The organism is Aminobacter sp. Piv2-1 (assembly GCF_037625995.1).
In the GTDB taxonomy this organism is placed as follows: domain Bacteria; phylum Pseudomonadota; class Alphaproteobacteria; order Rhizobiales; family Rhizobiaceae; genus Aminobacter.
Genome location: NZ_JARKMU010000006.1, coordinates 109,724 through 163,471 on the forward strand (window position 1 = coordinate 109,724; position 53,748 = coordinate 163,471).

Genomic DNA, 53,748 nt, shown 5'->3' on the forward strand with positions numbered 1-53,748 from the left:
TGTCAAGGGGGATCGTGAACGCCGACCCTGCGACCCGCACCATGTCTGGAAGAAAGCCCTATGGTGCGTTGGGCAGTACCCACTGTAGCTTTGCAATCGCGCGATCACCGTCTTGAGCGATCCGAAGAACAGACGCCGGAAATTTGGGTAGACATCGAGCAAAGGCTCCAAATTCCTCAACGCGTTGGGTATGGCACGCACCCATTCGATCATTGGCTGTTGGGTAGCGGTGACGTTGGTAGAGATTGAACATCACGCTAATATGGCTCACCACGCACGCGAATTTCAGCACATCATTTTCCGGCAGCGCGCGCACATGGGGGACAAATGCAAGCACCGTTCGAGTTAAGCGAAGGAGAAGAGCGGCTACGGTCGATTATATCGACTTTCCCGCCTGACAGCTCCCATTGGAATGAAGCCGAAAACCGATTCCAATTTGTTGATCGCCTCTTCACCGAATGTCTGGGTTGGGAAAAGCCAAATATCCGAGTTGAGGTACAAGACGGTATTGGCGGGAAGGCAGATTACGTGCTCGGGCATCCGCCAAAGGCAGTGTTGGAAGCGAAACGCGAGGCGAAGGCATTCGGCGACCTCCCTGTAGGCAAGCCAACCTTGGTCCGCAAACTCGAACCTCTTATGAAAGCGTCTCCAGAGTTCAGGGAGGCTGTACACCAAGTCATCCCATACTGCTCCCTTCTTGGCGCGCAGGTAGCCATCGTATGCAACGGCCCCCAGTTGGCAATCTTCCAAGCAATGATTCCCGGTCAATCACCACTCGACGGCGAATGCTTCCTATTCAACGGGTTTGAGACCTATCTGTCCAACTTCTCACTCATGTGGACGCTGTTGTCGCCGGAAGGAATCTCTGAAAATCGAGCGTACAGAGACATAGCAATTCATCGCAACCCTAGGATACCAGAGAAGGCTTCGATAGTTATTCCCGAGCCGATGAGGCATCGCTACAGAAGTCTTTTCCAAGAAAATCTACGCGACCTGTCAGGACTTCTGCTAGAAGAGATTGAAGACAATCCCGACCTCAAGTCCGCCTTCTACCGCGATTGCTACGTACCAATTGAAGCTAACAATCGCCATCTTCTGCTTAGCAAGCAAATCATTTCCGCGCGATACAAACGCGCAAGCGGTAACGGAGTCACCCCAAGCGCCATTGATGAAACTTCGGTGTTGGGGAGTGCGAGTTCACGTCCGGTGGTGGTGTTGGGTGACGTGGGTGTTGGAAAAACTTCGTTCTTCGAGAATCTTTTCGAAAGAATGGACGTCGGCGAAAAAGCAAACACCTATTTCATCCACATCAATCTCGGCATCAAAGCCAATCTTTCCAAGGACGTGAAAACGTTTGTGCTTGCGGAGATTCCGGCGGTTCTCAGGAAAAAGTACGGCATTGATATCAACTCTTCAGCGTTCGTCGACTCGATCTACTATGAAGAGCTTCACGCATTCGATGACAGCGTCAAGGGTAGACTTAAGGCCGTTGATCTAATAGCTTATGAGAAAGAAAAGATCGAGTTTTTGTCAACGAAAATTGCGCAACAGGACAATCACCTGATGGCGGCGCTTGGTCACATCGTGCGCGGTCGTGGCAAACAAATCATCATTGTTATGGATAATGCCGACCAGCGAGGAATAGCCGTCCAGCAGGAAGCGTTTCTTATCTCCCAGGAGCTGGCGTCTTGGCGGAACTTGCTAATTTTCATCGCACTACGGCCAAGCACTTTCTATGACTCCAAAACCACTGGCGCACTCTCAGGCTACCAAAACAAGATTCTGACGATTTCTCCGCCACCGGCCGACGAGGTTGTGCAACGCCGCCTGACATTCGCGGTCCGCGTAGCGGAGGGGAAGGAGAACCCCGGCAAACTGGAGGGCATTAGGCTTCAACTCGGCAGTGTCGTAGCTTTCCTCAATGCGACGCTGCGCTCGGTTCGGTCGAATCAAGCAATACAGCAATTCTTGAGCAACATTAGTTCTGGCAACACGCGCTCTGTCATAGAACTGATCACGTCGTTCTGTGGAAGTCCAAATGTTGATTCTCAAAAAATCGTAAGAATTGAACAGGAGACGGGCGGCTATAAGGTTCCTCTCCACGAATTCACCAAACATGCTCTGCTCGGTGAGTACGCCTATTTCAATGCGCAATCCTCTCTCGTCGCCCAGAACGTTTTTGACGTCTCAACGGCGGATGCTCGTGAACATTTCCTCGCTTCTCTCATCGTCTCTTACTTGAGCTCCAACATCGGCGAGAAGGACAGCGACGGCTTCGTATTGGGCGAGTTCATAGTTGCGGAAATGCTACGTCTCGGCTTCATCGAAGACCAGACGCGGAATGCCTTGAGGCGACTGGCAGCGAAACGCCTCATCGAGACGCCTTACGCCCACTTCCGAGAGCTGAAAGTCCCCGAAAATCAGTTGCCGGATCAGTTTCATTTCAGAGCAACTTCGGTTGGGATTTATCATGTGAAGCATTGGATGGGGGCATTTTCGTTCTTGGACGCAACATCAACCGATACGCCGATATTCGATGAAGACTGTCGATCTTTGATATCGAACTTGGCTCCCTCGTTTGAGATCGCAGATAGATACAAGCGCGCGACGGAGTTCAGAGACTACCTTGAAAGCCAATGGCACTTGGCAAACATCAACGCAAAATACTTCGATTTCCCCGCAGTGCTGCGACTGCAAGAAGATGGCTTCAATGTCGTCAAAGGCGTGATTGATAAGAAGCCGTTCAAGCCCAAGCCTGTTTGGAAGAAACGTTAGTGGAGAATCGAAGGGACACGGGGAGGCATTATTCTCAAAACCCACGTTTGCGATATAAATTCTGCCCGCACACTGTTTCGTTGCAGCAGGTACTTGCAATGCACCAGGCACGATAACCGGCAGGCGCTCAGCGGTCGTTCGGCGATTTCGGCAGCAATGTCCGCTTTTGTGCGAAGGTGAAGCTTGCCTGAACGGCTGTAACTCGGGCGCAAGCCCGTCATTCCATGAGCTAGGTCTGAGCATCTGCTGCCAGCAGTCTGCCCCTCGCACTGGCCGGGGCTGCGAATGGCAGCGCTATCGCCACCGTCGACTTCTCAGCGCCAAGGCGCACCCGTCAGGACGTGGATAGCTTTTTCCTGAAGCAGCCCCGAGGCAACTCTCGCCGGCCAAGCCACCCCATTGAAATGGCTGCATTTCTCAAGCCACGCACGACAACCGTCCCGTTAATCGAAAAATTTTCTTTTCCACGCCCCTTTCACCCTCATGGATAATCCTCCGCATCGCCCTCGCGGGAACCCGGGTCATGAACCGGATGCCAGGGGAGGGCGGCGGCGTCCGGGTCGGCGGGGGGAGACGGTGCCTCCGCTGGGTGATGAGCCCCCAGGCCCGGGCCTTGCGGCGGCCGCCGGTGCGAACGCATCGGGGCGACTGAGCGGGGCAAGAGCGCCGGCGGACGCATGGCCAAGCGTCACGCACTAGCATCAAGACGACGCAAAGCCATGCGTCCGCTTTCCCGGCACGACCCGGCCTTTTTTCTTGGCGCGGGGCCGTTTTCGCGCGCCCGCATTTTCGCCCCCCAAGCAAAACCCATCAACCCGGCCGGCCCGCGGCCCATCAGCCACCCGGGCGGCCCGATCAGGAGCAGCAAGCCATGACCAGGAAACGCCCCCAGAAAGAGCCCATCCCCGACATCGAGATCGGCGGCCGCCCCGCCCCGCTCAGCCTGCACAACGCGATCGCGCTGGCCTTGTCGATCGCCGCCACCCAGGACGGCGCGCACCAGAACTGCCCGCGGCGCGAATGCCGCAGCTTTGGCCGCTGCCGCGCCTCGCCGACCATGGGCCGCTCGCGCCTCTGCGGCATGCCGTTCAGCCGCGAGGCCGAGCGCCGCGTCGTCGGCATGCTGATGTTCGCGCTCCAGCTCGCCAATGGCTGGCGCTGACGGGTGGGCGCAAGACCGCCGCGGCGGCCGGCGCCTAGCCGACGTCGAGCACGATCTTGCCGATGTGCTCGCCCTCCTCCATGCGTTCATGCGCCCGCCAGGCTTCCCGGAGCGGGAAGATCATGTCCATCACCGGGGCGACGCGGCGCACGGCGAGCAGCGGCCACACCTGCGCCTCGAGTGCCGCCGCGATGCCGGCCTTGAACTCGGTGGTGCGTGGCCTCAGCGTCGAGCCGGTATGGGTGAGCCGCTTGACCATCAGCCTGGAGAAGTCGGCGCTTGCCACCGCCCCGCCCTGGGTGGCGATCTGGACGATGCGCCCGTCGACCGCCGCGGCATTGTAGTTGCGTCCGACATAGTCGCCGCCGACCATGTCGAGGATGACGTTGGCGCCCTTGCCGTCGGTGGCGTCCTTCACCGCCTGGACGAAGTCCTCGGTCTTGTAGTTGATCGCCCGGTCCGCCCCGAGCTTCAGGCAGGCAGCACATTTTTCGTCCGAGCCGGCGGTGGCGATCACATAGGCGCCGAAGGCCGAGGCCAGCTGGATCGCCGTCGTGCCGATGCCCGACGTGCCACCATGCACCAAGAGCGTTTCGCCGGCCTTGAGGGCGCCGCGCTCGAACACGTTGTGCCAGACCGTGAAGAAGGTCTCCGGCAGCGCCGCGGCTTCCGTGAAGGTGAAGCCCGCCGGTATCGGCAGCGCGTTGGTTTCGTGCACCCTGGCATATTCGGCATAGCCGCCGCCCGGCGTCAGCGCGCAGACCTGGTCGCCCAGGCGCCAGCGCGAAACGCCCGCGCCGAGTGCGGCCACCTCGCCCGACACTTCGAGGCCCGGCAGGTCCGAGGCGCCGGGCGGCGCGGGATAGGCGCCCTTGCGCTGCAGCACGTCCGGCCGGTTGACCCCCGCCGCGTGCACCCTAATCAGGATCTCGCCGGCGCCCGGCTCCGGCAGGTCGCGCTTTTCCGCCTTGAGCACCCTCGGCCCGCCTGGCTGGGTGATCGCCACCGCGAGCATCTTCTCCGGAAGTCTGGCAGCGTTGGCCATGTCGTTTCTGGTCTCCGTTCCGTCCGGCTCGCGCCGGCATTTGCATGTCCTTGCCCGCACTATGTATTCTGATTGGCAAATCAGGCAAACGCCTGTCCGCGGATGGAGGCATCAGATGGCGCTCTTCGACGACGAACCCAAGAAGAAGCCCCTCGCCCACGAGATCGGCCAGGAGCTGTCGCTCCTGTCGGTCGGCGAGCTCAACGACCGCATCGGCCTGCTCAAGGCCGAGATCGTCCGGCTCGAGGCCGAGCTTGCCGCCAAGGGCACGACCAAGTCGGCCGCCGAGGCGCTGTTCAAGCGCTGACACATCGCCGCCGCCGAAATGCCCTAATGGGGCTGTCTTCACGATCCGGCACAAACTGATTCTTGGTGGGACAGACCGATGCTCGCAGCCTACAGGCCGATTCTCTCGCTGCTCCGCGGCACGGCCTTTCTCCTCGCCGCTTCGGGCCTGCACGGCCTTCTGCTCCCGCTTCGCGGCCAGGAGGAGGGCTTTTCCACCGCGGCACTCGGCCTGATGGGCACGGCCTGGGCGGGCGGCTTCGTCGCCGGCTGCTTTTTCGCCCCGCGCGTCGTGCGCCGCGCCGGCCACGTGCGTGCCTTCGGCACCTTTGCGGCCTCCGCGGCGATCGTCGCCCTTCTCACCGGCCTGATCGTCAACGAATATGTCTGGATCCTGCTGCGCGCCTTCACCGGCTTCGTCATGGCCGGCGCCTTCATGGTAATCGAGAGCTGGCTCAACGAGCGCGCCACCAACGAGAACCGCGGCACCGTCTTCGGTCTCTACATGATGGTGACCTATGCCTCGATCATGGCAGGCCAGATGATGGTCGCCGGCGGCGACGTCAAAAGCGCGTCGCTGTTCATGGTCACGGGCATCCTGTTCTGCCTGTCGCTGATCCCGACGGCGGTGTCGAGCGCGGCGCACCCCAAGCCGCTGCAGGACGTGTCGCTCGACCTCAAGGGACTCTACGCCAACTCGCCGGTCGCCTCGGTCGCCTGCTTCCTGATCGGCGTCGCCAATGGCGACTGGGGCACGCTGGGCGCGGTCTATGGCGCCCGCATCGGCATCTCGACGCCCCAGATCGCGCTGATGATGAGCCTGGTGGTGGTTGCCGGTGCGGCACTGCAGATCCCTGTCGGCAAGATCTCCGACCGTACCGACCGCCGCTACGTGCTGATCGGCGCCTCGCTCGCCTCGGCCGTCGCCGCCACGCTCATCTTCCTCGTCGCCCCGCGCTCCGGCGCCTTCGTCATCTTCATGACCGCCTGCTACGGCGCCTTCGCCTACACGCTCTATTCGCTGGCGGTGGCGCATGCCAACGACCACGCCAAGCCGGAGGATTTCGTCAAGGTTTCCGGCGGCCTGCTGCTGCTCTACGGCTTCGGCACCATGGTCGGGCCGATGCTCGGCGCAGGCCTGATGGACATGATGCGGCCGGAGGCCCTGTTCCTGGCCACCGCGGCCGCGCATTTCGCGCTCGCAGGCTATACCGCGCTGCGCATCCGCCGCCGCGCGCCCGTGCCGATCGAGGAGCGCGAAGCCTTCAAGACGCTGCCCGCCGACCGTTCGGCGACGCCCGAATCGCTGCGTCTCGATCCGCGTCAGAAACCCGAGCTGCAGGACTGACCGACTGCCGCCATGAGGTCGGGCCGCGGCCCGGCGAACATACATCCGATTGCGACTCTCGGTTGAGGTTTCCGGCGTGTTGCGGCACAAAGGATGGATGACTGCCCACGATACGTTTCTGGCAATCGCCGACGCCAACCGACGCCGCCTGCTCGAGGAATTGCGCCGCGGTCCGAAGACGGTGACGCAGCTTGCCGAGGGATTGCCGGTTTCCCGACCCGCCGTATCGCAGCATCTCAAGGTGCTGCTCGATGCGGGGCTGGTCAGCGCCCGTGCCGAAGGCACCAAGCGGTTCTATGCGGTCAGCAACAGCGGCTTCCGCAAGCTCAACCTCTGGCTGGATCAGTTCTGGGAAGGTTAGAATACTTCCGCATTTCTTCGAAGCGCGAAGACGCTCCATCTCGTTGTTGCGGCGCAATTCCGGACAGAAAGCCGCTGCGCATTTTTCCTGGAATTGCTCCAGCAAGCGGTTCGCTTGGCTCCGGCCCTCACCGGCCTAGTTTGGAATTGACGGAATCATGCCCAGACAAATTCGGCGGCAATGCGTGACTGCCGCCGTTATCCGGGGCCGCATCAGCCGATGCAGCCCCTGAAAAGACCGACGTCCTGACCTCAGTGCTGGGTCGGCGACCCTTTCAGTTTCTCAATCTCGTCCTTGAGCGCCAGCTTGCGACGCTTCAGCGCGACGAGTTGCAGGTCGTCGACGGAAGGATGGTTCATCGCTTCGTCCAGCTGACGTTCGATGTCGCCATGTTTCCGCTGAAGCTCTTCAAGATGGGATGCAAGAGACATGATTGGATCTCCCTTTCATGGATTCATGATTGCACCGCACACGAGCGTGCCCACCGCAGACAGCGCTCTGTGACGGAACCGTGACAGTCTGCCACCCCCTTTCGGAGATGTCGAATATGATGTGGTAGCATTTCCTGACAGCCCGAAATGTGATAAGGGCTTCGCGCCGGTGACAAGAGTTTCCGGCCCCCGCCTTTGGAGCGCCCGGGTGCGCCAGTGAGTTTGCAGACGGTAGACATGTCGGAACAGGAACAGGCCGAGATTCGTCTCGAGTTTGCACGCTTGAAGCAAGAACATGCCGATTTCGATGTCGCGATCAACGCGATGATCGCGACCGGCTGCGATCCGCTCCAGATCCAGCGCATGAAGAAGAAGAAGCTGGTTCTCAAGGACAAGATCGCCCAGATCGAGGACCGGATCATTCCCGACATCATAGCCTGAGAATCGGCGCCGCGCCGGCGCGGCTTTGTTGCGATCCGGCTGCAATTCCGCTAAGCGCAGCCTGTCAAACAGAGGTGCCGCGCGTGAGCAAGGACAGGGTCGACGTCGCCATCATCATGGGCAGCCAGTCCGACTGGGCGACCATGCGCCATGCCGCCGAACTGCTCGACGTGCTGGGCATCTCGCACGAGGCACGGATCGTCTCCGCCCATCGCACCCCCGACCGCCTCTACGAGTTCGCCAAGGGCGCCAAGGCCGCCGGCTTCCGCGTCATCATCGCCGGCGCCGGCGGCGCGGCCCATTTGCCCGGCATGGCCGCCGCCATGACTTCGCTGCCGGTGTTCGGCGTGCCGGTCGAATCGAAGGCGCTGTCGGGACAGGATTCGCTGCTTTCAATCGTCCAGATGCCGGCCGGCATTCCCGTCGGCACCCTTGCCATCGGCAAGGCGGGCGCGGCCAATGCGGCCCTGCTGGCCGCGGCCGTGCTAGCGCTGTCGGACGACGCACTCGCCCAACGGCTCGAAGACTGGCGCGCCGCCCAGACCGCCCGGGTCGCCGAACGGCCGACGGACGAAGCGTGACGGCCCCCCTCCCCCTCGGCGCGACCATCGGCATCGTCGGCGGCGGCCAGCTCGGCCGGATGCTCGCCATGGCCGCCGCCCGCCTGGGCTACAGGACCATCGTGCTCGAGCCCCAGGCCGACTGCCCTGCCGCGCAAGTCGCCAATCGCCAGATCGTCGCCGCCTATGACGACCCCGCCGCCCTCGACGAACTCGCCAGCGCAAGCGCCGTCGTGACCTATGAGTTCGAGAACGTGCCGGTCGTGGCCGCCGAGCATCTTTCGCGCAGCGCACCGGTCTATCCGCCGGCGCGCGCGCTGGAGGTCTCGCAGGACAGGCTGTCGGAGAAGACCTTCCTCAACAGCATCGGGATATCCACAGCCGACTTCCGCCCTGTGGAAAACGACCAGGACCTCGCCGACGCCCTCCATGCCTTCGGCGGCAGCGGCATCCTCAAGACCCGCCGCATGGGCTATGACGGCAAGGGCCAGATGGTCTTCCGCAACATGACCATGGGCGGCTTCGACGGCACCTGCGCCTCGCTCGGCAACGTGCCGCTGATCCTCGAATCTTTCGTCGCCTTCGAGCGCGAGATGTCGGTGATCGCGGCGCGCGGCACCGACGGCAGCGTGGCGGTCTTCGACCCCGCCGAGAACGTCCACAAAAACGGCATCCTGCACACCTCGACCGTGCCTGCCGCGATCGGTCCGGAGACCGCCGAAGCGGCGCGCGACGCCGCCCGGCGCATCCTCTCGGCGCTCGACTATGTCGGCGTCATCGGCATCGAGTTCTTCGTCCTTTCCGACGGCTCGCTGCTGGCCAACGAAATGGCGCCGCGCGTGCACAATTCCGGCCACTGGACGGAAGCGGCCTGCACGGTCTCGCAGTTCGAACAGCACATCCGCGCAGTCGCAGGCCTGCCGCTGGGCAATGCCAACCGCCATTCCGACTGCGTGATGGAAAACCTCGTCGGCGACGACATCGCCCGGGTGCCGTCGCTGCTCGCCGAGCCCGACGTCGCAGTCCATCTCTATGGCAAGGCCGAGGCCCGCCCGGGCCGCAAGATGGGCCATTTCACCCGCATTTCGACCATCCGGCGATAACAAGCCGGCCAGCCAACTGCAACGTCGCAAAAGGGCTGCAGGAAAGGGCTACGGAATGCCACGCCTGCGGTTGACTGGCCGCGACTCCTCGTCTATGAGCCAAACACACAATTTGGGCGCGCTGTTTGGCGCGCTTTTGTTTCGGCCCGACTGATGGGCCCCATCGACGGGTCAGTGACATGAAGATCAAGAATTCGCTCAAAGCGCTCAAGGGCCGCCACCGTGACTGCCAGCTGGTTCGTCGCAAGGGCCGCATCTACATCATCAACAAGACCGCCCCGCGCTACAAGGCTCGCCAGGGCTGATGTAGGCCCGGCCGCCCGCGGCCGGCGCATCACGGCAATTTCAGTTTGACGTTCCCATGCGGGGGTCTAGAATTTCCGCATGCGGAGCGTTTTTGCCATTTTTGCCATGGTGCTAACAGCCAGCCTGTCGCCCGAGGCGCTATTGGCCGAAACGCCAAGCAGCGCAGCGGTGGCCAAGGCGGAAAGCCCGCTGCAGGTCCTGTTTTCCGACCTGAAGCGGGAGCGCAACGAAAAGGCCGCCGAGCGCATCGCCAGCCGCATCTGGGATGAGTGGAACAAGTCCGGCAGCTCTTCCGTCGACCTGATGATGCTGTGGTCGCAACAGGCCATAGAAGCCAAGAAATACGACGTCGCGCTCGATTTCCTCGACCAGATCGTCACGCTCGACCCCAGCTATGCCGAAGGCTGGAACCGCCGCGCCACCGTGCACTTCCTGATGCAGAACTATCGCAAGTCGATGTCCGACATCGAGCACACGCTCGAACTCGAGCCCCGGCATTTCGGCGCGCTGTCGGGCATGGCCCAGATCATGACGGCGACCGGACGCGACGAACTGGCGCTTAAGGCATGGCAGCGCGTGCTCGACATCTACCCGATGTTGCGCAACGCCCAGAACGAGGTGTCGCGGCTGTCGGAAGAGTTGGCAGGCGAAGGCATCTGAGGAAGCAAACAGGGAATAGGGAACAGCGAGTATTTATCAGGAATCAGGGCTGGCGCTTTTCGCATCAGCGGGCACACTCACCTGCTCACTATTCACTGCTCGCTACTCGCCATTCCCCATTCGCTCGCGTACCCCTTCCCGCATGAACATTCTCACCGCAATCCCGGCCCTGCTTGTTGCGCTGGTTCTGGCGCTTGCGGGCGCAACCCGCGTGGCATCGCGGCTGATCGAGCGACGCAACCCGCCAGCGGGCAGCTTCGTCGACATCGACGGCACAAGGATACACTACGTGCACGCACCCGCGCCGCCCGGCGGCGACCTGCCGGCACTTGTGTTCATCCACGGCGCCAGTGCCAATCTGAAGGACCAGTTGCTGCCGCTGAGGCCGCGGTTCGAAGGCCGCGCCGAGATGCTGTTCTTCGACCGGCCGGGCCACGGCTGGTCGGGCCGCGGGCGGGGCGACAACGAGGACCCGACGGAGCAGTCGGCCACCATCGCGGCCCTGATGGACAAGCTCGGCATCAAGGACGCGATCATCGTCGGCCATTCGTTCGGCGGCGCGGTGACCGCGACCTTTGCACTCGAACATCCCGAGAAGACGCGTGGCCTGCTGTTCCTGTCGGCGGCGACGCATCCCTGGCCGGGCGGCGGCACCTCCTGGTACTACAGCTTGAGCGTCATGCCGGTGATCGGCCGCATCTTCGCGGAAACCATTGCCAACCCGGCCGGGCTGATGCGCATCGGTGCCGCGACCACCCGCGTCTTCTCGCCCAACCAGGTGCCGCAAGCCTATATCGACGACGCCTCGATCAAACTCGTGCTGCGACCGCAGGCGTTCCGGGCGAATGCGATCGATGTCGAAGGGCTGTACCGCCATGTGCTGGCGACGGCCCGGCGCTATCGCGACATCGGCGTGCCAACGGTGGTGATTTCGGGCGACGAGGACACGGTCGTCTACGAGGAGATCCATTCCGTCGGGCTCGCACGCGACATAGCGGACGCCGAGCTGGTCTGGGTCAAGAACCTCGGCCACAAGCCGGACTGGGTGGCGCCGGATCTGGTCGTGGCGGCTGTCGAAAAGCTCGCCGGCCAGCCGCGTGACCTGCAGGCGACGGCCCGCGCCGTCGAGGCACGGATTGCCGACGACGTGCACGCCCCGGGGTGCGTGAACGAGAAGGCGGCGGGAGTGAGTAGAGAGTAGTCGGGCGTGCCTGCCTGGAACGGCAGGCGTGTCTATTCACTACTCACTACTTCGCCATTCCCTTTTCGCTCAGCGGCTGCCCTTGCCGCCCGGCCCGACATAGGCGATGCGCAGCATGTTGGTGGAGCCGGGCGTCCTCAGCGGCACGCCGGCCGTGATGATGATGCGGTCGCCGGCGCCGGCAAACCCTTCGTTGAACGCGACGTTGCAGGCGCGATCGACCATGTCGTCGAGATCCGCGGCGTCGGGCGAGACCACGCAGTGCGTGCCCCACAGGAGCGACAGGCGGCGCGCCGTGTCGACGATCGGCGACAGCGCGATGATCGGCACCTGCGGCCGCTCGCGCGCCGCGCGCAGGCCGGTGGTGCCCGAAGCGGTGTAGGTGACGATCGACGACAGCTTCAGCGTCTCGGCGATTTCACGTGCGGCCAGCGATATGGCGTCGGCGCCGGTCGGCTCCGGCTGCGAGCGCTGGGCGTTGATGATGCCCGGATAGGTAGGGTCCTTCTCGACCTGCTGGGCGATGCGGTCCATCGTCGCCACCGACTCGACCGGGTATTGCCCGGCGGCGGATTCGGCCGACAGCATGATGGCGTCCGCACCTTCGAATACGGCGGTAGCCACGTCGGAGACCTCGGCGCGGGTCGGCACCGGTGCCGTGATCATCGATTCCAGCATCTGGGTGGCGACGACCACCGGCTTGCCGGCGCGGCGGGCGGCGCGGGTGATCTGCTTCTGGATGCCGGGAACCGCCTCGATCGGCATCTCGACGCCGAGGTCGCCGCGGGCGACCATCAGGGCATCGGACAGGTCGATGATCTCGGCGAGCCGGGCGACCGCCTGCGGCTTCTCGATCTTGGAGAGCAGCAGGGCGCGCCCTTGAGCGATCTTGCGGGCCTCGGCGAGATCCTCCGGACGCTGGATGAACGACAGCGCCACCCAGTCGACGCCGGTTTCGAGCACGGCATCGAGGTCCTTGCGGTCCTTTTCGGTGAGCGCGCCGACCGGCAGGTCGGTGTCGGGCAGGCTGACGCCCTTCTTGTCGGAAATCCTGGTGCCGGCGACGACAGTGCAGACGATCGACTTGCCGTCGGCCTTGGTCGCCTTGAGTTCGAGCTTGCCGTCGTCGATCAGCAGGCGATGACCGGCCTGCACCGACTTGAGGATCTCGGGATGCGGCAGGTGCACGCGGCTCGACGTGCCGAGCTCGGGATTGTCGTCGAGGGTAAACGTCTGGCCGACGCTCAGCTCTTCCTTGCCGTTGGCGAACTTGCCGACGCGGAGCTTGGGTCCCTGCAGGTCGGCAAGGATGCCGATCGGCCGGCCCACGTCGCCCTCGACCTTGCGGATGCGGCCGACGAGCGTGCGCATCGAATCATGGTCGGTATGGCTCATGTTGATGCGGAAGACGTCGGCTCCCGCCTCGAAGAGCTTGCGGATCATCGCCTCGTCGGAGGAGGCGGGACCGAGTGTTGCGAGTATCTTGACCTTGCGGCTGCGTCTCATTGACCGTTCGTTCCCGAGGCGGCTGTGGCGCCGCCCGTTGCGGGTTCGTCGGTGAGCTGGACCATCCAGTTCGCCTGCTCGCCCGTATCGTATTCCTGGAAGCCGGCGCGCTGGAAACCGCGCGCCACGCAGTCGGTCACGCCGGCAATCTTGAACTCTTTCTCGGCCACGCACATGGTGATCGGACCGTCCCAGCGGCCGCCGCGCTCGGCATCTTCTGCATAGAGATAGTAAAACCTCGATGACAGCGGCCCTTCGATCAGCGTCTTGCAGGTCGAGCCTTCGATGTGCCACCAGCCCTCGGTGATCCAGCCGGTCTTGGCGCGGTAGCCGATGCCGACGCCGACGAGGTTCTGCGTCGCGTTGCAGACGCGGAAATCGGCGCGGGCCGGCGTCGCGGCGACGGCGGCAATGAGCGGGACGGCGAGAAACAGGGAGAGCACTGCGACGGTTGAGCGCAGGCGCGGCCCCCCGACGTATCCCATCCCGATGCCCCTCTTCGACGTGTTCTGCATATTAGGTGCCCCTTTTCGGCAATGTCCGGGCGCATGTCAACGCGCGGCAATGAGCTTATCCAATCGATTTAGATGAGCGCGTCCCGCGTGATTTGCCGCCCCATCTGGCATATTCGAAAAAAGGTTGGCAAAACAACGGCGTTAGCACATATCCCCACCTCAGCGCCGGTCGCGCCGGCGCCCGCAGGACCGCCCAAGGACAAACTGCCGCCGATGACGCGAACAGCCCTTTTTGCCCCTTTCGACATCGTCGAAGGCGACCGCCGCCTGGGCCTCGTGCTGACTTGCGACCATGCCCGCCGCGACCTTCCGCAGGAATATGGCGATCTCGGTCTGCCGCCGGAGGAATTCGACCGCCACATCGCCTATGACATCGGCGCCGAAAAGGTGACGCGCAGGCTGGCGGCGCTGCTCGGCGTGCCGGCGGTGCTGGCCAATTTCTCGCGGCTCCTGATCGACCCCAATCGCGGCGAGGACGATCCCACCCTGATCCGCCAGCTCTATGACGGCTCGGTCATTCCGGGCAACTACCCGATGTCGGACGAGGAGCGCGAACGGCGCCTCGACAACTTCTACCGTCCCTACCACGATGCCGTCGGCGCCATGGTCGCCTCGGTGCACCAGAGCACCGGCACCGCGCCGTTCCTCTTGTCGATCCACTCCTTCACGCCGGTGATGCAGGGCCGCGCACGGCCGTGGCATGCGGGCGTGCTGTGGGACATGGACCACCGCGCCGCCTGGCCGCTGATCGAGATGCTGGCGGAAGACCCCGCGCTGGTGGTCGGCGACAACGAGCCCTATGACGGGGCGCTGCGCGGCGACACCATGTTCCGCCATGCCATCGTCAACGGCTTCGCCCATGCCCTGATCGAAATCCGCCAGGACCTGATCGGCGACGAGGCCGGCGCCGATGCCTGGGCCAGGCGGCTGGAACCCATCGTTGACGCCATCAACCGGCGAGCCGATATACATGAGGTCAGGCAATTCGGCTCGCGCACCGGGCCGCTGTAAAGGAGGACAGGATGGCCGATCTTACCGAGGCGCAGAAGCGCGAGTTCGAGGCAGCCGCCTTCCGCCGCCTGCTCGAGCATCTGAGCGAGCGTTCGGACGTCCAGAACATCGACCTGATGAACCTCGCCGGCTTCTGCCGCAACTGCCTGTCCAACTGGTATCGTGACGCCGCCGGCGCGGCCGGCGTGGAGCTTTCCAAGGAAGCGTCGCGCGAGATCATCTACGGCATGCCCTATGCCGAGTGGCAGGCGAAGCACCAGCGCGAGGCGACCGACGCCCAAAAGGCCGCCTTCGAGATCAACCGCCCGAAGGACCACTGAACGACCGATTCCGCGGCGATGTGCCGGTTGCGCCACGGCTTGCCCTTGACCCTCCCCGCATCATGAGGCATCGAACCCGCCGAAATTCCGTGGCGCACGACTCAGCGCCTTTTCCCAGTCACAAGTTTGCGGAGTGCCCCATGGCCGACGAAATCACCGAGACCAGCCAGACTGTTGCCGCCGGCCAGCTGCGCGCCTTCATCGAGCGCATCGAGCGCCTCGAGGAAGAGAAGAAGACCATCGCCGACGACATCAAGGACGTCTATGCCGAGGCCAAGGGCACCGGCTTCGACACCAAGGCGATCCGTACGCTGATCCGCCTGCGCAAGCAGGACCAGAACGAGCGGGCGGAAGAAGAGTCGATCCTCGACCTCTACAAGGCCGCCCTCGGCATGGTCTGAGGCCGCCGGTTCCTTTCGGAATGCAAAAACGCCGGCAGCGATGCCGGCGTTTTTCGTTTGTGGGTGATCCTGTCAGTTGCCGCTAAACCGCCATGGCCATTTCGACGCTGCGCGGGGAGAAGATGGCCCGGCCCGGATCGAGGTCGTAGTGGCCTTCGTAGCGCGCGGCGTCGCCGGCGAGCTGCGCGACCGAATCCAGGATGAAGGCGATCTTGTCCTCGCTGAGCAGGACGCTGAAGTTGAGCCGGGTGAAGCCGGGCTTCTTCATCTCGTCGCCGGCGAGAATTGCCGCGCGCATCCGCTGCGATTCCTCGTCGCCGATGGCGAGCAGCCGATGCACATAGGGGCCGGCGCAGGCGCAGCCGCCGCGCGCCTGGATGCCGAACCGGTCGCTCAGCATGCGGGTGACGAGCTGCTGGTGGACATAGCCGCCCTGGCCGTTGCGCACCCGGAACGAGAAGATCGGCAACCGGCCGGGTTCGAGCGAGCCCAGCAGCTCCAGCCGATCCACGCCTTGCCAGGCCGCGACCGCGCGCCGGGTAAGCTCGGCGTTACGCGCCTGCATGGCGTCGATGCCGATCGCCTCCTTGACCAGGAAGGCCAGCGCGGCGCGGATGTCGCCGACGACGTTGGGCGTGCCCGCTTCCTCGCGCGTTTCGAGGCTGTCGCTGTAATCGTGCGCCGTCGATGAGACAAACTTGACGGTGCCGCCGCCCGGCCAGGACGGCTTGGTCGTCGTCACCGCATCGCGGCGAACGATCAGCACGCCCGACGCGCCCGGCCCGCCGATGAACTTGTGCGGCGAGACGACGAGCGCGTCGATCTCGGCGCCTTCGGCAGGCGACATGGCGATGGGCAGATAGGGCCCGCCGCCCGCATAGTCCCACACCGCCTTGGCGCCCGCGGCCTTGATCCTGCGGGTGACGCCGGCGACGTCGGTGATGATGCCGGTGACGTTGGAGGCTGCTGAAAAGGCGCAGACCTTGAGGTCGGCTTCGACCGCGAGCGCCGCATCGAGCATTTGCAGATCGGGGCCGCCCGACGCGGCCTCGGCGATCTCGATCACCTCGGCGCCGCTTTCGCGCCAGGGCAGAATGTTCGAATGGTGCTCGTAGGGCCCGATGATGACGCGCACGCGCTTGCCCTGCGCCATCGCATCGGCGACGCCGAGCAGCTTGACCAGCCGGTTGAGGCCCGCCGTGGCACCTGAGCCGGCGAAGACGACGGCGTGTTCCCTGGTGGCGCCGCAGCAACCGGCGATGACCGCGCGCGCCTCGCGGCGCAGGCGGGTCATGAAGCCGCCGCAGTAGGAGGCCTCGGTATGGCTGTTGGCGTAGTAGGGCAGCACTTCCTCGAGGATGAAGCGTTCGATCTGCATCAGTGCCCGGCCCGAGGCGACGTAGTCGGCATAGACGAGCGTCTTGGCGCCGAACGGCCCTTCGATCCTGGCGTTCTGGCCGACCAGCCCGGCCTGCAGCGCCGATACCGTATCGCCGGCTGCAAGGCTCTCCCTGAACCCATGCAGCAAACCGGTGGTGCCAGACATTTCGCGTGCTCCTCTTCCAGAAACCGTTCCCGACGGTATGGACGAAGAGTCTAATCGCGTTTCAGTGGAGAAACATTATCGTTTTCTCGCGACATCGCAGGCAAATTGTGTCATTCAATCGCCAAGATGGAAAAGATTGACGAAATTGATCGCAAGATCCTGTCGTGCCTCCAGAAGGACGGCTCGATCTCGCAGCGTGATTTGGCCGAGCGCGTCGGCCTGTCGCAAAACGCCTGCTGGCGCCGCCTGCAACGGCTTAACACCACCGGCCTGATCCGCGGCACCCATGCCGACATCGACGTGGCGGCGCTGGGCTACGACCTCACCGTCTTCGTGATGATCCGCACCCGCCACCACTCGAAGGAATGGGCCGACGATTTCCGCAAGCATGTCGAGCGCCTGCCCGAGGTGATCGACTTCTACCGTATCGGCGGCGACTGGGACTACCTGATCAAGGTCGTGACCAGGGGCATGGGCGGATACGATGCCTTCTACCAGAAGCTGATCACCAGTTTCGACCTGGCGACGGTGACCGGCTTCTTTTCCATGGAAGCGATCATCGACAACCGCGCCGCCGACCTCAACCGGCTGAAATGAAACGCAAGCGCGAGCGAGGGAGCGTGCGGGGAAGCACTGGCGCAAGGCGATGAACGACGGCGGGAACCGGAAAGCTTCGCAATCGTTCACCTTGTTGCAGAACAAGACTTTTGGCGCACTTGTAAAGACGACGCACATGATGCCCTAATCGGGTGGTAGACTGTTGCAAGTGCGGCAACAGCATGGGGTCAGGCCATGACGGATACCGGGCGGCTTCATCCTTCGGACAATGCGGGGCCCGTCGGCGGCGGCCTTGCGGCGTTCTTCTTGCGCCGCTGGCACGGCGAGGTGTCGCTCGCCCAGTTGTTCTGGCGCGACATGGTCGGTGTCGGCAGCCTGATCAACGTCGCCACGACGGTCGTGGCCCTGCTCATCCTCGCCGCGAAGCTGCCGATATGGTGGGCGTTTGCGGTGCATCTCGCGCCGCTGCCCTACAACCTGTTCCTCTATGGCAGCGTGCTCAGGACCGCCGACATGACCGCGGCGCCCAACGCCAACACGTTGAAGCTGGGCGCAACGCTGTGGATCGTCCTCGCCAGCCTGCTCTAGCTCATCCTTTCCGTTTCAGGTGTTTCCACCCGAAAGCGGGATGTCTGGAGTTCAGCCGGCCGACGGCTCGAAGTTCAGCGCGACTCCATTGATGCAGTAGCGCAGCCCGGTGGGCGGCGGACCGTCGGGGAAGACATGGCCGAGATGGCTGCCGCAATTGGCGCAATGAACCTCGGTGCGCATCATGCCGTAGCTGCGGTCGACGGTGGTTTCGACCGACCCGTCGACCGGGTCGTTGAAGCTCGGCCAGCCGGTGCCGCTCTCGAACTTGAGCTTGGATTCGAACAGGGGCTGGTCGCAGCCGGCGCATTTGAAGGTGCCGGCGCGCTTCTCGTAAAGCAGCGCGCAGCTTCCCGGACGCTCGGTGCCGTGGTGGCGCATCACCTGGTACTGCTCGGGCGTGAGCAGCGCGCGCCATTCGGCGTCGGTGCGGGTGACGGGATAGGTCTTGCTGTCCATGCTCATGGTCTCCCACGCTCAAATGTCTTCATCGCACAGATAGGTACGAGCGCTTTTGCGCGACAGTGCATCACTTCACGGTGAACTGGGCGGCCCGTCAATGCTTGCGCGACAATTGCTTGGTCGCCGCCTCCAGGCCCGCCAGGGTCAGCGGGTACATGCGGTTGGCGAAGATGTCCGAGATCATCTTGATCGAGCTCGTATAGCTCCAGTGCTTCTCCCGGATCGGGTTGAGCCAGACGGCGTTCGGCCACTGGTCGAGCACGCGGCGCAGCCACACCGCCCCCGGCTCGGGGTTCCAGTGCTCGACCGAGCCGCCGGCATAGGCGATCTCGTAGGGGCTCATCGAAGCGTCGCCGACGAAGATCACCTTGTAGTCGTGGCCGTATTTGTGCAGCACGTCGAGCGTCGGCAGGACCTCGGAATGGCGGCGGCGGTTGTCCTTCCACACGCCTTCGTAGAGACAATTGTGGAAGTAGAAATATTCGAGCTGGCGGAACTCGGCCCGCGCTGCCGAGAACAGCTCCTCGACGCTACTGATGTGGTCGTCCATCGAGCCGCCGACGTCGAAGAACATCAGGAGCTTCACCGCGTTGCGCCGCTCGGGGCGGGTCTTGACGTCGAGATAGCCGTGATCGGCGGTGGCGTGGATGGTGCCAGGCAGGTCGAGCTCTTCCTCGGCACCCTCGCGCACCCAGCGGCGCAAACGCTTGAGCGCCACCTTGATGTTGCGCGTGCCGAGTTCGACCTGGTCGTCGAAATTCCTGAACTCGCGCTTGTCCCACACCTTGACCGCGCGACGGTGGCGACTCTCGTGCTGACCTATGCGCACGCCCTCGGGATTGTAGCCATAGGCGCCGAAGGGCGAGGTGCCGGCGGTGCCGATCCATTTCGACCCGCCCTGGTGGCGGCCCTTCTGCTCTTCGAGCCGCTGTTTCAGTGTCTCCATCAGCTTCTCGAAGCCGCCGAGCGCCTCGACCAGCTTTTTCTCCTCGTCGGTGAGCGTCTTTTCGGCAAGCCTGCGCAGCCACTCCTCGGGGATGTTGGCGGCATCGACGCCGCCCTCGCCCGAGATCGCCTCGACGCCCTTGAAATAGTGGGAAAAAACCTGGTCGAAGCGGTCGATGTGGCGCTCGTCCTTCACCAGCGCCGCACGCGCCAGATAATAGAAGCCCTCGACGTCATAGCTGACCAGATCCGCGCCGAGACCTTCGAGCAGGGTCAGGTATTCGCGCAGCGACACCGGAACCTTGGCCGCCTTGAGCTCGAGGAAGAAGGGTATGAACATGGCAGGCACTTTGCTTCCGCGCGCGCCGGCGGGCAAGCCCGTCAGCGACGCCGTCCAGGCAAAACCGGCCAAGGTTCGACCCTTCGGCAAGGTTGCAACAGCTGAAATCTAATTAAAGTAAAAATCGGATTCAGTCTTTCTTGGTAATTTCCCGTTAGCAATTCCCGTCAGTGGGGAAGCGGGGGCGAGTCTGCCTTCGGCCCGAGTTGCTTTGCGTACGGGTATCATGCGTTTTTCAACCGCGTCTGCGATCATTCTCGCCAGCATGGCCCTGGCAGGCTGCACTTCGAGCCTGGGGCTGAGCGACATCATGTCGTCGGCACCGTCCAGGGAAACGACGAGCTCCATCGCCCGGCCCGCCAGCCCGATCCCCACGGCCGATGTCGCGGCAGCGCCCGCGGCACCCGCCCCGGTTTTCCAGCAGGCGATGGCCGCGCCCATGCCGCGCCAGGGGCTGCTGGCGGCACCGCCCGTGCCGGAGGCCGCCGTGACGGAAGCGCCGGTCGAGGTGGCGATGGCCGCGCCAGTCGTCGAACTCGACGACATCCCGACCCCTGACGCCAAGCCGATCGCGCTGGTCTCGCCATCCAATCCGATGAAGGCGACACCGTTTGCGCCGGGCCAGATCTACGGCCGCCGCTTCCGCGACGCCAAGCCAATCAATTTCGGCAAGGCCATGTCGCCCAAGAATTTCGCCGTCCATGGCGTCGACGTGTCGCGCTGGCAGGGCGAGATCGACTGGCCGAAGCTGCGGACGCAGGGCGCCAACTTCGCCTACATCAAGGCGACCGACGGCGGCGATTACCTCGACCCGATGTTCAAGGAGAACTGGCGCGAGGCGGGGGCCGCCGGCTTGCGCCGCGGCGCGTATCACTTCTTCTACTGGTGCCGCACCGCCGGCGAGCAGGCCGACTGGTTCATCCGCAACGTGCCCAGGGTCGAGGGCGCGCTGCCGCCGGTCATCGACGTCGAATACAACGGCGAATCGAGCTGCAAGCGGCGCCTGCCGCGCGAGACGATCATCGAGAAGATGCAGGTCTTCATGGACAGGCTGGAGCGCTATTACGGCCAGCGCCCGATCATCTACACGGCGCCCGACTTCTACCGCGACAACCTCGAGGGCGAGTTCCTCGACTATCCGTTCTGGCTGCGCGCCGTCGCCCAGCCGCCGTCGAAGGTCTATCCCGGCCGCAAATGGCTGTTCTGGCAGTATTCGGGTTCGGGCCTGTCGCACGGCGTCGACGGCAAGATCGACCTCAACGTCTTCTACGGCAACGAGGAGACCTGGAACGCCTGGCTGGCGAAGGCGACGAGCTGAGGCTCGCCGCCGCTGGCCGTAGGACGCCGGGCCTAGAGCAGATCGTATTCGATGAAGCCGGTGCGCCGCGCCACGCGGTCGTAGAGCTTGCGCGCCGTGGCGTTGGTCTCGTGCGTCATCCAGTAGACGTTCTTGACGCCGATCTTGGCCGCTTCCTGCCTGACGGCTTCGATGAGGGCCGCGCCCACGCCCTTGCCGCGCGCCGCCGGGTCGGCGAACAGGTCCTGCAGGTAGCAATTGTTGGCCTCGGACCAGCCCGAGCGGTGATAGAGATAGTGCGTCAGGCCGACAGCCTTGCCGTCGACGACGGCGATCAGGCCCTTGGGCTCGAACTCGCCGTCGCTGAACAGGCGCTTCCAGGCGAGCTGGTAGATCTTCTCGGGCAGCACCGTATTGTAGAAATCGAGATAGGCGGTCCACAGGCGGCGCCAATCCTCATGGTCGGCAAGCGCGAGCGGGCGGATGGTGATGTCGGTCATGGCCTTGCCTTCCGTGAGCAGGTTGATTGGGCGGGAATTTGCCTGAGCACGGCTGCGCGGCCAACGGTCCACGGCACGGGAAAGCGCTGGCCGGATTGCTCCCCCTCACCCGGCCTCCGCTGCGCTCGGCCGACCTCTCCCCGAGGGGAGAGGAGGCCTGAGGCACCTCGCCCTCCTCTTCTCCCCAACGGGGAGAAGGTGGCCGCGGAGCGGCCGGATGAGGGGGAGTTCGGGCCCTGCCCTTCGCTATGGCTCCGGGCGTTCGTCGCTCGACATGCCAAATCGTTGGCTTTTTGTCCGCTACGCGGATCGCGCTCACCCTTGCCTTCTCGCCATGAAGGCCAGACGCTCGAACAGGTGCACGTCCTGCTCGTTCTTGAGCAGCGCGCCGTGCAGCTTGGGCAGCGCGTTCCTGGGGTCGGCGCGCAGGTCCTCGGGGGCCACGTCGTCGGCGACCAGGAGGCGGATCCAGTCGAGCGCCTCCGACGTCGAGGGCTTCTTCTTGAGGCCGGCGGTGTCGCGGATCTCGTAGAACTGGGTGAGTGCGGCCCGCACCAGGTTCTGCTTGATGCCGGGATAGTGGACCTCGACGATCCTGTGCAGCGTGTCGACGTCGGGGAAGCGGATGTAGTGGAAGAAGCAGCGGCGCAGGAACGCGTCCGGCAGCTCTTTTTCGTTGTTCGAGGTGATGATGACGATGGGCCGCACCTTGGCGCGGACCGTCTCGCCGGTCTCGTAGACGAAGAACTCCATGCGATCGAGTTCCTGCAACAGGTCGTTGGGGAACTCGATGTCGGCCTTGTCGATCTCGTCGATCAGGAGCACGACCTTCTTCTCGGCGGCGAAGGCGTCCCACAGCTTGCCGCGCTTGATGTAGTTGCCGATGTCGTTGAAGCGGTCGTCGCCGAGCTGGCTGTCGCGCAGCCGCGACACGGCGTCATATTCGTAGAGGCCCTGCTGCGCCCTGGTGGTGGACTTGACGTTCCACTCGATCATCGCGAGGCCGAGGCCGGCGGCGACCTGGCGGGCAAGCTCGGTCTTGCCGGTGCCGGGCTCGCCCTTGACCAGCAGCGGCCGCTCCAGCGCTATCGCCGCATTGACCGCCACCATCAGATCCCTGTCGGCGACATAGGCCGCCGTTCCTTCAAAGCGCATTCAAATTCCTCATAAGTGTCGCCGCGACCCTAAGGAGCGGGGCAGGCGCGCGCAAGCCTGATGACATCATCTGAAACCCCGAGAAGTCGACAGCATTCTGCACCATCCAGCCAGCCGAAGCGTTACGGCATGGATCCCCGGGTCTCCGCAGTTCGCTTCGCTCCTGCTTCGCCCGAGGATGACGAAGGCATGTTTGCCTCGGCCAAACTTCCACGTGTGCAATTGGCGTAAGGGGAAGAGCCTGCTGCCATTCAGCACCTGAGAGATTGGCGGCAACGCTCATGCCTTCGTCATCCTCGGGCGAAGCAGGAGCGAAGCGAACTGCGGAGACCCGGGGATCCATGCCGTAACGCTCAAGCTTCAGCTGCGGTCCAGACCCTCTCCCGGCGCCGCAAATATCGTTGCACGGCAAGCCGCATCGCCATGGCGCATCGCGAGGAGAGCGCCTATATTGGCATCGACGGTCTGCGCCTCGCGGCAGGAGAGCATTTTCCCCGGGGCCTTAACGATCCTTAGGGAGCTGTCCCTGGGAGGACCCGTGGGTTCTTTCATACGGCGCCCACCTACTTTGTAGGTCTCCGGGATCGACTTCTCCACCGGTCGTGTGGATCGTCACCCTCCCCACCCAGATAAAACCTGCCCACCCACGCCCTGTTTGCGGCGACTTCTGCGTTGCCGTTGCGGCAGCCGGTGTGCCAAACACTTGCGACGACAGAGAACGGGGCACATACCGGCATGACCTCACATCGCGAGATCAAGAAGAACCTGCGCAAGCAAGCGCTGGCGCGCCGCGACGCGCTCGACGAGTTCTGGCGCATCGAGGCCTCGCTCGAAATGGCCGAGACGGCGCGCGACAACATCCTGGTCGAGCCCGGCACGATCGTTTCCGGGTTCTGGCCGATGCGCTCGGAGGTCGACGTGCGGCCGATGATGTTTGCGCTGCGCGAGCACGGCGCGCGGCTGTGCCTGCCGGCGATCCTCGACAAGGCCACCATCGTCTTCCGCGAACTCGTACATGGCGCGCCGATGGTCGACATGGGCTTCGGCACCGTCGGGCCGCACGAGGAGGCCCCGGTGCTCGACCCCGACATCATGCTGGTGCCGCTGGCCGCCTTCGACGGGCGCGGCCACCGCATCGGCTACGGCGCCGGCTACTACGACCGGGCGATCGCCAGGCTTCAGGACAAGGGCAAGGAGCCGCGGCTCGTCGGCATCGCCTTCGACTGCCAGGAGGTCGAGCGGGTACCGGACGAAAACCATGACGTGATCATCCCCGAAATCCTGACCGAAAGCGGGTTGCGCCGGTTCGCCCCTGAATTGTAGATGAGGTCATGCGACTTCTTTTTCTCGGCGACATGGTGGGCAAGTCGGGCCGCACGGCGGTCTGGGAGCAATTGCCCGGCCTGATTTCAGATTTCCGGCTCGATTTCGTCATCGTCAACGGCGAGAACGCCGCCGGCGGCTTCGGCATCACCGAGGAGATCTTCCGCGAGACGATCAATGCCGGCGCCGACGTGGTGACCACCGGCAACCACGTCTGGGACCAGCGCGAGGCGCTGACCTTCGCGCCGCGCGAGGAGCGCTTCCTGCGGCCGGCGAACTTTCCCAAGGGCACCCCGGGCCGCGGCTCGGGCGTCTACATCGCCAGGAACGGCGCGCGCGTGCTGGTCTCCAACATCATGGGCCGGGTGTTCATGCATCCCGAGCTTGACGATCCGTTCCAGGCCGGGGAGCGCGAATTGGCCGCCTGCCCGCTGGGCGAGCAGGCCGACGCGGTGGTGATCGACTTCCACGCCGAGGCGACGAGCGAGAAGATGTGCTTCGCCCATTTCGTCGACGGCCGTGCCAGCCTGGTCGTCGGCACCCACACCCACCAGCCGACCGCCGACCACCAGATCCTCAACGGCGGCACCGCCTATCTGACCGACGCCGGCATGTGCGGCGACTACGATTCCTCGCTCGGCATGGACAAGGAGGAGCCGCTGAACCGCTTCCTGTCGAAGGTGCCGAAGGGCCGCTTCGAGGCCGCCCATGGCCCGGCGACCATCTGCGGCGTCGGCGTCGACATCTCCGACCGGACGGGCCTCGCCGAGCGCATCGCGCCATTGCGCCGCGGGCCGCGACTCGAAGAAACCGTCCCGTTTTTCTGGTCCTGACATTGACGCGCGGCCAGTGGATGCCTACTTGCCCGCCCATCGTCAGCAGATGTTAGAGCGGCCGCAACGCCGCTCGTTTGCCATTCTGACCACTTCATAAGGACTGGGGACACTTAGATGATGGAATTTTTGACACCGTATATCGGCTTCATCAACGATCCCACCGCCTGGGTGGCGCTGCTGACGCTGGTGGTGCTCGAGGTCGTGCTCGGCATCGACAACCTGATCTTCATCTCGATCCTGACCAACAAGCTACCCGAACAGCAAAGGGCGTCGGCGCGGCGGCTGGGCATCGGCGCCGCGCTGGTGATGCGTCTGGTGCTACTGGCGACGATCTCCTTCATCGTCGCGCTGACGGCGCCGGTCTTCACCGCATTCGGCAACGAGTTCTCCTGGCGCGACATCATCCTGATCGCCGGCGGCCTGTTCCTCGTCTGGAAGGCGACCAAGGAGATCCACCATTCGGTCGACCCCGAGGACCACAAGGACGACATGGTCTCGCGCACCCTGCAGCTGTCGCTGGGCGGCGCCATCTTCCAGATCCTGCTGCTCGACCTGGTGTTCTCGATCGACTCGATCATCACCGCCGTCGGCATGACCGACGAGATCGGCATCATGTACATCGCCGTCATCGTCGCGGTTTCGGTGATGCTGCTGGCTGCCACCCCGCTCGCCAAGTTCATCGAAAAGAACCCGACCATCGTGATGCTGGCGTTGGGCTTCCTGCTGATGATCGGCATGACGCTGATCGCCGACGGCCTCGGCTTCCACGTGCCCAAGGGTTACATCTACGCGGCCATGGGCTTCTCGGCGCTGGTCGAAGGCCTCAACATGCTGCAGCGGAACCGGGCGCGGAAGCGCAGGAGCGCAGGCGGGCACTGACCAGGGACAGGAACGGCGGGCAAATTGCCCGCCGTATTTCGTTTCAAGTGGCGGCAAGCCCCGCGGCATGGGCCGCGAGATTGTCGAGGTGATGCCGCCAGCCGGCGGCGTGGTCGGCCATGAGCCGCGCGCGCCGACCGGCCGGGTGGACCTGCCAACCGTCGTGGACGAGTTCGACGCGGGCGCCCGAGGGGGCTTCGGAAACGGCGAAGGCGACGGTGGTCGGGCCGGGCCAGTCGTCGTCGGCCCAGCTCAGCAGCAGCCGCGTCGGCGGTTCGAAGGCGAGCACGCGCCCCGAGGTCACCACCTCGCGGCTGCCGTTGCTCCAGGTCTCGCGGAAGCTGCCGCCCAGGACGGGCTCCAGCGTCGCGTAGGCGCCCCACCAGCGGGCGATATGGGCGTTGTCGGTGATCAGCGACCAGGCGATTTCGGTCGGCACCGGCAAGTCGACCGACAGCCTGATCACCCCATCTTTTGCCAGGTCTCCGGCTCCCACGATCGTCTCCCTCACCAGACGTTCATTTGCGTTCGCTGGTGGTCGGCAGTTCGCCGCGCATCTCGCTCGGGTAAAAGCCTTCGCGCAGGTTGATGCCGTATTCGAGCCAGGCCTTCATCGCCGACAGCATCTCGGCCCAGCCCTCGCAGTTGCCGTAGGACGCCTTGCGGCCGACCTCGTCCTCGACCCAGCCCGACTCTGAGATGGTGACGAAGGTCGAGCCGTCCTCGAGCACCTCGAAGCCCATCTCGATCCTGGTCTTGTAGGCCGGCTGGCCCGGCGCCACCTCGGCGTCCCAGCGCAGTACGATGCGCGTGTCCAGCTCGACCGCCTCGACCTCGACCGGCACCGAGCCCCACCATGTGACGGTGGTGCCGGCTACCAGGGGCGCACTCGCGCCGCGGATGGTGGTGAAATAGGCGCTGAGCTTCTTCGGATTGACGACGGCGTCGAACACCTCATGGACGGGCTTGGCGATGCGCCCCGAAACCTTGAATTCCAAGGACATAAAGAACCTCCTGTGCTTGCACCGACAGGGATTATGTTATAAAAACATAACATGTCAATCGAATCGAAAGACGACAATGTTTTCAAGGCCCTGGCTCATCCACGCCGGCGCCTGATGCTCGATTGCCTGAAGGAAGGCCCGCTGACGACGGGCGCGCTGTGCGAGCGCTTCGACGACATGGACCGCTGCACCGTGATGCAGCATCTGAAGGTGCTGGAGGAGGCCGAGCTGGTGGTGGCGAGACGCGAAGGGCGCGAGCGCTGGAACCACCTCAACTCGATGCCGATCAAAGAGATCCACGACCGCTGGATCGGCGAATACGCCAGCCACGCCATGTCGATCCTGGACCGGCTGAAACGCGACCTGGAAGGCTGAGGGCGAGCTTCCTCCGCTCCAGCAAGCAGCCTAGGCGACCTTCGCCTTGCGCGCCTCGATGGCGGCACCATGCTCCTTGCCCCAGACGGCGAGCGGTACCAGCGCATCGTCGAGCGACTGGCCGAGCGGCGTCGCCGAATACTCCACCCTGGGCGGCACCTCATGGAACACCTCGCGATGGACGAGGCCGTCGGCCTCCATCTCGCGCAGTTGCTGGATCAGCATCTTTTCGCTGATGTCGGGCACCAGCCGCTTGAGCTCGCCGAAGCGGCGCGGCTCGGTATGCACCAGCCAGAGGATCAGCGCCTTCCACTTGCCGCCGATGACCTGGAATGCGGGGCCAAGGCCGCAACTTTCCGGCTGCATCTTTGCCATGAAATCCTCAATTCTTACTTTGAAGTCAGTACCTTACAAAATTGTAGGTACTTGTTGGAACGAAAGCAATGCATAGGTTCTGCAGCACGCCGCGAACGGATCGCGGCCCGAATTCGAAAGGACAAGAAATGGAACCTGTGCTCTTCTACGGCGTGCCCCACGGCTGCTCGTTCGGCTCGATCGTGGCGCTCGAATGGCTCGGCCAGCCCTACCGGCTGCACCGCATCGACATGTTGTCGAAACGCTCGGAAGGCTTCGCCAGGGTGAGCCCGCTCGGCCAGACGCCGGCAATGGTCGACAGCTACGGCCGAACGCTGACCGAAAGCCTGGCAATCCTGCACAACATCGCCGCGCGCGGCCTCGACAAGGGACTGGGCTTCGCCCAGGGCACCATGGAGTTCGACGAACTCAACTGGATGCTCTCCTACCTGCACACCACGCTGCACTCGGCGCTGGGCCATGCCTGGAACGCCTTCAAGCTGGACAAGGACGACACGGCCGGCCGCGAATTCCTGCGCAAGCTGGCGAAGGAAAAGGCGGCAGGCGCCTACGCCTATCTGCAGGGCGTGCTCGAAGGCAGCGAATGGCTGGTCGGCGACAGGAGGACGGTGGCCGACGCCTACTTCATCGGCATCGCCCGCTGGGGCGAGGACCTCGAGCTGTTCGACCTCGAGAGCGAGTTCCCCGGCATGCACAACCACATGGCCAGGCTCGAGGCCGATCCGGCCGTGATCTTCGCCCATGCCATCGAGGACGAGACGCCTGCGGTGACTGCCGGCGGCTTCCTCGGTCACATCGACATCGAAGAGATAGCGCCGCGCATCGCCGCGTAGCGCGCGAGCCCCCGCCGGCCGAGGCTGGCGGGGGCATCGGCAGATCCCTGCCCCGTGGTGCCCTTAGGTCCTCAGCGGCAGGACGCGATCCGGCGGCCGGTGCCCGTCGACATGGGCGCGGATGTTGATGATGACCTTCTCGCCCATGTCGATGCGGCCTTCGATGGTGGCCGAGCCCATGTGCGGCAACAGCACCACCTTGCCCTTGGCGGCGAGCTTGAGCAGCTTCGGGTTGACCGCCGGCTCGTGCTCGAACACGTCGAGCGCAGCACCAGCGAGCTTGCCGTCCTGCAGCATCTTGACCAGCGCTTCCTCGTCGATGATGTCGCCGCGGGCGATGTTGACGAGATAGGCGTGCGGCTGCATCAGCGCCAGCCTGCGGCCCGAAAGCAGGTGGAAGGTCGCCGGCGTCGACGGACAGTTGATCGAGATGATGTCCATGCGGGCAAGCATCTGGTCGAGGCTTTCCCAGTAGGTCGCCTCCAGCTCGTCCTCCACCGACTGCAGCACGCGGTGGCGGTTGTGATAGTGGATGGAGAGCCCGAAAGCCTTGGCGCGGCGGGCGACCGCCGTGCCGATGCGCCCCATGCCGACGATGCCCAGGCGCTTGCCCCAGATGCGGCGGCCGAGCATCCAGGTGGGCGACCAGCCGGCCCATTTCTTGTCGCCGGTGAGGATGTTGGCGCCCTCGGTGAGGCGGCGCGGTGCCGCCAGCATCAGCGCCATGGTCATGTCGGCCGTATCTTCGGTCAGCACGTTCGGCGTGTTGGTGACGGTGATGCCGCGCTTGGCGGCGGCGGTGACGTCGATCTTGTCCACGCCGTTGCCGAAATTGGCGATCAGCTTGAGATTGGGACCGGCCTGCTCGATCAGGGCTGCGTCGATCGTGTCGGTGACCGTCGGCACCAGCACGTCGGCTTCCTTCACCGCGGCGACGAGTTCCGGCTGCGTCATGGGCCGGTCGTCGACGTTGAGTCGAGCGTCGAACAGCTCGCGCATGCGCGTCTCCACCGGGTCCGGCAGCTTGCGCGTGATGACGACGAGAGGCTTTTTCCGGCCGGTCATGCTTTCCTCGACGAAGATCCCGTTGAGACCTCTTTAACCAAGAGCGGTGAAACTGGAAACCAGTCACCGGACGGGAATCTGTGTAACAAGCAGCGCCGCCGAAGACAAAGAAAAAGGGGCGCCCGCCGGCCGAAGAGCCCAGGGCGCGAAGATCAAATAGAGGTTACACAGGTGTCTGGTTTCGCGTCGCTTCGTTTGGCCGTCTGCGCAGCACTGGTCGGTCTGGCCCTGGTTTCGCCGAATGCCGGTTTCATCGCCCAGGCGGGCGCGGCGCAGGACAGCCGGGTCGGCCCGAGCGGCCTGCCGCTGCCGCGATTCGTCAGTCTCAAGGCCGGCAAGGTCAATTCGCGTGTCGGCCCCGGCGTCACCTACGCGGTGGACTGGATGTACCTCAAGCCCGGCCTGCCCATGGAGATCATCCAGGAATACGACAACTGGCGGCGGGTGCGCGACGCCGACGGCGCCGAGAGCTGGATCAACCAGTCGATGCTGTCGGGCCATCGCACCGCGATCGCCGCCCCCTGGCAACGCGGCAAGGACGCCCAGATCACCCTGCTCTCCGAGCCCGAGAAGAACGCACGCACCGTAGCCCTCATCGAGCCCGGCGTCGTCGGCTCGATCAAGCGCTGCAACGGCGAATGGTGCGAAATGACCTTCGCCGGCAAGGATGGTTGGCTTGCCCAGTCGCAGCTCTGGGGCGCCTATCCCGGCGAGGCGATCGACAACTGAGGGATTGCCCGGAAGCGGGCGGCCCGGGCCTGTCAGGCGGGGCGCTTGGAGCGCAGCCTCACCACGATGTCGACATTGGCGATCTCCATGCCTTCCGGCGGTTCCGGCAGGTTGGAGACGGTGACCGCGCTCGACTCGATGTCGAACACCCGATTCTCGCCCTCGACGTAGAAGTGGTGGTGGTCCGAGGTGTTGGTGTCGAAGTAGGTCTTCGCCCCTTCGACGGCCAGGATGCGCAGCAGGCCGGCCTCGGTGAACTGGTGCAGCGAATTGTAGACGGTGGCGAGCGACACCGGCACGCCGGCGTTCAGCGCTTCCTCGTGCAGTTCCTCGGCCGACAGATGACGGTCACCCTTGGCGAACAGGAGTTCAGCCAGCGCGATGCGCTGCCGCGTGGGCCTCAGCCCCGCGTCGCGGACGCGCGTTTCCACAGCCATGCATGCCTTGCGGGAGTCCACCTGTCGCCTCGCCGAAGTTCGCCTTTTTCACTCATGCGGAGCCCGCCGAGCCCGGATATTCTGCCGGCAAGCCATTTTCGACATATATTCGGTAGCTCACATGCGATCAATAGCGCGCATTGACCGGGGCAGATGGTCGCGCTAAGCGCAAACGCCGGTTTCCGGCTGGAGACAGTCTGTGCTAGTGAGAGCACACAAGAAGGGCGTGACGCCGCCCGAAATCTTTGCGACGGGGAAGGTATTCATGGCCGATCAGAAATCCAGCTACGGCTACGAGGAACTGCTGGCCTGCGCCCGCGGCGAACTGTTCGGACCCGGCAATGCCCAGCTGCCTGCTCCGCCGATGCTGATGTTCGATCGCATCACCGAAATCAGCGAGACCGGCGGCGAATTCGACAAGGGCTTCGTCCGCGCCGAGTTCGACATCAGGCCGGACCTGTGGTTCTTCCCCTGCCACTTCATCGGCAATCCCATCATGCCGGGCTGCCTCGGCCTCGACGCCATGTGGCAGCTGACCGGCTTCTTCCTCGGCTGGCTCGGCGAGCCGGGCAAGGGCATGGCCCTCTCCACCGGCGAGGTGAAGTTCAAGGGCATGGTCACGCCTTCGGTCAAGAAGGTCGAATACGGCATCGACTTCAAGCGCGTCATGCGCGGCCGCCTCGTGCTGGGCATCGCCGATGGCTGGTTGAAGGCCGACGGCGAACCTATCTACAAGGCCATAGACCTCAAGGTCGGGCTCTCGAAGCAGGAAACTGCGGCCGCCTGATTGGCCCCATACACTGGACCGGAGATTTTCATGAGACGTGTCGTCGTAACGGGCCTTGGCATCGTATCGTCCATCGGCAACAACGCCGACGAGGTGACGGCGTCACTGCGTGACGCCAAGTCCGGCATCAGCTTCTCCAACGATTTCGCCGAGCACGGCTTCAGGTGCCAGGTCTGGGGTGCGCCCAACCTCGACACGACCGACCTGGTCGACCGCCGCGCCGCCCGCTTCCTGTCGCAGGGCGGCATGTGGAACCATGTCGCCATGAAGCAGGCGATCGCCGACAGCGGCCTCGAGGAAAGCGTCGTTTCCGGCAACCCGCGTACCGGCATCATCATGGGCTCGGGCGGCCCCTCGACCCGCACCATCGTCGAGGCAGCCGAGATCACGCAGAAGAACAACAGCCCCAAGCGCATCGGGCCGTTCGCCGTGCCGAAGGCGATGTCCTCGACGGCCTCGGCGACGCTCGCCACCTGGTTCAAGATCCACGGCGTCAACTATTCGATCTCGTCGGCCTGCTCGACCTCGGCGCATTGCATCGGCAACGCCGCCGAGATGATCCAGTGGGGCAAGCAGGACGTCATGTTCGCCGGCGGCCACGAAGACCTCGACTGGACCATGTCGAACCTGTTCGACGCCATGGGTGCGATGTCGTCCAAGTACAACGACCGCGCCTCGGTCGCCTCGCGCGCCTATGACGCCAACCGCGACGGTTTCGTCATCGCCGGCGGCGCCGGGGTGCTTGTTCTCGAAGAGCTCGAGCATGCCAAGGCGCGTGGCGCCAAGATCTACTGCGAGCTGGTCGGCTACGGCGCGACCTCCGACGGCTACGACATGGTCGCCCCCTCGGGCGAAGGCGCCATCCGCTGCATGCGCCAAGCACTGTCGACGGTGAAGGGTCCGGTCGACTACATCAACACGCACGGCACCTCGACGCCGGTGGGCGATTCGAAGGAAATGGGCGCCATCCGCGAAGTCTTCGCCGACAAGCTGCCCAACATCACCTCGACCAAGTCGCTGACCGGCCATTCGCTGGGTGCCGCCGGCGTGCAAGAATCGATCTACTCGATCCTGATGATGCAGGGCGGCTTCATCGGCGAAAGCGCCCATATCGAAGAGCTGGACCCCGAGTTCGAAGGCATGCCGATCGTGCGCAAGCGCATCGACAACGCCAAGATCGATACCGTGCTGTCCAACTCCTTCGGCTTCGGCGGCACCAACGCCACGCTGGTTTTCCAGCGCCTCTCCGCATAGGGACACCAATATGGACGGACTGATGAAGGGCAAGCGCGGGCTCATCATGGGCGTCGCGAACGACCATTCGATTGCCTGGGGCATTGCCCAGAAGCTCGCCCAGCACGGCGCCGAACTGGCCTTCACCTACCAGGGCGAGGCCTTTGGCCGCCGCGTCAAGCCGCTGGCCGAGAAGGTCGGCGCCGAGATCCTGGTCCCCTGCGACGTCGAGGACAGCGCCTCGGTGGCAGCCACCTTCGAGACGCTGAAGGAGAAGTGGGGCGGCATCGACTTCCTGGTGCACGCCATCGGCTTCTCCGACAAGAACGAGCTCAAGGGCCTCTACGCCGACACCACGCGCGAGAATTTCGTGCGCACCATGGTGATCTCCTGCTTCTCCTTCACCGAGGTGGCCAAGCACGCGGCCGCCCTGATGAACGAGGGCGGCTCGATGATCACGCTGACCTATGCCGGCTCGGTGCGCGTCATGCCCAACTACAACGTCATGGGCGTAGCCAAGGCGGGCCTCGAGGCCAGCGTGCGCTACCTCGCCAACGATTACGGCCCGCGCGGCATCCGCATCAACGGCATCTCCGCCGGTCCGGTGCGCACGCTTGCCGGTGCCGGCATCTCGGATGCGCGCCACATGTTCTCCTACCAGCAGCGCAATTCGCCGCTGCGCCGCACCGTGACCATCGACGAGGTCGGCGGTTCGGCGCTCTACCTGCTGTCGGACCTGTCGTCGGGCGTGACCGGCGAGATTCACTATGTCGATTCGGGCTACCACATCGTCTCGATGCCGACGCTGGACGAACTCAAGCAGATGGACGGCGGCCGCGACTGAGAAATCGGCCGTTCGCTAAAATTGTAGACATTCGCAGCAAGCGACCTTAACTCGCGAATCGGTAGAAAAACCGCGCAAGTTGGGAAACATTACGCATGCCTGCCGCCAGGAACCCCAGCCGGAGCAAGTTGTTTCGGCTCGTGACGATCGCCAGTTCGGGGCTGGGCGCCTTCGTATTGTCGGTATGGGGCATGCGGTACGCCTGGGGCAGCCAGGTTGCCGGCCTGCCGAGCGAGACGGTCGCCGCCGTCATCGCCGCCCTGTGCGCGCTGGCCGCCTCGATTGCGGCGATGTCGTTCTTCGCCGGCGTCGACGAATCCGCCGACTACGTCTTCAACGAAACCAATTTCGACAAGCTGACCGGGCTGTTGGCCCGCACCGCCATGGTCGGCAAGATCGCCGAGGCCGCCTCGGCCACCGCGCGCACCGGCAGGCCGGTGTTTCTGATCGACGTCGACATCGACCGCTTCAAGCAGATCAACGATGCCATTGGCTATTGCAACGGCGACGCACTGATCCGCGCCTTCACGGAACGGCTGACGGCCGCATTGCCGCGCGACGTGGTGGTGGGACGCATCGGCGCCGGCGAGTTCGCCATCCTCTGCCCCGACAGCCAGGTCGACGGGTCGCTGGAAGCGACGATCGAGCGCACCATCGAAGACCTCATGCGGCCCTATCCGCTGCCCTCCCACGTCCAGTCGGTGAACGTGTCGATCGGCGTAGTGGCGATGCCCAAGGATGGCTACGACCCCGTCCAGCTGCTGCGCCGCTCGAACCTCGCGCTGCAGAACGCCCGTGCCAGCGGCATCGGCAGCTGGGCCGTCTTCCAGCCGGACATGGGCAAGGTGGCCGAACAGCGCCAGTGGGTGGAATCGGAACTGCACGTCGCGCTCGAGCGCGGCGACTTCGACCTGCACTACCAGCCCCAGCTCGACCTCGCCGCGGGCCGCATCGTCGGCTACGAGGCGCTGATCCGCTGGCGCCACCCCGAGCGCGGCATGATCCCCCCGGCCGATTTCATCTCCGTGGCGGAGGAGACCGGCATGATCGCGCCGATCGGCGAATGGGTGCTGCGCAAGGCCTGCATCGACTCCCGGCTGTTGCCGGACGACTGCTTCGTGGCCGTCAACATCTCGCCGGTGCAGTTCATGACCCGCGACTTCGTCGGCCTCGTCGCCAAGATCATCACCGACACGGGCATCGAGCCCAGGCGCCTGGAACTCGAACTGACCGAATCGGCGATGATGCAGGACCGCGACCGGGCGGCGGAAATCCTCAAGCAGCTGACCGCCATGGGCATTTCTGTGGCCGTCGACGATTTCGGCACCGGCTATTCGAACCTCGCCTATCTGATCGACTTCAACTTCCACAAGCTCAAGATCGACCGCGCCTTCGTCAGCCGCATGGAGACGGACACGAACTCGGGCGCCGTGGTGTCGACCATCGTCGGGCTTTCGCGCGCGCTTGGCGTGCGCACCATCGCGGAAGGCGTGGAAACCGAGACGCAGGCGACGCTGCTGCGCGCGGCCGGCTGCCAGGTCGTGCAGGGCTATCTGTTCGGGCGCCCTGCGCCGCTGACCATCAGCGAGATTCCGGCCGCAAGCGCCGCCAGCATCCACTGAGGCCCGCTTGCCCTTCTTCGAATAGCGAAGGCACAATTCCAGTCGGAGAAGCGCGCCTGCACGTTTCCGAGTTATTGGCTTGGCCGCCGGCTGTCAGCGCCGCGCGGTCCAGATCCTGAAGCCGCCCTCGACGGCCAGTTCCTCATGCCAGGCAAAAGCCCCTGCCAGCACCGGCTGGTAGGGCAGATGGCGGTTGGCGACCATGTAGAGCCGCCCGCCCGGCTTGAGCGCCGCCGAGGCCGCGCGAATCATGCGCTGGCCGACCTCCGGATCGCCGTCGCGGTCCTGGTGGAAGGGCGGGTTCATCACCACCATGTCGAAACGCCGTTCCACGGGCTCCTTGAGCAGGTCCTGCCAGTGGAAGCGGGGTTCCATGCCCTCCACCTGCAGATTGCGCCTGGCGGCCTCCAGGGCGTCGTAGTCGGCCTCGAAAAGTTCGAGCGCCTTGAGCTCCTTGGCCTTCGCCGCGACTTCCGCCGCGACATAGCCCCAGCCGGCGCAGAAGTCGGCGACCTTGCCCTTGATGTCGTCAGGCAGATACTCGACCAGAAGACGCGAGCCGGTGTCGATGCGGTCGAATGAGAACATGCCAGGCGCGGTGTGGAAGCGGCCGTCGACCAGCGTGTCGGGATTGTCGGCACGCAACGCCGCTGCAGCCGCGAGCGCTGTCGCATCGCGGCGGAACCACAGGACCGTGCCGTGATACTTGGGCAGGTGGTCGGCGATCTCGACCAAGCCGCCCAGGCGCTTGCGCAGGCTGGCGATGCCATCTTCCTTGCCGCCCGCCACGACGATCGTGCCCCCCTCGCCCGTCCGCTCGATGGCGTCGGCGATGCGCAGCTCGTTGAGGCCACGGTGGCGACCGGCCAGCACCAGAGCCAGCTCGTAGCCCTCGCCCTCGGCACGCTGGGTCACATGGTGCCCGGCCGACTGCAGCGAAGCGAAATAGGGTCGGAAGCCCTGGACCAGGGACAGCGCAGCGCCGAACCCGTCAGGCAGCCTGAAGCCCGGTTCCGCGCCGAGAAACAGCGCGCGCGAACCCTTCGCCGGCAACGGCAGCGCCTCGGCCTCGAAGGGATAGAACAGGGTTTTCAGTGCATCGCGCGACATGACGATTTCCTCGGAGCTCGCGTTTCTTCCCACCCCCCTCTGGCCTGCCAGCCATCTCCCCCTCAAGGGGGGAGATTGGTTGCCACATCCGCCTTCGCCAATCGCCAACGTCGCCGCAAGACGCCGAGGCCGAAGCTGATCTCCCCCTCGAGGGGGAGATGGCCGGCCCTTCGACAAACTCAAGACCAGAGAGGGGGGGGTGGGGGAAAGTTCCGCCCCTCGAACGTCGAGCGCCTCCCAAGAGGCCCGACCCGCAAAGCAAAACGGGCGCGACCTTACGGCCGCGCCCGCCTCATATCGGCTGTCGAGGCGATCAGGCGGCGGTTTCTTCGCCTTCGGCCTTCTTTTCCTTGGCGATTTCCTTGCCGGTGGCCTGGTCGACGACCTTCATGGACAGGCGGACCTTGCCGCGCTCGTCGAAGCCCATCAGCTTGACCCAGACCTTGTCGCCTTCCTTGACCACGTCGGAGGTCTTGGCAACGCGGTCGTTGGCCAGCTGCGAGATGTGGACGAGGCCGTCGCGCGGGCCGAAGAAGTTGACGAAGGCGCCGAAGTCGGCGGTCTTGACGACCGTGCCCTCGTAGATCTCGCCGACTTCCGGCTCGGCCACGATGGTGTGGATCCACTTCTTGGCCGCCTCGATCTCCTTGGCGTTCGACGAAGCGATCTTGACCGTGCCGTCGTCCTCGATGTTGATCTTGGCGCCGGTCTTCTCGACGATCTCGCGGATGACCTTGCCGCCCGAGCCGATCACTTCGCGGATCTTGTCGGTCGGGATCTGCATGACCTCGATGCGCGGCGCGAACTCGCCCAGTTCCTTGCGGCCCTCGGAGATGGCATGGGCCATTTCGCCGAGGATGTGGATGCGGCCGTCCTTGGCCTGGTCGAGGGCGATCTTCATGATCTCCTCGGTGATGCCGCTGATCTTGATGTCCATCTGCAGCGAGGTGATGCCGCCGGCGGTGCCGGCCACCTTGAAGTCCATGTCGCCGAGGTGATCCTCGTCGCCCAGGATGTCGGAGAGGACCGCGAAGCGCTCGCCTTCCTTGATCAGGCCCATGGCGATGCCGGCAACCGGCTTCTGCAGCGGAACGCCCGCGTCCATCAGCGCCAGCGAGGTGCCGCAGACGGTGGCCATCGACGACGAGCCGTTCGACTCGGTGATCTCCGAGACGACGCGCAGCGTGTAGGGGAACTGCTCGGCAGCCGGCAGCATCGGGCGGACGGCGCGCCAGGCGAGCTTGCCATGGCCGATTTCGCGACGGCCGGGCGAACCCATGCGGCCGGTCTCACCCACCGAGTAGGGTGGGAAGTTGTAGTGAAGGAGGAACTTCTCCTTGTACATGCCGGTGAGCGCGTCGACATACTGCTCGTCTTCGCCGGTGCCGAGCGTGGCGACGACCAGCGCCTGGGTCTCGCCGCGGGTGAACAGCGACGAACCGTGGGTGCGCGGCAGGACGCCGACTTCGGAGACGATGGCGCGGACCGTCGAGAGGTCACGGCCGTCGATGCGCGAACCGGTGTCGAGGATGTTCCAGCGCACGATCTTGGCCTGGAGTTCCTTGAACACGGTGGCGACCTGCTCGGACGACCACTTAGGAGCCTCCTCGCCCTCGGCGGCGAAGGCAGCCTTGACCTTGGCCTTGGCGGCGTCGACGGCGGCGTAGCGGGCCTGCTTGTCGATGATCTTGTAGGCGGCGCGGAGATCGGCCTCGGCGAGGGCCAGCATCTCGGTCTCGAGCTCGGAATAGCTCGGCGCGGTGAAGTCGCGCGGTTCCTTGGCGGCCACTTCGGCCAGCTTGATGATCGCGTCGATGACCGGCTGGAAGCCCTGGTGGCCGAACATGACGGCGCCGAGCATGATGTCTTCCGGCAGCTCCTGGGCTTCCGACTCGACCATCAGGACGGCTTCGTTGGTGCCGGCGACGACGAGGTCGAGCTTCGATTCCTGCATCTCGTCGATGTGCGGGTTGAGCACGAACTCGCCGTTGATGTAGCCGACGCGGGCGCCGCCGATCGGGCCCATGAAGGGCACGCCCGAAAGTGTCAGCGCCGCCGAGGTGGCGACGATCGACAGGATGTCCGGATCGTTCTCGAGGTCGTGCTGGACGACGGTGACGACGATCTGGGTGTCGTTCTTGTAGCCGTCGGCGAAGAGCGGACGGATCGGACGGTCGATCAGGCGGGAGACCAGGGTCTCCTTCTCGCTCGGACGGCCTTCACGCTTGAAGTAGCCGCCCGGGATCTTGCCGGCTGCGTAGGTCTTTTCCTGGTAGTTGACGGTCAGCGGGAAGAAATCGAAGCCCGGCTTCGGCTCCTTGGCCGAGACGACCGTGGCAAGCACGATGGTCTCGCCGTAGGTGGCGAGAACGGCGGCGTCGGCCTGACGCGCGATCTTGCCGGTCTCGAGGATGAGCGGGCGGCCGCCCCATTCGATTTCGACTTTGTGTTGGTTGAACATGTCCTGTCCTTCGTAGCGGGAACGGCGGAAGCCGCCATGCGGCGCGCCTGTTCCCTGTTTGGCGCCAGCCCGGAAGCCTCATGGCTTCGACTGGGGGCTGTGCGCCTGGCTTCGGTTTGGCCAGCCACGGGCAAGACAACAAGAGGCTCGGCGAAGATGCGGGCCGCTCAGAAGCGGCCGACCGAACGTCCTGCAATCCTGCCCCATGACCGTCCATGGGCGGTTCGGGCGCGTCAGCGTGGCGCTCCGGAACCGTTCTCGGTGCGACCTTGCCCCTGTGGCGGGATCGGACCGATGGACCGCCGGATCGGCAGCCCGAATGCACGACCGGCGGGTTCCCTTCGCGGAGAACCCGCCGGTCAATTCATCAGCGGCGGAGACCGAGCTTGTCGATCAGCGTCTGATAACGGGCGTCGTCCTTGCGCTTGAGGTAGTCAAGCAGGCTGCGACGCTGGGAAACGAGCGCCAGAAGGCCACGGCGGGAGTGGTTGTCCTTCTTGTGGTCCTTGAAGTGCTCGGTCAGGTTCTTGATGCGCTCGGAGAGGATGGCAACCTGGACTTCCGGCGAACCGGTGTCGCCCTTGACGGTCGCGAATTCTGCCATCAGTTCCGACTTGCGCTCGGCAGTGATCGACATCGTGTTTTTCCTTTCGATCTTGAGGAAACGGGTCGCCCACGGCCGGGATGTCGTCCAGCTGGGGCCGGTGAACAAAGCACCCGAAAGCGCAATGTTGCGGCGCATATAGTGGAATTCGGCGGCAAAAGCCAGCTATTTTGCGAGCCGGCTTGCCAGGCCGTCAAATCCACTTGCGCAGGCGGAATATCACCAAGAGCACGATCGCCACCAACGCCATGAAGCCGAGGGCGGCCGGATAGCCGTAGTAGGACAGCAGCTCCGGCATGTTCCACGGCGAGGATGCGGGATCGAAGTTCATCCCCCAGATGCCGGCAAGGAAGGTCAGCGGGATGAAGATCGCCGAGACGATGGTCAGCACGGCGATGATCTCGTTGGTGCGCGCCTGCGCCAGCGACAGGTGCATCTCGATGAGGCCTATCATGGTCTCGCGCTGGGATTCGACCGTTTCGGTCAACCGGATCGAATGGTCGAGCGTGTCGTTGAAATAGACCTTGGTCTCGGGCGAGATGAAGGCAGCGTCCGAGCGGATCAGCGCGGTCAGCGCGTCGCGCAGCGGCCAGATCGTGCGCTTGAGCAGGTTCGTCGCCCGGCGCAGGCCGTGCAGCTGGCTGATGTGGTGCTTCTGCGGTGCGGCCAGCAATTCGTCCTCGATGGCGTCGAGCTTGTCGCCGGTGGCGTCGACGATCGGGAAATAGCTGTCGACGACCGCGTCGATCAGCGCATAGGCGAGGTAGTCGGCCTTGCCGTTGCGCAGCCTGCTCGGGTTGGAGGTGCGGATGCGCTGCCGTACGGGCCCGAACGGATCGCCCTCGCGCTCCTGGAAGGTGACGACGAAGTTTTCGCCGAAGAAGAAGGAGATCTGCTCGTAGCGACCAGTCTTCACGTCGTCGATCATGCTGAGGATGAAGAAGGCATAGTCGTCGAAGAAGTCGGCCTTGGGTCGCTGGCCGGTGTTGACCACGTCCTCCAGCGCCAGCGTGTGCAGGCCGAAGATCCGGCCGATCTCCTCGATGAGCGCGATATTGGCGAGGCCGACGCAATCGAGCCAGATCAGCGGCCACTGTTCGCACGCGGCCTCGACATCGCCAAGGCTGGCATTGTCGATGAATTCGCAGGCGTCGGGGGAAATGAGCGTGAGATTGAGAGCCGACTGACGCGCCGAAGGATCGGCAATCAGAGTCCCCGGCGAGGCACCGACCGGTGCCCGCCTTGCATGTCGGGGTTCGCGCTTCAGGGTCTTGTTTGCCTCGGTCATCGCGCCTTGCTCAGGGAATCACCGCCATGATCCAAGCGGAAACCGCGGCCGCAAACAAGCATCAGGCGGTGAACACGCGCTTCGGCTTGAACATGCCCTGCTCGATGGCGCCGATGGCGACCAGGCGTCCGCGCGCGGTGGCGCAGGCTTCCTCGGCCTCGACGGGCGCGTCGCGGCCGCGCACGATGACCGGATTGCCGAGCCTGATCTTGTTGGCGGCCTCGTCGGTGACGGCGACCTGCGGCAGGCAGTCGAGCGCGGCCGAGGTGTCGACCACGAACTCGTCGATCGCCTGGAAATCCCAGCGGCCTTCCTCGCCCTCCGGCTGGCCGGCGGCGCGCGCCGCTTCCAGCTCGGCGATGGTGACGAAGTCGTCGGCCGTGAAGGGCTCGACCTCGGTGCGGCGCAGCTCCGCGATGTGGCCATAGCAGCCGAGGTCGCGGCCCATGTCACGGGCCAGCGAGCGCACATAGGTGCCCTTGCCGCACTCGACTTCGAAGACGGTGCGGTCGGCGCTGTTCTCGACGATGTCGAGGCGGCCGATCTCGATCTCGCGCGCCGGGATGTCGACGGTCTCGCCCTCGCGGGCGAGGTCGTAGGCGCGCTCGCCGGCGATCTTGATCGCCGAGAACTGCGGCGGCGTCTGCATGATGACGCCGGTATATTTCGGCAGGAGCGCGCGGATCTCGGCCTCGCTCGGACGATTGTCGGAGCTCCTGGTCACCGGACCTTCGAGGTCGTCGGTCGACCGCTCCTCGCCCCAGGCGACGGTGAAGCGATAGATCTTGGCGCCGTCCATGACGTAGGGAACGGTCTTGGTGGCCTCGCCCAGCGCGATCGGCAGCATGCCCGAGGCGAGCGGATCGAGGGTTCCGGCGTGACCGGCCTTCTCGGCGTTGAACAGCCACTTCACCTTGGACACGGCCTCGGTGGAGCCCATGCCCACCGGTTTGTCCAGCACCAGCCAGCCGGAGACGGGCCGGCCTTTCTTCTTGCCGCGACGCGACATGTCAGTCTTCCTTGTCTTCCTCGCCGTCCAGGTCGCGCGCCACTTCGGGCGAGCGCAGCAGATCGTTGATCTTGGCGAAATTGTCGTAACTGGTGTCCAGCCGGAAACGGAATTCCGGCATGTATTTCATCTGCCTGAGGGCGAATGAAACGCGGCCACGGATGAATTTGGCATGCTTGTTGAGCGCCTCGATGACCGCCGCCGGCTCCTTGGCGCCGAGCGGCGACACGAAGGCGGTGGCGATCTTGAGGTCGGGCGACATACGCACCTCGGAGATCGAAATCACCGTCGTCTCGATCAGCGGATCGAGAATTTCGCCCCGCTGCAGCATTTCGGACAGCGCATGGCGCACCTGCTCGCCGACGCGAAGCTGGCGCTGGGAGGGGCCTGAGTTCGTAAAACGGGACATGGTCCTGAATATCCAAATGTCGCAGGGAGCGGACTGGGACCGCGTTCACTGCTGCACGAAAACGGACGGCGGCCGAACGGCCACCGTCCAAACGGTTAGACTAATGCCAGAGGCCTAGAGCCTCCTGGTCACCATCTCGACGCGGAAGCACTCGATGACGTCACCCTGGCGGATGTCTTCGTAGTTCTGGAAGGCCATGCCGCACTCCTGGCCGACCGGCACTTCGGAGACTTCGTCCTTGAAGCGCTTGAGCGTCTTGAGCGTGCCTTCGTGGATGACCACGTTGTCGCGGATGAGGCGGACGCCCGCACCACGTTCGACCTTGCCTTCGGTGACGCGGCAACCCGCGACCTTGCCGACCTTGGTGATGTGGAACACCTCGAGGATCTCGGCATTGCCGATGAAGGTCTCGCGGCGTTCCGGCGACAGCAGGCCCGACATCGCATCCTTGATGTCATCCACGAGGCTGTAGATGATGTTGTAGTAGCGGATCTCGACGCCTGCCTGCTCGGCGGCGTGGCGCGCCTGCGCATTGGCGCGGACGTTGAAGCCGATGATCGCAGCACCCGACGTCTCGGCGAGCGTGACGTCGCTTTCGGTGACCGCGCCAGCGCCGGCATGGACGATGCGGGCACGCACCTCGTCGGTGCCGAGCTTGTCGAGCGCGGTGACGATCGCTTCGACCGAACCCTGCACGTCGCCCTTGATGATGAGCGGGAACTCCTTGAGACCCGAGGACTGCAGCTGCGACATCATCTGCTCGAGCGAGCCGCGCTGGGTGGCGTGCCTGGCGACGGCCTTGTCACGCGCCAGACGCTGGCGGTACTCGGTGATCTCGCGGGCGCGCGCCTCGTTGTTGACCACCGCGAAGCGGTCGCCGGCCTGCGGCGTGCCCTGCAGGCCGAGGATCTCGACCGGCATGGACGGCGGGGCCTCTTCGACATGCGTGCCACGGTCGTCGACCAGGGCGCGGACGCGGCCCCACTGGTTGCCGGCGACGAGGATGTCGCCCGGCAGCAGCGTACCGGTCTGGACCAGCACGGTCGCGACCGGACCGCGGCCCTTGTCGAGCTTAGCCTCGATGACCACGCCCTCGGCCGTACGGTCGGGGTTGGACTTGAGGTCGAGCACTTCGGCCTGCAGCAGGATGGCCTCGAGCAGCTTGTCGAGACCCTTGCCGGTCTTGGCCGACACCTCGACGTCGAGCGTTTCACCGCCCATCGATTCCACGAAGACCTCGTGGCGCAGCAGGTCGGTGCGCACCTTCTGGGCATCGGCCGACGGCTTGTCCATCTTGTTGATGGCCACGATGATCGGCACGCCGGCAGCCTTGGCATGGCTGATCGACTCGATGGTCTGCGGCATGACGGCGTCGTCGGCCGCGACCACCAGGATGGCGATGTCGGTCGACTGGGCGCCGCGGGCGCGCATCGCGGTGAAGGCAGCGTGGCCGGGCGTGTCGATGAAGGTGATCTTCTGACCGTTCTTCTCGACCTGGTAGGCGCCGATGTGCTGGGTGATGCCGCCGGCTTCGCCGGACACGACATTGGCGTTGCGGATGGCGTCGAGCAGCGAGGTCTTGCCGTGGTCGACATGGCCCATGATGGTGACGACAGGCGGACGCGACACCAGGTCCTCGGTGCGGTCGGCGATGTCGAACAGGCCTTCCTCGATGTCGGACTCGGCTACGCGGCGGACCGTGTGACCGAATTCGCCGGCAACCAGCTCGGCCGTATCGGCGTCGATGACGTCGCCCGGCTTCAGCATCTGGCCCTGCTTCATGAAGAACTTGACGACCTCGACGGCGCGCTCGGACATGCGCTGTGCGAGTTCCTGGATGGTGATGGTCTCGGGAAGGACGACCTCGCGCACGATCTTCTCGCGCGTTTCCTGATGCATCGCGCGCTTGAACTTCTCCTGGCGGCGACGCATCGCCGACAGCGAGCGCGAACGCGCGTCGCCATCAACGGATGACAGTGCCGTATTGAGCGTCAGCTTGCCGCGACGACGATCGTCTTCGGTCTTGGTCTTGGCCGGACGGGCAACCTCGGGGGTCGCGATGCGACGCACCGGCGTAGCAGCACCGGCACCAGCGCCCGCGCCAGCACCTGCTCCACCGCCGCTGCCGCCACCGGGGCGGCCGCCACGCGGACGGGCAACTGCTTCTTCTTCGTCGGCGGCACTGGCCTGGACGGCGGCAGGCGCACGACGGCGAGCCTCTTCCTCGGCGCGGCGGCGGGATTCGGCTTCCGTCTTCAGACGGGCTTCTTCCTCGGCCTGGCGACGGGCCGACTCTTCGCGTTCCTTGCGGCGGCGCTCGTCTTCCTCGGCGCGGCGGCGCGTGTCTTCCGCGGCACGGGCGCGTTCTTCCTGTTCGCGGACGACCGAACCCTCAAGCGCGCGACGGCGAGCTTCCATCTCGCCACGCGACAGCTCGTTCAGCACCATGCCGGAGCGTTCCGGCTGGGGGCGAGGCGTCTCGCGCACCACCGGTGCGACGTTGACGGGCGCTGCCTGCTGGGGCTTCGGCGCGACGATCGTCGGCGCGGGAGCCGGCGACGGTGCGGGCTCATGCCTGTCGCCAGGCATGGAGAATTTGCGCTTCTTGGTCTCGACGACGACCGCCTTGGTGCGGCCATGCGAGAAATTCTGGCGCACGGTTCCCTGCTCCGCGCCCGGGCGCTTCAGCGTCAAGGTCTTCTTCGGAGTGACGCTCAACGTCTTGTCATCGCCCGATTTGGTGTCGCTCATTCCATATCCTCTGCGGCATCATCTTCGTCGGCAATCGCCGCAATCATTGCCAGATCATCCGGGGATCCGCCCCGATATCGGTCAAGCGCAACCATGCGCTTTGCGACCGTCTTGCCCGCGTCTCCCGCGAGAACGGCAGCATGTATCACATTTGTTGCCCCCAATGCCAAACCCAATTCCGCTTCGGAAAAAAGTTTGTAGGCGGGCGTGGCAGGGCCGCCGAGATAGACTGTCGCCCTGCGGGCCTGGGTGATCTTGCGGACGCCATCCTCGGCGCCCTCGTAGGCGTGAAGCACCAGAAGCGCTTTTCCGGCGCGTACGGCAGTGTCGACCTTGGCGGCGCCGAGCGCAACGAGCCCGGCCTTGCGGGCAAGCCCGAGCGCGCCGAGCGCCGATTTTGCAAGCAGTGCGTCCACCATGGCGCCCAGGTCGGCCGGAACGACGACCGGCTTCTTGAAGGCGCGGGCGAACATGCCCTTGGCCGCAGCCTTGTCGACATGTAGGCGGTCGGCCGTCACCCAGCAACCGCGGCCGGGCAACTTTCTCTTCAGATCGGGAAAAACAGTCGAATCGGGACCGACGACGAAACGGATCAGATCATCCGTTTCGCCGCGCTGGCGCGTAACGATGCAGGTGCGATCGTTCATCTCGTCCAAAGCGATCTCCGGCCCGACCCACGTCACTCACCGGCGACGTCGGTGGCTTCCTCAGCCACTTCGTCTTCGGAAATCCAGCCTGCCATGCGGCGGGCGGCGACGACCATCTGCTCGGCATCCGCACGCGACACGCCGTAGTCGGCCAGAACGCCCGGATAGAACTTGGTCTCGCCGTCCTTGCGCTCCTTCCAGCCGACGAGGTCATCGGCGGCGTAGCCGGCGAAGTCCTCGATGGTCTTGACGCCGTCCTCGCCGAGCGCCACCAGCATCGCGGTGGTGATGCCGGGGATCTGGCGCAGCTCGTCCTCGACGCCGAGCTTCTTGCGCTTCTCGTCGTGCTCGGCCTCGATCTTCTCGAGATATTCGCGGGCGCGCTGCTGGATTTCGCTGGCGGTGTCCTCGTCAAAGCCGTCGATCGAGGCGATCTCGTCGGAATCGACGTAGGCCACTTCCTCGACGCTGGTGAAGCCTTCCGAGGCGAGCACCTGGCCGACCATCTCGTCGACGTCGAGGGCTTCCATGAACAGCGTCGAACGCTCGACGAATTCCTTCTGGCGGCGCTCGGACTCTTCCTGCTCGGTGAGGATGTCGATGTCCCAGCCGGTCAGCTGCGAGGCGAGGCGCACGTTCTGGCCGCGGCGGCCGATGGCGAGCGACAGCTGGTCGTCCGGCACCACGACCTCGATGCGCTCGGCGTCCTCGTCGAGAACGACCTTGGCGACCTCGGCCGGCTGCAGGGCATTGACGATGAAGGAGGCTGCCGAGGGCGACCACGGAATGATGTCGATCTTTTCGCCCTGGAGCTCGCCGACGACGGCCTGGACGCGGGAGCCGCGCATACCGACGCAGGCGCCGACCGGATCGATCGAGCTGTCGCGCGAGATGACGGCGATCTTGGCGCGCGAACCCGGATCGCGGGCCACCGACTTGATCTCGATGATGCCGTCATAGATTTCCGGCACTTCCATGGTGAACAGCTTCGCCATGAACTGCGGATGGGTACGCGACAGGAAGATCTGCGGGCCGCGCTGCTCGCGGCGCACGTCGTAGACATAGGCGCGGACGCGGTCGCCGTACTTGTAGTTCTCGCGGGGGATCAGCTCGTCGCGGCGGATGATCGCCTCGCCACGGCCGAGATCGACGATGACGTTGCCGTATTCGACGCGCTTGACCGTGCCGTTGACGATCTCGCCGATGCGATCCTTGTATTCGTCGTACTGGCGGTCGCGCTCGGCCTCGCGCACCTTCTGGACGATGACCTGCTTGGCCGACTGCGCGGCGATGCGGCCGAAATCCATCGGCGGCAGCTGCTCGGCGATAAAGTCGCCGAGTTGCGCGTCGGGATTGCGCTCGCGCGCCGAGGTCAGCGCGATCTGGGTCGCGTAGTCCTCGACCTTCTCGACCACTTCCATCAGGCGCTGCAGCTTCATCTCGCCGGTGTTCGGGTTGATGTCGGCGCGGATGTTGGTTTCCTGGCCATAGCGCGAGCGTGCCGCCTTCTGGATCGCGTCGGCCATGGCGGCGATGACGATCGACTTGTCGATCGACTTCTCGCGGGCGACCGCATCGGCGATCTGCAGCAGTTCGAGCCTGTTGGCGCTTACAACCATTGTCTTTCTCCCCGAGCTTCAGGCCGGACGCGGTCCGGCTGCACGGCTCTGTCAGTCTTCCGTTTCGGTTTCTTCGTCTTCACCGGCGTCGTCGGCCTCGCCGTGACGCTTCTTCGCTTCCTTGCGGGCCCTGTTGTCCTTGCTCAGGGCATCGCGGATCAGGTCGTCGGTTAGGATCAGCCGCGCTTCGGCGATCGCCTCGAAAGGCACGCGCACGGTCGGCTCCTCGCCATAGGCGGCCTGGTCGCGCTGGATCAGGATGCCCTCTTCGTCGGCCTCGGCGATCTTGCCGCGGAAGCGCTTGCGGTCGGTGACCAGGACCGAGGTCTCCATCTTCACGAGATGGCCGATCCAGTTGGCGAAATCCGACTTGCGCACCAGCGGCCGGTCGATGCCCGGCGACGAGACTTCGAGATGATACGCCTTTTCGATCGGATCATCGACATCGAGGGCGGGCGAGACGGCACGGCTCACCTCCTCGCAATCCTCGACCGTCATGGTTCCGTCTTCGCGCTCGGCCATGATCTGCAGCGTCAGGCCGTTCTGGCCCGACAGCCGCACGCGGACGAGCCTGAAGCCGATCGCACGGAGCACCGGCTGGATGATCAGCGCGATGCGGGCATCGATGCCGGTCTCGCGGATGATGCGGTCGTCGCCTGCCTGTTCGCCTGCGTTTTCGGTCATTGGTTCTCCAAGCGGTCGGCAGGTAACAAAAAAGAGCGGGACCGGGTGGACCCACTCTTCGTCATACCGACCAAGAATTTGACGCTGATATAACCGAAGGCGCCTCGCCTTTCAAGTGCTGCGGTCCCGAGCGTCCACCGGCGCCTGTTTAACCGACCATTGCAGCAAACGCATGGCAAACATGCATCGCCACCTCTACCGCTTCCCTTTGCGTCACCTATATTTGTTGCGTTGCACAAGAGATGATGATGCAGCGCGAAAGGATGACGAAGATGAACGCTCGCAAGCCCCTTGGACGCATTGGCAACCTGGTTCGCACCCTCGGCAGCGCCGTCGCCGCAGCCGCCGCAGTCGAGCGCGGCCACCGTCCGGCCAACCAGGATCTGGTCATGCTGGGCATCGACCCCCGGCATTTCGACCGCATCCGCCGCTACTGATTTCCCGATTTCAGGGTAGAGAGCGCCCACGGGATCGGGCTCGTCCTCGCGGACCGGCTGCGGAACCGACGTGATGCGATGTCCCTCCGCCGTTGCGGTGCGGCATTGCAGGAGGCGCTCCGGAGCGGTGGTCCTGGCGGACTCACCGCTCTGTCGCCCTGGACATCCAGCCCGCAGGGCAAAGAAAAAGCCGAAGCGCGGATTTCCGGGCTTCGGCTTTTTCGTTTCGTGACTGACGAGCTCAGTCTTCGCTGGCGCCGAGCTGGGCGAGCACCTTGCCCTTGCCGCGCGCCCGCAGGTAGAGCGGCAGAAGCACGGCGGTGGCCGCGAGCAGCAACAGCACGACCGCGATCGGCGAGCCGACGAGGATCGTCGGGTCGCCCTGGCTGATGGCGAGCGCGCGGCGCAGCTGCTGCTCGGCCATCGGCCCGAGGATCAGGCCCACCACCACGGGCGCGATCGGATAGTGGAAGCGGCGCAGGCCGTAGCCGAGCAGACCGAACGCCAAAAGCATGCCGAGTTCGAACGACATCGGCCAGCTGAACAGGCCGGCGACGTTGAGCTGGTAGACGGCCGAGTTGGCGCCGATGGTGCCGAGCGTCGCAAACAGCAGGATGCCGGCATAGAGCCACGGCGTCGGGATGGTCAGCAGGCGGACCCAGAGGCCGATCAGCGGCAGGTTCAGCACCAGAAGCATCAGGTTGGCGACCAGCAGCGAGGCGATCAGGCCCCAGACCAGCTGCGGGTTGGTGGTAAACAGAAGCGGACCGGGCTGCAGGCCGAACTGCTGGAAGCCAGCGAGCATGATCGCCGCCGTCGCCGTGGTCGGCAGGCCGAGCGTCAGGAGCGGCACCAGCGTGCCGGCGGCCGACGCGTTGTTGGCGGCTTCCGGACCGGCGACGCCCTCGATGGCGCCGTTGCCGAACTCTTCCGGCTTCTCGGCCAGCTGCTTTTCCATCGAATAGGACAGGAACGTGCCGATCTCGGCGCCGCCCGCCGGCATCGCGCCGATCGGGAAGCCGACGGCGGTGCCGCGCAGCCAGGGCTTCCACGAGCGCCGCCAGTCCTCGCGGGTCATCCACACCGAGCCCTTGATCGCCTGGATAGTGGACTCGCCGCCCTTGCCGGCCGCGACGCTGAGCGCCTCGCCGACCGCGAACAGCGCGACCGCCAGCGTCGTCACCTCGATGCCGTCGAGCAGGTCGGGGATGCCGAAGGAAAGCCGCGCCTGGCCTGTCTGCAGGTCGATGCCGACCAGGCCGAGCGCGAGGCCGATGAACAGCGCGGTGAGGCCGCGCAGGCTCGAATCGCCAAACGCGGCCGACACGGTCATGAAGGCCAGGATCATCAGCGCGAAATATTCGGCCGGGCCGAAGGACAGCGCCATCTTGACGACGGTGGGCGCAATGAAGGCGAGGCCGATGGTGGCGATGAGGCCGGCGACGAAGGAGCCGATGGCCGCCGTTGCCAGCGCTGGGCCGCCGCGTCCGGCGCGCGCCATCTTGTTGCCTTCGAGCGCCGTGACGATCGAGGCGCTTTCACCGGGCGTGTTGAGCAGGATCGACGTGGTCGAGCCGCCATACATGCCGCCGTAATAGATGCCGGCGAACATGATCAGCGATCCCGCCGGATCGAGCTTGTAGGTGACCGGCAGCAGCAGAGCCACGGTCAGCGCTGGGCCGATGCCGGGCAGGACGCCGACGGCGGTGCCGAGCGTGACGCCGATGAGTGCGTAAAGCAGGTTGATGGGTTCAAGCGCCGTCAGAAGACCCTGCGCCAGCAGACCGAACGTATCCATATCTAGCCGCTCCTAAAATGCCGCTCAGAACAGGCGTTCGAGCGGGCCGGCTGGCAGCGAGAGCTGCAGTCCCTTGGCGAAAATGACCCAGACGACGAAGGCAAGGACGATGCCGATGGGAATGGTCTTCCACAGCGGACCGCGCCCGAACGCCCGCGCGGTGGCGGCGAAGAGCAGGCCCGTGGCGATGGAGAAGCCGGCCACCTTGAGCAGCAGCATCTGCGCGGCGAGGCCGCCAACGATCCACAGGATCGGGCTGATCTCCTGATGCTCGCGCTCGGGGAAGTCGCCGCGGAAGGCTTCGATCGCCGTCCAGATCGACAGGCCGAAGAACGCGACGGCGATCACGTAGGGAAAGGTCGCCGGGCCGACGCGCGCATAGGCGCCACCGGCGCTGTGGCTGGCCGTGTTCCAGGCGATGACGACGGAAGCCGCCATGAGCAGGGCGGCGATGACAAGCGCCGCCCGGTCCGGGCGGCGCTTTTCTTGTTGCTGGGTGTCCCGGCTCATTTCACCAGGCCGATGTCTTTCAGGATCGCGGCGGTCGCCTCGGTGTCCTTCTTCAGCTGGGCTGCGAAGTCGTCACCGGCGAGATAGGTGTTGGCCCAGCCCTTGTCGGCGAGGATCTTCTTCCACGAGGCCGAAGTGACCATCTTCTCGACGTCGGCGAGCACGGCTGCCTTCTGGTCGGCCGAGATGCCGGGAGCGGCCGCGACCATGCGCCAGTTCTGGATCGCGACGTCGACGCCGCCGTCCTTGAAGGTCGGGGCATCGACGCCTTCGACCTTCTTGTCGGCCGAGATGCCGAGGATGCGCAGCTGGCCCGCCTTGATCTGCTCGGCGAACTCGCCGTAGCCGGAGATGCCGACGGTCACCTGGCTGCCGAGGATGGCGGCGAGCGCCTCGCCACCCCCGGAATAGGCGATGTAGTTGACCTTGGTCGGATCGACGCCGACGGCCTTGGCGACGAGGCCGGCCGTGATGTGGTCGGTGCCGCCGGCCGAACCGCCGCCCCAGGACACCGAGCCCGGATCGGCCTTCAGCTTGGCGACGAGGCCGGCCATGTCCTTGATGTCGGAGCTGGCGGGCACGACGATCGCTTCATACTCGCCGGTCAGGCGGGCGATCGGGGTGACCTGCTCGAGGGTGACCGGCGAGGCGTTGGTCAGGATCGCGCCGACCATGACGTAGCCGCCGACGATCAGCTGGTTGGGGTCGCCGTTCGCCTGGTTGACGAACTGGGCCAGGCCGATGGTGCCGCCGGCGCCCGGAACGTTGCTGACCTGGACGCTGCTCGAGATCTTCTCGTCCTGGAGCGCGGTCTGCATCGAGCGGGCGGTCTGGTCCCAGCCGCCGCCCGGCGCTGCCGGAGCCATGATCTTGTATTCGGCCGCGGCGGCCGGCAGGGCGAGAGCGCCTGCGATGATGGATGCCAATACGAACTGCTTCACTGCCGTTCCTCCCTTGCTGCCCGCATGCGCGGGGCAAATGCCTTTTCAGTTTCGCGGCCCGCTCGCGAAGCGGCGACCCGGATCTGACGGCAGGAACTGGCGGGCTGGTTGGCCGGCCGTGGTGCAGCGTTTCCGGCCCCTCTTTCGGCGCATTTGACGCCGCCGGGTAGCCTTTGCGGAAACCTGTTCGAAGTCCTCCCGAACTTTCCGAGCCTCGCCGCCTCCCAACGGACGGGCCAAAACTTCCCTAGCGCAGCAACCTGACATCAGACTGACACCGATGCAACAGGTTGGGTACATCGTCACGGGCTGCGCAGCGCCTCGTTCCAGCGCTGGATGACGCGCGAACGCTTGACCTGGTCGAGATAGACCATGAGGCCGGGGCTGACCGGCACCGGCCGCAGCTGCCCGCCGAGCACCTGCTGCATACGGTTGGCAGTGTTGTCGCCGGACACGTCGGGGTTGACGGCGGCGATGTGCAACTGCCGCGCCATCACCGTCTGGCCCTCGGCCGACATGAAATATTCGAGATAGCGGCGGCCGAGGTCGGGCGAACGCGCCGCCTTGGGTACCAGGCCGATGCGCGACATCACCACCGTATAGTCCTTGGGCAGCACGACGCCGACATTGGGGTCGCGCGCCGCCCAGTCGGCGGCGTAGGAACCGAGGATGTTGTAGCCGAGCACGAAGCGGCCGTCGGCGATGCGCTCGAGGATCGCGCCGCTGGTCGAATAGAGTTTCACACCGGCGGCGCCCATGGTGCGGATGACCGACCAGATGTCGGGATACTGCTCCTGGTCGCGGGCCATGAACATGAAGCCGACGCCCGAGCGCTCGATGTCGTAGGTGGCGATGCGGCCGTAGACCTTGTCGCCCTGGGCCTTGAGGAAATCGACGAACTGGCCGCGTGTCGCCGGCGGCGGCGCGTCCGCGAAGCTCGGCTTGTGGTAGACGAACACCGCCGGCTCGAAGGTCAGCGCATAGGCGGTGTCGCGCCAGTTGGCCCAGCGCGGCCAGCGGCCAGAGAGCGGCAGCCGGCTTTCCTGGGCATAGCCGTCATTGGCGAGCTTGACCTGCAGGTCCATCGCCGACGAGAAGGCGATGTCGGCCGAGCCCTTGCCGGCATCGGTCTCGGCGACCACGCGATCGTAGATCTCGGTGGTCAGCAGGTCCTCGTAGCGCACCGCGACGTCGGGATTGGCCTTCTGGAAGCCGTCGATCATCGGCTTGGCGAGCGGCGCGTCCAGCGACGAATAGACCACCAGCGTGCGGGCGTCCGCCACGGCATTGAGCGCCGGAAACACGGTCACCTCCGCGCGTGCGGGGGCTGCAAGGCTGATGAGGGCGAAGAGAAGGGCCAGGCGCATGACGGCGAGACCATGCAACAGCCCGGCCTTGGACACAACGGCGAAGCGCGCTACGCAGCTCTGGACCTTTGCCCAGCGAATAGGCATCGTTCGGGCGGCAACGGCAGGGAGATTTCGGTGCGCATTCTGGTGGTCGAGGACAACGCCACGCTAGCCGGCGGGCTTGCCGCCGTGCTCAAAGGCAGCGGCTACGCCGTCGACGTCGTCGGCGACGGCGCATCGGCCGTCGCGGTGCTCGCCGCCGAGCGCTTCGATCTCGTCATCCTCGACCTCAACCTGCCCGAGATGGACGGGCTCGAAGTGCTGCGTACCATGCGCGGACGCCAGCACGACGCGGCGGTGCTGATCCTGTCGGCGCGCCACTCGCTCGACGAGCGGGTGAAGGGCCTCGACCTCGGCGCCGACGACTACATGGTCAAGCCCTTCGACGTCGGCGAGCTCGAGGCCAGGGTGAGGACGCTGCTGCGCCGCCGCGCCGGCCTCAAGGCCTCCACCGTCAGCTTCGGCGAGGTGCTGCTCGACCTCAACACCCGCAGCTTCTCCTCGCGCGGCGCGGCGATCGACATTCCGGCGCGCGAGCTCGCGCTGCTCGAGACGCTGTTCATGCGTGCCGGCAAGGTGGTGGCCAAGCAGGCGATCATCGAATCGCTCGCCGGTTTCGATGAGGACCTCAGCGCCAACGCCATCGAGCAATATGTCAGCCGCCTGCGCAAACGGCTGGCGCCCTACGGGCTGACCGTGCGCACGGCGCGCGGCATCGGCTACTATCTCGAAAAGCTGCCCAGTCCCTGATGCCACGGACGAAAACCTATTCGCTGCGACGCCGGCTGCTGTTGTGGCTGCTCGTGCCGCTGGTAGCCATCGGGCTGATCGCGCTGGCCGACACCTACAACGAGGCTGTCGACACGGCGAACGCCGTCTCCGACCGGGTGCTGGCCGGCTCGGCACT

Annotated in this window: 58 protein-coding genes and 1 other RNA gene (1 of these 59 running past the window's edge); 31 read left to right on the forward strand and 28 right to left on the reverse strand. The window is 64.9% G+C overall.

From position 1 onward, the window contains the following. Positions 1-327: 327 nt before the first annotated feature. Positions 328-2,775, forward strand: coding sequence for a hypothetical protein (locus AmiPiv_RS12800; protein WP_340037850.1), 2,448 nt, complete (start codon positions 328-330; stop codon positions 2,773-2,775). Positions 2,776-3,646: 871 nt separating this feature from the next. After that, on the forward strand, positions 3,647-3,937 hold the full coding sequence (locus tag AmiPiv_RS12805; RefSeq protein WP_340037851.1) for a hypothetical protein: 291 nt from the start codon (positions 3,647-3,649) through the stop codon (positions 3,935-3,937). 34 nt (positions 3,938-3,971) lie between these two features. Here AmiPiv_RS12805 and AmiPiv_RS12810 read toward each other — a convergent pair whose 3' ends face one another. Further along, a complete protein-coding gene (locus tag AmiPiv_RS12810; RefSeq protein WP_340037852.1) occupies positions 3,972-4,982 on the reverse strand; it encodes an NAD(P)H-quinone oxidoreductase in 1,011 nt (336 codons plus the stop codon). A gap of 115 nt (positions 4,983-5,097) precedes the next feature. Here AmiPiv_RS12810 and AmiPiv_RS12815 point away from each other — a divergent pair, with 115 nt between their 5' ends. From AmiPiv_RS12815 to AmiPiv_RS12825, 3 genes are all read left to right on the forward strand, one after another. After that, the gene (locus tag AmiPiv_RS12815; protein WP_340037853.1) at positions 5,098-5,289 is read left to right on the forward strand and encodes a DUF1192 domain-containing protein; all 192 of its coding nucleotides are present in this window, start codon (positions 5,098-5,100) and stop codon (positions 5,287-5,289) included. 78 nt (positions 5,290-5,367) lie between these two features. After that, positions 5,368-6,615, forward strand: a complete 1,248-nt coding sequence (locus AmiPiv_RS12820) for an MFS transporter (protein ID WP_340037854.1) — start codon at positions 5,368-5,370, stop codon at positions 6,613-6,615. 97 nt (positions 6,616-6,712) lie between these two features. Beyond that, entirely contained in the window at positions 6,713-6,976 is a 264-nt protein-coding gene (locus AmiPiv_RS12825; RefSeq protein WP_340037855.1) for an ArsR/SmtB family transcription factor, read from the forward strand. A 251-nt stretch (positions 6,977-7,227) separates the two neighbouring features. Here AmiPiv_RS12825 and AmiPiv_RS12830 read toward each other — a convergent pair whose 3' ends face one another. Further along, positions 7,228-7,407: a YdcH family protein gene (locus AmiPiv_RS12830; protein ID WP_340037856.1), complete on the reverse strand. Its 180-nt coding sequence runs from the start codon at positions 7,405-7,407 to the stop codon at positions 7,228-7,230. 237 nt (positions 7,408-7,644) lie between these two features. Between AmiPiv_RS12830 and AmiPiv_RS12835 the strand changes: the two genes are divergently transcribed. The 6 genes from AmiPiv_RS12835 to AmiPiv_RS12860 all read left to right on the forward strand — a co-directional run bounded on the left by AmiPiv_RS12835 (position 7,645) and on the right by AmiPiv_RS12860 (position 11,678). Then, complete coding sequence (locus AmiPiv_RS12835) at positions 7,645-7,848, forward strand: YdcH family protein (protein WP_340037857.1); 204 nt, start codon at positions 7,645-7,647, stop codon at positions 7,846-7,848. Positions 7,849-7,964: 116 nt separating this feature from the next. Further along, positions 7,965-8,429 (forward strand): 5-(carboxyamino)imidazole ribonucleotide mutase, encoded by a 465-nt coding sequence (gene purE, locus AmiPiv_RS12840; protein WP_340038104.1) that lies wholly within the window; start codon positions 7,965-7,967, stop codon positions 8,427-8,429. Then, entirely contained in the window at positions 8,426-9,511 is a 1,086-nt protein-coding gene (locus tag AmiPiv_RS12845; protein ID WP_340037858.1) for a 5-(carboxyamino)imidazole ribonucleotide synthase, read from the forward strand. Before purE ends, AmiPiv_RS12845 begins: the two co-directional genes overlap by 4 nt. A gap of 179 nt (positions 9,512-9,690) precedes the next feature. Further along, positions 9,691-9,816, forward strand: coding sequence for a type B 50S ribosomal protein L36 (gene ykgO, locus AmiPiv_RS12850; protein WP_018429929.1), 126 nt, complete (start codon positions 9,691-9,693; stop codon positions 9,814-9,816). Positions 9,817-9,895: 79 nt separating this feature from the next. After that, positions 9,896-10,477, forward strand: a complete 582-nt coding sequence (locus AmiPiv_RS12855) for a tetratricopeptide repeat protein (RefSeq protein ID WP_340037859.1) — start codon at positions 9,896-9,898, stop codon at positions 10,475-10,477. Between the two features lie 142 nt (positions 10,478-10,619). After that, complete coding sequence (locus AmiPiv_RS12860) at positions 10,620-11,678, forward strand: alpha/beta fold hydrolase (protein WP_340037860.1); 1,059 nt, start codon at positions 10,620-10,622, stop codon at positions 11,676-11,678. Between the two features lie 69 nt (positions 11,679-11,747). Here the strand turns inward: AmiPiv_RS12860 and pyk are convergent, their stop codons facing one another. Together pyk and AmiPiv_RS12870 are read right to left on the reverse strand one after the other, a co-directional pair. After that, positions 11,748-13,184 carry a pyruvate kinase gene (pyk, locus tag AmiPiv_RS12865; RefSeq protein ID WP_340037861.1) on the reverse strand — a complete coding sequence of 479 codons (1,437 nt, stop codon included), beginning with the start codon at positions 13,182-13,184 and terminating at the stop codon, positions 11,748-11,750. Continuing rightward, positions 13,181-13,669, reverse strand: a complete 489-nt coding sequence (locus tag AmiPiv_RS12870; RefSeq protein ID WP_445206955.1) for a DUF1036 domain-containing protein — start codon at positions 13,667-13,669, stop codon at positions 13,181-13,183. Before AmiPiv_RS12870 ends, pyk begins: the two co-directional genes overlap by 4 nt. Before the next feature lie 243 nt (positions 13,670-13,912). On the opposite strand from AmiPiv_RS12870, the gene AmiPiv_RS12875 reads away from it, so the two are divergent. The 3 genes from AmiPiv_RS12875 (at position 13,913) to AmiPiv_RS12885 (ending at position 15,431) form a co-directional block, all read left to right on the forward strand. Next, complete coding sequence (locus AmiPiv_RS12875; RefSeq protein WP_340037862.1) at positions 13,913-14,710, forward strand: N-formylglutamate amidohydrolase; 798 nt, start codon at positions 13,913-13,915, stop codon at positions 14,708-14,710. Positions 14,711-14,721: 11 nt separating this feature from the next. Further along, on the forward strand, positions 14,722-15,030 hold the full coding sequence (locus AmiPiv_RS12880; RefSeq protein ID WP_340037863.1) for a DUF1244 domain-containing protein: 309 nt from the start codon (positions 14,722-14,724) through the stop codon (positions 15,028-15,030). Positions 15,031-15,170: 140 nt separating this feature from the next. Continuing rightward, positions 15,171-15,431, forward strand: coding sequence for a DUF2312 domain-containing protein (locus tag AmiPiv_RS12885; RefSeq protein WP_340037864.1), 261 nt, complete (start codon positions 15,171-15,173; stop codon positions 15,429-15,431). An 82-nt stretch (positions 15,432-15,513) separates the two neighbouring features. Here the strand turns inward: AmiPiv_RS12885 and AmiPiv_RS12890 are convergent, their stop codons facing one another. Next, entirely contained in the window at positions 15,514-16,977 is a 1,464-nt protein-coding gene (locus AmiPiv_RS12890) for an aminotransferase class V-fold PLP-dependent enzyme (RefSeq protein WP_340037865.1), read from the reverse strand. 126 nt (positions 16,978-17,103) lie between these two features. On the opposite strand from AmiPiv_RS12890, the gene AmiPiv_RS12895 reads away from it, so the two are divergent. Together AmiPiv_RS12895 and AmiPiv_RS12900 are read left to right on the forward strand one after the other, a co-directional pair. Further along, positions 17,104-17,574, forward strand: coding sequence for an Lrp/AsnC family transcriptional regulator (locus AmiPiv_RS12895; protein WP_340037866.1), 471 nt, complete (start codon positions 17,104-17,106; stop codon positions 17,572-17,574). Between the two features lie 195 nt (positions 17,575-17,769). Then, positions 17,770-18,123 carry a hypothetical protein gene (locus AmiPiv_RS12900; protein WP_340037867.1) on the forward strand — a complete coding sequence of 118 codons (354 nt, stop codon included), beginning with the start codon at positions 17,770-17,772 and terminating at the stop codon, positions 18,121-18,123. Positions 18,124-18,174: 51 nt separating this feature from the next. On the opposite strand, the gene msrB is transcribed toward AmiPiv_RS12900, so the two are convergent. Beyond that, positions 18,175-18,582 carry a peptide-methionine (R)-S-oxide reductase MsrB gene (msrB, locus tag AmiPiv_RS12905; protein WP_340037868.1) on the reverse strand — a complete coding sequence of 136 codons (408 nt, stop codon included), beginning with the start codon at positions 18,580-18,582 and terminating at the stop codon, positions 18,175-18,177. 97 nt (positions 18,583-18,679) lie between these two features. Further along, positions 18,680-19,870, reverse strand: coding sequence for a vWA domain-containing protein (locus tag AmiPiv_RS12910; protein ID WP_340037869.1), 1,191 nt, complete (start codon positions 19,868-19,870; stop codon positions 18,680-18,682). Positions 19,871-20,096: 226 nt separating this feature from the next. Here AmiPiv_RS12910 and AmiPiv_RS12915 point away from each other — a divergent pair, with 226 nt between their 5' ends. Then, positions 20,097-21,188, forward strand: a complete 1,092-nt coding sequence (locus tag AmiPiv_RS12915) for a glycoside hydrolase family 25 protein (protein WP_340037870.1) — start codon at positions 20,097-20,099, stop codon at positions 21,186-21,188. Between the two features lie 32 nt (positions 21,189-21,220). Here AmiPiv_RS12915 and AmiPiv_RS12920 read toward each other — a convergent pair whose 3' ends face one another. Continuing rightward, positions 21,221-21,667, reverse strand: coding sequence for a GNAT family N-acetyltransferase (locus tag AmiPiv_RS12920; RefSeq protein ID WP_340037871.1), 447 nt, complete (start codon positions 21,665-21,667; stop codon positions 21,221-21,223). 315 nt (positions 21,668-21,982) lie between these two features. Then, the gene (locus tag AmiPiv_RS12925; RefSeq protein ID WP_340037872.1) at positions 21,983-22,822 is read right to left on the reverse strand and encodes an AAA family ATPase; all 840 of its coding nucleotides are present in this window, start codon (positions 22,820-22,822) and stop codon (positions 21,983-21,985) included. A gap of 459 nt (positions 22,823-23,281) precedes the next feature. Between AmiPiv_RS12925 and ssrS the strand changes: the two genes are divergently transcribed. From ssrS to AmiPiv_RS12945, 4 genes are all read left to right on the forward strand, one after another. Further along, a non-coding RNA gene (gene ssrS, locus AmiPiv_RS12930) (6S RNA) lies at positions 23,282-23,437 on the forward strand. A 120-nt stretch (positions 23,438-23,557) separates the two neighbouring features. Next, positions 23,558-24,145, forward strand: coding sequence for a 5-formyltetrahydrofolate cyclo-ligase (locus AmiPiv_RS12935; protein WP_340037873.1), 588 nt, complete (start codon positions 23,558-23,560; stop codon positions 24,143-24,145). Positions 24,146-24,153: 8 nt separating this feature from the next. Beyond that, on the forward strand, positions 24,154-24,978 hold the full coding sequence (locus AmiPiv_RS12940; RefSeq protein ID WP_340037874.1) for a TIGR00282 family metallophosphoesterase: 825 nt from the start codon (positions 24,154-24,156) through the stop codon (positions 24,976-24,978). Between the two features lie 117 nt (positions 24,979-25,095). Then, positions 25,096-25,860, forward strand: coding sequence for a TerC family protein (locus tag AmiPiv_RS12945; protein ID WP_340037875.1), 765 nt, complete (start codon positions 25,096-25,098; stop codon positions 25,858-25,860). Between the two features lie 43 nt (positions 25,861-25,903). Here AmiPiv_RS12945 and AmiPiv_RS12950 read toward each other — a convergent pair whose 3' ends face one another. Both AmiPiv_RS12950 and AmiPiv_RS12955 read right to left on the reverse strand, forming a co-directional pair. Continuing rightward, positions 25,904-26,356 carry an SRPBCC family protein gene (locus AmiPiv_RS12950; protein WP_340037876.1) on the reverse strand — a complete coding sequence of 151 codons (453 nt, stop codon included), beginning with the start codon at positions 26,354-26,356 and terminating at the stop codon, positions 25,904-25,906. Positions 26,357-26,378: 22 nt separating this feature from the next. Beyond that, on the reverse strand, positions 26,379-26,864 hold the full coding sequence (locus AmiPiv_RS12955) for an SRPBCC domain-containing protein (RefSeq protein WP_340037877.1): 486 nt from the start codon (positions 26,862-26,864) through the stop codon (positions 26,379-26,381). Between the two features lie 51 nt (positions 26,865-26,915). On the opposite strand from AmiPiv_RS12955, the gene AmiPiv_RS12960 reads away from it, so the two are divergent. After that, the gene (locus AmiPiv_RS12960) at positions 26,916-27,239 is read left to right on the forward strand and encodes an ArsR/SmtB family transcription factor (protein WP_340037878.1); all 324 of its coding nucleotides are present in this window, start codon (positions 26,916-26,918) and stop codon (positions 27,237-27,239) included. A gap of 30 nt (positions 27,240-27,269) precedes the next feature. Here AmiPiv_RS12960 and AmiPiv_RS12965 read toward each other — a convergent pair whose 3' ends face one another. Continuing rightward, positions 27,270-27,614, reverse strand: coding sequence for a winged helix-turn-helix transcriptional regulator (locus tag AmiPiv_RS12965; RefSeq protein ID WP_340037879.1), 345 nt, complete (start codon positions 27,612-27,614; stop codon positions 27,270-27,272). A 128-nt stretch (positions 27,615-27,742) separates the two neighbouring features. Between AmiPiv_RS12965 and AmiPiv_RS12970 the strand changes: the two genes are divergently transcribed. Then, positions 27,743-28,447, forward strand: coding sequence for a glutathione S-transferase family protein (locus AmiPiv_RS12970; protein ID WP_340037880.1), 705 nt, complete (start codon positions 27,743-27,745; stop codon positions 28,445-28,447). A 63-nt stretch (positions 28,448-28,510) separates the two neighbouring features. Here AmiPiv_RS12970 and AmiPiv_RS12975 read toward each other — a convergent pair whose 3' ends face one another. Further along, the gene (locus AmiPiv_RS12975; RefSeq protein WP_340037881.1) at positions 28,511-29,512 is read right to left on the reverse strand and encodes a 2-hydroxyacid dehydrogenase; all 1,002 of its coding nucleotides are present in this window, start codon (positions 29,510-29,512) and stop codon (positions 28,511-28,513) included. Between the two features lie 171 nt (positions 29,513-29,683). Here AmiPiv_RS12975 and AmiPiv_RS12980 point away from each other — a divergent pair, with 171 nt between their 5' ends. Further along, positions 29,684-30,241 (forward strand): SH3 domain-containing protein, encoded by a 558-nt coding sequence (locus AmiPiv_RS12980; protein WP_340037882.1) that lies wholly within the window; start codon positions 29,684-29,686, stop codon positions 30,239-30,241. 32 nt (positions 30,242-30,273) lie between these two features. Here the strand turns inward: AmiPiv_RS12980 and irrA are convergent, their stop codons facing one another. Further along, positions 30,274-30,678, reverse strand: a complete 405-nt coding sequence (gene irrA, locus AmiPiv_RS12985; RefSeq protein ID WP_340037883.1) for an iron response transcriptional regulator IrrA — start codon at positions 30,676-30,678, stop codon at positions 30,274-30,276. A gap of 265 nt (positions 30,679-30,943) precedes the next feature. On the opposite strand from irrA, the gene fabA reads away from it, so the two are divergent. The 4 genes from fabA to AmiPiv_RS13005 all read left to right on the forward strand — a co-directional run bounded on the left by fabA (position 30,944) and on the right by AmiPiv_RS13005 (position 35,164). Continuing rightward, complete coding sequence (gene fabA / locus AmiPiv_RS12990) at positions 30,944-31,465, forward strand: 3-hydroxyacyl-[acyl-carrier-protein] dehydratase FabA (protein WP_340037884.1); 522 nt, start codon at positions 30,944-30,946, stop codon at positions 31,463-31,465. A 30-nt stretch (positions 31,466-31,495) separates the two neighbouring features. Continuing rightward, entirely contained in the window at positions 31,496-32,719 is a 1,224-nt protein-coding gene (fabB, locus tag AmiPiv_RS12995; protein WP_340037885.1) for a beta-ketoacyl-ACP synthase I, read from the forward strand. A gap of 10 nt (positions 32,720-32,729) precedes the next feature. Continuing rightward, positions 32,730-33,542, forward strand: coding sequence for an enoyl-ACP reductase FabI (gene fabI, locus AmiPiv_RS13000; RefSeq protein ID WP_340037886.1), 813 nt, complete (start codon positions 32,730-32,732; stop codon positions 33,540-33,542). A 95-nt stretch (positions 33,543-33,637) separates the two neighbouring features. Then, entirely contained in the window at positions 33,638-35,164 is a 1,527-nt protein-coding gene (locus tag AmiPiv_RS13005) for a putative bifunctional diguanylate cyclase/phosphodiesterase (RefSeq protein WP_340037887.1), read from the forward strand. 93 nt (positions 35,165-35,257) lie between these two features. Here AmiPiv_RS13005 and AmiPiv_RS13010 read toward each other — a convergent pair whose 3' ends face one another. The 10 genes from AmiPiv_RS13010 to rimP form a co-directional block, all read right to left on the reverse strand. Further along, complete coding sequence (locus AmiPiv_RS13010; RefSeq protein ID WP_340037888.1) at positions 35,258-36,274, reverse strand: class I SAM-dependent methyltransferase; 1,017 nt, start codon at positions 36,272-36,274, stop codon at positions 35,258-35,260. A 313-nt stretch (positions 36,275-36,587) separates the two neighbouring features. Further along, entirely contained in the window at positions 36,588-38,735 is a 2,148-nt protein-coding gene (gene pnp / locus AmiPiv_RS13015) for a polyribonucleotide nucleotidyltransferase (RefSeq protein WP_340037889.1), read from the reverse strand. Between the two features lie 367 nt (positions 38,736-39,102). After that, positions 39,103-39,477: a 30S ribosomal protein S15 gene (gene rpsO / locus AmiPiv_RS13020; protein WP_340037890.1), complete on the reverse strand. Its 375-nt coding sequence runs from the start codon at positions 39,475-39,477 to the stop codon at positions 39,103-39,105. Positions 39,478-39,532: 55 nt separating this feature from the next. Then, positions 39,533-40,627 (reverse strand): magnesium/cobalt transporter CorA, encoded by a 1,095-nt coding sequence (corA, locus tag AmiPiv_RS13025; RefSeq protein WP_340037891.1) that lies wholly within the window; start codon positions 40,625-40,627, stop codon positions 39,533-39,535. 61 nt (positions 40,628-40,688) lie between these two features. Next, positions 40,689-41,636 (reverse strand): tRNA pseudouridine(55) synthase TruB, encoded by a 948-nt coding sequence (gene truB, locus AmiPiv_RS13030; protein WP_340037892.1) that lies wholly within the window; start codon positions 41,634-41,636, stop codon positions 40,689-40,691. Position 41,637: 1 nt separating this feature from the next. Next, on the reverse strand, positions 41,638-42,045 hold the full coding sequence (gene rbfA / locus AmiPiv_RS13035) for a 30S ribosome-binding factor RbfA (protein WP_340037893.1): 408 nt from the start codon (positions 42,043-42,045) through the stop codon (positions 41,638-41,640). A 114-nt stretch (positions 42,046-42,159) separates the two neighbouring features. Beyond that, entirely contained in the window at positions 42,160-44,796 is a 2,637-nt protein-coding gene (infB, locus tag AmiPiv_RS13040; RefSeq protein WP_340037894.1) for a translation initiation factor IF-2, read from the reverse strand. Continuing rightward, positions 44,793-45,443: an RNA-binding protein gene (locus AmiPiv_RS13045; RefSeq protein ID WP_340038106.1), complete on the reverse strand. Its 651-nt coding sequence runs from the start codon at positions 45,441-45,443 to the stop codon at positions 44,793-44,795. The genes infB and AmiPiv_RS13045 overlap by 4 nt, the downstream gene beginning before the upstream one ends. Positions 45,444-45,475: 32 nt before the next feature. Further along, entirely contained in the window at positions 45,476-47,062 is a 1,587-nt protein-coding gene (gene nusA, locus AmiPiv_RS13050; protein WP_340037895.1) for a transcription termination factor NusA, read from the reverse strand. Positions 47,063-47,113: 51 nt separating this feature from the next. Further along, complete coding sequence (rimP, locus tag AmiPiv_RS13055) at positions 47,114-47,746, reverse strand: ribosome maturation factor RimP (RefSeq protein WP_340037896.1); 633 nt, start codon at positions 47,744-47,746, stop codon at positions 47,114-47,116. Between the two features lie 272 nt (positions 47,747-48,018). Between rimP and AmiPiv_RS13060 the strand changes: the two genes are divergently transcribed. Beyond that, complete coding sequence (locus tag AmiPiv_RS13060) at positions 48,019-48,183, forward strand: hypothetical protein (RefSeq protein ID WP_340037897.1); 165 nt, start codon at positions 48,019-48,021, stop codon at positions 48,181-48,183. Positions 48,184-48,424: 241 nt separating this feature from the next. Here the strand turns inward: AmiPiv_RS13060 and AmiPiv_RS13065 are convergent, their stop codons facing one another. The 4 genes from AmiPiv_RS13065 to AmiPiv_RS13080 form a co-directional block, all read right to left on the reverse strand. Then, positions 48,425-49,981 carry a tripartite tricarboxylate transporter permease gene (locus tag AmiPiv_RS13065; RefSeq protein ID WP_340037898.1) on the reverse strand — a complete coding sequence of 519 codons (1,557 nt, stop codon included), beginning with the start codon at positions 49,979-49,981 and terminating at the stop codon, positions 48,425-48,427. Positions 49,982-50,005: 24 nt separating this feature from the next. Next, positions 50,006-50,491 carry a tripartite tricarboxylate transporter TctB family protein gene (locus AmiPiv_RS13070; RefSeq protein WP_340037899.1) on the reverse strand — a complete coding sequence of 162 codons (486 nt, stop codon included), beginning with the start codon at positions 50,489-50,491 and terminating at the stop codon, positions 50,006-50,008. Then, complete coding sequence (locus AmiPiv_RS13075; RefSeq protein ID WP_340037900.1) at positions 50,488-51,432, reverse strand: Bug family tripartite tricarboxylate transporter substrate binding protein; 945 nt, start codon at positions 51,430-51,432, stop codon at positions 50,488-50,490. Before AmiPiv_RS13075 ends, AmiPiv_RS13070 begins: the two co-directional genes overlap by 4 nt. 302 nt (positions 51,433-51,734) lie before the next feature. Further along, complete coding sequence (locus AmiPiv_RS13080; protein WP_340038107.1) at positions 51,735-52,799, reverse strand: ABC transporter substrate-binding protein; 1,065 nt, start codon at positions 52,797-52,799, stop codon at positions 51,735-51,737. A 117-nt stretch (positions 52,800-52,916) separates the two neighbouring features. On the opposite strand from AmiPiv_RS13080, the gene AmiPiv_RS13085 reads away from it, so the two are divergent. Further along, positions 52,917-53,591, forward strand: a complete 675-nt coding sequence (locus AmiPiv_RS13085; RefSeq protein WP_340037901.1) for a response regulator transcription factor — start codon at positions 52,917-52,919, stop codon at positions 53,589-53,591. After that, on the forward strand, positions 53,591-53,748 hold the start of the coding sequence (locus AmiPiv_RS13090) for a sensor histidine kinase (protein ID WP_340037902.1). 1,231 nt of this gene lie beyond the right edge of the window; only the first 158 of its 1,389 coding nucleotides appear in the window; its start codon is at positions 53,591-53,593; its stop codon lies beyond the right edge, outside the window. The genes AmiPiv_RS13085 and AmiPiv_RS13090 overlap by 1 nt, the downstream gene beginning before the upstream one ends.

What these genes read in the sequence shown, in the direction of transcription:
- fabA (WP_340037884.1), top strand. Translation starts at nt 30,944, where the DNA reads ATGGCCGATCAGAAATCCAGCTACGGCTACGAGGAACTGCTGGCCTGC.
- infB (WP_340037894.1), bottom strand. Translation starts at nt 44,796, where the DNA reads ATGAGCGACACCAAATCGGGCGATGACAAGACGTTGAGCGTCACTCCG.
- nusA (WP_340037895.1), bottom strand. Translation starts at nt 47,062, where the DNA reads ATGGTTGTAAGCGCCAACAGGCTCGAACTGCTGCAGATCGCCGATGCG.
- AmiPiv_RS12935 (WP_340037873.1), top strand. Translation starts at nt 23,558, where the DNA reads ATGACCTCACATCGCGAGATCAAGAAGAACCTGCGCAAGCAAGCGCTG.
- AmiPiv_RS12815 (WP_340037853.1), top strand. Translation starts at nt 5,098, where the DNA reads ATGGCGCTCTTCGACGACGAACCCAAGAAGAAGCCCCTCGCCCACGAG.
- rimP (WP_340037896.1), bottom strand. Translation starts at nt 47,746, where the DNA reads ATGACCGAAAACGCAGGCGAACAGGCAGGCGACGACCGCATCATCCGC.
- pnp (WP_340037889.1), bottom strand. Translation starts at nt 38,735, where the DNA reads ATGTTCAACCAACACAAAGTCGAAATCGAATGGGGCGGCCGCCCGCTC.
- AmiPiv_RS13065 (WP_340037898.1), bottom strand. Translation starts at nt 49,981, where the DNA reads ATGGATACGTTCGGTCTGCTGGCGCAGGGTCTTCTGACGGCGCTTGAA.
- rpsO (WP_340037890.1), bottom strand. Translation starts at nt 39,477, where the DNA reads ATGCGCCGCAACATTGCGCTTTCGGGTGCTTTGTTCACCGGCCCCAGC.
- AmiPiv_RS12915 (WP_340037870.1), top strand. Translation starts at nt 20,097, where the DNA reads ATGCGTTTTTCAACCGCGTCTGCGATCATTCTCGCCAGCATGGCCCTG.
- AmiPiv_RS12875 (WP_340037862.1), top strand. Translation starts at nt 13,913, where the DNA reads ATGACGCGAACAGCCCTTTTTGCCCCTTTCGACATCGTCGAAGGCGAC.
- AmiPiv_RS13045 (WP_340038106.1), bottom strand. Translation starts at nt 45,443, where the DNA reads ATGAACGATCGCACCTGCATCGTTACGCGCCAGCGCGGCGAAACGGAT.
- AmiPiv_RS12895 (WP_340037866.1), top strand. Translation starts at nt 17,104, where the DNA reads ATGGAAAAGATTGACGAAATTGATCGCAAGATCCTGTCGTGCCTCCAG.
- AmiPiv_RS13080 (WP_340038107.1), bottom strand. Translation starts at nt 52,799, where the DNA reads ATGCGCCTGGCCCTTCTCTTCGCCCTCATCAGCCTTGCAGCCCCCGCA.
- AmiPiv_RS12810 (WP_340037852.1), bottom strand. Translation starts at nt 4,982, where the DNA reads ATGGCCAACGCTGCCAGACTTCCGGAGAAGATGCTCGCGGTGGCGATC.
- AmiPiv_RS12940 (WP_340037874.1), top strand. Translation starts at nt 24,154, where the DNA reads ATGCGACTTCTTTTTCTCGGCGACATGGTGGGCAAGTCGGGCCGCACG.
- AmiPiv_RS12825 (WP_340037855.1), top strand. Translation starts at nt 6,713, where the DNA reads ATGACTGCCCACGATACGTTTCTGGCAATCGCCGACGCCAACCGACGC.
- ykgO (WP_018429929.1), top strand. Translation starts at nt 9,691, where the DNA reads ATGAAGATCAAGAATTCGCTCAAAGCGCTCAAGGGCCGCCACCGTGAC.
- AmiPiv_RS12860 (WP_340037860.1), top strand. Translation starts at nt 10,620, where the DNA reads ATGAACATTCTCACCGCAATCCCGGCCCTGCTTGTTGCGCTGGTTCTG.
- AmiPiv_RS12970 (WP_340037880.1), top strand. Translation starts at nt 27,743, where the DNA reads ATGGAACCTGTGCTCTTCTACGGCGTGCCCCACGGCTGCTCGTTCGGC.
- msrB (WP_340037868.1), bottom strand. Translation starts at nt 18,582, where the DNA reads ATGGACAGCAAGACCTATCCCGTCACCCGCACCGACGCCGAATGGCGC.
- AmiPiv_RS12855 (WP_340037859.1), top strand. Translation starts at nt 9,896, where the DNA reads ATGCGGAGCGTTTTTGCCATTTTTGCCATGGTGCTAACAGCCAGCCTG.
- AmiPiv_RS12830 (WP_340037856.1), bottom strand. Translation starts at nt 7,407, where the DNA reads ATGTCTCTTGCATCCCATCTTGAAGAGCTTCAGCGGAAACATGGCGAC.
- AmiPiv_RS13070 (WP_340037899.1), bottom strand. Translation starts at nt 50,491, where the DNA reads ATGAGCCGGGACACCCAGCAACAAGAAAAGCGCCGCCCGGACCGGGCG.
- AmiPiv_RS12965 (WP_340037879.1), bottom strand. Translation starts at nt 27,614, where the DNA reads ATGGCAAAGATGCAGCCGGAAAGTTGCGGCCTTGGCCCCGCATTCCAG.
- AmiPiv_RS12910 (WP_340037869.1), bottom strand. Translation starts at nt 19,870, where the DNA reads ATGTTCATACCCTTCTTCCTCGAGCTCAAGGCGGCCAAGGTTCCGGTG.
- AmiPiv_RS12805 (WP_340037851.1), top strand. Translation starts at nt 3,647, where the DNA reads ATGACCAGGAAACGCCCCCAGAAAGAGCCCATCCCCGACATCGAGATC.
- AmiPiv_RS12975 (WP_340037881.1), bottom strand. Translation starts at nt 29,512, where the DNA reads ATGACCGGCCGGAAAAAGCCTCTCGTCGTCATCACGCGCAAGCTGCCG.
- AmiPiv_RS13010 (WP_340037888.1), bottom strand. Translation starts at nt 36,274, where the DNA reads ATGTCGCGCGATGCACTGAAAACCCTGTTCTATCCCTTCGAGGCCGAG.
- AmiPiv_RS12925 (WP_340037872.1), bottom strand. Translation starts at nt 22,822, where the DNA reads ATGCGCTTTGAAGGAACGGCGGCCTATGTCGCCGACAGGGATCTGATG.
- AmiPiv_RS12820 (WP_340037854.1), top strand. Translation starts at nt 5,368, where the DNA reads ATGCTCGCAGCCTACAGGCCGATTCTCTCGCTGCTCCGCGGCACGGCC.
- AmiPiv_RS12945 (WP_340037875.1), top strand. Translation starts at nt 25,096, where the DNA reads ATGATGGAATTTTTGACACCGTATATCGGCTTCATCAACGATCCCACC.
- fabI (WP_340037886.1), top strand. Translation starts at nt 32,730, where the DNA reads ATGGACGGACTGATGAAGGGCAAGCGCGGGCTCATCATGGGCGTCGCG.
- AmiPiv_RS12960 (WP_340037878.1), top strand. Translation starts at nt 26,916, where the DNA reads ATGTCAATCGAATCGAAAGACGACAATGTTTTCAAGGCCCTGGCTCAT.
- AmiPiv_RS12900 (WP_340037867.1), top strand. Translation starts at nt 17,770, where the DNA reads ATGACGGATACCGGGCGGCTTCATCCTTCGGACAATGCGGGGCCCGTC.
- purE (WP_340038104.1), top strand. Translation starts at nt 7,965, where the DNA reads ATGGGCAGCCAGTCCGACTGGGCGACCATGCGCCATGCCGCCGAACTG.
- AmiPiv_RS13060 (WP_340037897.1), top strand. Translation starts at nt 48,019, where the DNA reads ATGAACGCTCGCAAGCCCCTTGGACGCATTGGCAACCTGGTTCGCACC.
- corA (WP_340037891.1), bottom strand. Translation starts at nt 40,627, where the DNA reads ATGACCGAGGCAAACAAGACCCTGAAGCGCGAACCCCGACATGCAAGG.
- pyk (WP_340037861.1), bottom strand. Translation starts at nt 13,184, where the DNA reads ATGAGACGCAGCCGCAAGGTCAAGATACTCGCAACACTCGGTCCCGCC.
- AmiPiv_RS12920 (WP_340037871.1), bottom strand. Translation starts at nt 21,667, where the DNA reads ATGACCGACATCACCATCCGCCCGCTCGCGCTTGCCGACCATGAGGAT.
- rbfA (WP_340037893.1), bottom strand. Translation starts at nt 42,045, where the DNA reads ATGTCCCGTTTTACGAACTCAGGCCCCTCCCAGCGCCAGCTTCGCGTC.
- AmiPiv_RS12880 (WP_340037863.1), top strand. Translation starts at nt 14,722, where the DNA reads ATGGCCGATCTTACCGAGGCGCAGAAGCGCGAGTTCGAGGCAGCCGCC.
- AmiPiv_RS12870 (WP_445206955.1), bottom strand. Translation starts at nt 13,669, where the DNA reads ATGGGATACGTCGGGGGGCCGCGCCTGCGCTCAACCGTCGCAGTGCTC.
- AmiPiv_RS13005 (WP_340037887.1), top strand. Translation starts at nt 33,638, where the DNA reads ATGCCTGCCGCCAGGAACCCCAGCCGGAGCAAGTTGTTTCGGCTCGTG.
- AmiPiv_RS12885 (WP_340037864.1), top strand. Translation starts at nt 15,171, where the DNA reads ATGGCCGACGAAATCACCGAGACCAGCCAGACTGTTGCCGCCGGCCAG.
- AmiPiv_RS12835 (WP_340037857.1), top strand. Translation starts at nt 7,645, where the DNA reads ATGTCGGAACAGGAACAGGCCGAGATTCGTCTCGAGTTTGCACGCTTG.
- AmiPiv_RS12890 (WP_340037865.1), bottom strand. Translation starts at nt 16,977, where the DNA reads ATGTCTGGCACCACCGGTTTGCTGCATGGGTTCAGGGAGAGCCTTGCA.
- fabB (WP_340037885.1), top strand. Translation starts at nt 31,496, where the DNA reads ATGAGACGTGTCGTCGTAACGGGCCTTGGCATCGTATCGTCCATCGGC.
- AmiPiv_RS12955 (WP_340037877.1), bottom strand. Translation starts at nt 26,864, where the DNA reads ATGTCCTTGGAATTCAAGGTTTCGGGGCGCATCGCCAAGCCCGTCCAT.
- truB (WP_340037892.1), bottom strand. Translation starts at nt 41,636, where the DNA reads ATGTCGCGTCGCGGCAAGAAGAAAGGCCGGCCCGTCTCCGGCTGGCTG.
- irrA (WP_340037883.1), bottom strand. Translation starts at nt 30,678, where the DNA reads ATGGCTGTGGAAACGCGCGTCCGCGACGCGGGGCTGAGGCCCACGCGG.
- AmiPiv_RS12800 (WP_340037850.1), top strand. Translation starts at nt 328, where the DNA reads ATGCAAGCACCGTTCGAGTTAAGCGAAGGAGAAGAGCGGCTACGGTCG.